Raw genomic sequence first — 55696 nt, 5'->3', positions numbered from 1 at the left:
GTGATCACCACCGGCGCTTCCTGACCCTGGAACCGGTCGACCGTGCCCACCCGGACTCCGGGGAACCCCGCTTCGCCGAGTGCCCGGATCACCGTCCGCGCCTGCAGGTTGTAGGGCGCCACGACGACGATGTCGGCGTCCCCGAGCGGCCGGGTCGTGCCGTGGTCGGTCCACGAGCGACCGTGCAGGCCGGCCACGATTCCGGTGACGGCGGCGGCTTCCTCCACCGATCGGGTGGTGTTGCCGTGGTGGTCGACCTCGGCCAGGTACAGCCCCGCGGCGACGCCGTCCAGGCCGCGGCCGGCGGCCGTGGGGTGGGCGTGCAGCCGGCCGGCGTAGGACAGGTTCGACACCGGCTCGCACACGGCCGGGTGCATGCGCCGCGTCTCGTCGAGGAAGTAGCCCAGCGACGCCGGCATGATGTCGGCCTCGCCGATCACGTGCCCCAGCGCGGACGCCTCCGCGCCCGCGGGGTGCGTGCCCTGCACGACCTGGGGCAGCTGCTGCGGATCGCCCAGCAGCAGGACGTTCTTCGCGCACATCGACACGGCGAGCGCGTCCGCGAGGGCGAACTGGCCGGCCTCGTCGATGATCAGCAGGTCGAAGGGCTCCTCCCGGATCGCGGCGTTGGCGAACGTCCACGCCGTCCCGCCGACCAGGTGCCCGTCGGTGTGCTCGTCGCGCCACTTCACCAGCGCCGGGTTGCTCTTCGGCTGCTCCCACGGCGCGGCCGGGTCCGGGGTCTTCTTCGCCCGCTTGGCGCACGGCAGGTCCGGCGCGCTCTTCTTCGCCGCGCTCAGCACGTTTTCGACGGCTTTGTGGCTCGTGGAGGTGACCGCGACGGTCCGCCCGGCGCGCACGAGCCGGGCGATCAGCTTGCCCGCGAGGTACGTCTTGCCCGCCCCCGGCGGTCCCTGCACCGCGAGCGCGGACCCGTCGAGCTCCTCGACCGCGTCGATCACCGCGGCGACCAGGTCCTCCCCCGGTTCCGGCAGCGCGGCGCCCATGCGCAGCCGCGGCGCGGTCCGGCGGAGCAGGTCGACGCCGGGGTGCCGCGGCAGCTCCGGGAGCGCGTCGACGACCAGGCGGGCGAGGTCGGCGACCGCCTCGTCCTTGGGCGAGGGCCGCACCGGGCTGCCGGGCAGCACCGCGACCGGCCGGTCCGCCGTGGTGGCGTCGGGCGGGCTGCTCTCCTCCAGCGTCAGCTCCACGGCCGACGCGGCGACGACCTTGGCGTCCCGCGCGGTGGCGCCGTAGCGCAGCCGCACTTCGTCGCCCGGGGTGAACGGGTGCGGCCGGTCCGGGTCGCACGCGACGAGCAGGGTCCGCTTCGCGGTGCGGACGCGCCCGGCGGGTGGCACCCACTCCCCCGCTTCGAGGGACACCGGCACGGCGCACGCGGTGTCGATCTCGAGGTCGCCGAGCGGGGCGGCGAGCCGGCGGAAGTACTCCCACCACGCGGGGTTCGTCTCGCGGCGGTGGTAGCCGACCGACGCCGCGAGCAGCGCGCGGGCCCGCTCGTCACCGGTGAAGTCGCCCGGATCGTCCGGCAGCCCGTCGAGCAGCGGGTCGACCAGCGCGGCCAGCTGCGCGGCGCGTTCGGCGCGGCGCTCGGCGGCGACGTCCTCCTCGGCCGCGCGCAGCAGCGCGTCCTCGGCGGACTCTTCCTCCGGCACCGGCACGTCGATCCCGGCATCGGCGCGGACCTGGTGGAGGAATTCGAACAGCCGCCGGGCCGAAACGCAGTCGTACTCGGTGTTTTCGCCGATGCCGCGCAGGACCTCGCCCGCCCGCTCCGGCTCACCCGAGCGCGCGTACGCCAGGTACTCCTCGTACGCCTCGACGTCGGACATCACGGCCTTCGTACCGCCGTCGCGGGCGCCGGGCTGGAAGAGCGGCTCGAGGTGCCGGATCGAGTACGACCGCTGCGACACGCGCATCGCCTTGCGCACCACCGCGTGCAGGTCCACGACCGCCCCGCTGCGCAGCAGGTGGTCGACGGTCTCCTCACGGGTGCCGTGCACGGCCGCGAGCCGCTTGATCGCGGTGACTTCGTAGGGCGCGTAGTGGTAGATGTGCGACCCGGGGTGTTCTTCGACCCGCGCCGCGGCGAAGTCGACGAACTCCTCGAACGCCTGCTTCTCCTCGGCGCGGCTGTGCGCCCAGAACGGCGTGAACCGCCGGTCGTCCTCCGCGGTGAGCGCGCCGAAGAGGTACTCGAGCCCTTCGCCCGACAACGCGTGCGGATCACCCGCCAGGTCGAGGAACACGTCCCCCGGCGCGGGGGCCGGCAGGCCGGCGAGCGCACCGGGTTCGACGACCTCGTAGGCGACCTCGCCGGTGGCGTCCTGCCGGACCTGGAGCGCGGCCTGGGCGCGCAGGGTCTCGAACGCCGTGACGGACAGGTCGCGCGGCCGGTCGCCCGGCACGGCCGCGGCCAGCGCGTCGATCGAGCCCAGCCCGGCGGCGGCCAGCTTGCGGCGCTGGTCACCGCGCATCCCGGCCACGAGCGAAAGGTCGCGGTCGGCTTCGCGGGCCGACGAGCAGTGCTGGGCGAAGCCGCAGCCGGCACAGGCCGGCCGTTCGTCGGCCCACAGGCGGGCCGGCAGCTCCGGCGCCCGGCCGCGCAGCCGGGCCCGCAGGCGGTTCACCACCGGCAGGAAGTCCTCGACCCGCAACGTCCGGGTGCTGCCGTCGCCGAGGCCCAGGTGCAGGTGGGGCCCGGCCGGCCACCCGGCCCGCCGCACCGCGTCGGCGCAGGCGGTCAGCTCCACCACCGCGGCGGGCTTCGCCTGCCGAGCCGGCTTCGCGCCGTAGACCTCGTAGCGGCCTTCGGCGTCCCGGACCAGGAAGTCCGCGCACCCCGAGAACTCGCCGTCGCCGACGACGGCCCGGTGGATCACCGGCACCCCCGACCGCACCGCCTCCTCGGTGGCTTTCGCGGCCGCCACCGGGTCCCGGACGTCGATCACGACCACGTCGCGCCCTTCGCCGCGGAACCGGGCGAGCAGCGCCGCCACGGCCGCGCGACCCCGCCGCACCTCCGGCTGGTCGGGCCCGGGGCCGGGCCGCGGCGCTCCCGGCAGGCCCGCGGCCAGCGCCTGGTTCAGCACGCTGCGGTGCTCGCATTCGAGCAGGTCGGCGAGATCGGCTGGGGTGTCCATCGCCGCGGAGTCTGACACGGGCGGCGACCCCGGCCGGAGCGCCGCGCACCCGACACGCCGACCGCCGGAGGGCGCCGGCCGGCCGGCTCGCGGCGGCGAGCGCGCAGACCAGGTGGGCGCGTGTCGGTTCCCGCGACGGCTGCGGCGACCCCGGCGCCCAGGGCGGACCTTTCACGGGAAAGTGCGGCTTCCGGATACCGCTGCCGGAGCCGCACTTTCACGTGAAAGTGCGGCTTCTGGATACCGCTGCCGGAACCGGTCGGCTGCCGGGCGCCGGTTCGCGCGGAACGGCGGAACCGTGGGTGTGACCGCGCGTCGCCGCCACCTGGCCGGGTGGGCACCGCCGGGTGGCGCAATCCGTCGGTTTCCGCCCGGCAGCCGGCCGGACGGTGTTAGTTTCCGTCCGGCCGGATGCTGCCCGAGCGAGGTGTAACAGTGACCGTGACATTGCACGCGGACAAGTTCGCCGCCTACCTGCGCATGTTGAAGGACCGCAGCGGGCAGGGCTACGAACGGCTCGGCCGGCAGGCCGGGGCCAGTGGCTCCAGCCTGCACCGGTACTGCTCGGGCAAGAGCGTGCCCGCCGACTACCGCGTGGTCCACTCGTTCGCCAAGGTCTGCGGCGCGTCCGCGGAGGAGCTGCGCGAACTGCACCAGCTGTGGGCCCTGGCCGACGCCGCCCGGGACGACGAGGTGCCGTCGGAGCACGCCGAACCACCAGCGGACGTCGCGCCGCGGCGGCACAGGCGCGCGTACGCGGCGGTGGCCGTCGCGATCGCGGTGCTGCTGGCCGGCGGCCTGGTCTGGGTCACCGCCGACGGGTCCGAACCGGCTCCCGGCCGCTACGCCGACCGGATGCTGTTCTCCCCCGCGTGCCGGCCCCCGGTGAGCATGGGCCAGCACGACGAGTGCGTCACCGAGGTGCAGAACCTGCTGGTCTCCGCGCAGGGACGGCTTTCGGTCGACGGCTCGTTCGGCCCCGAGACGCTGCGCCGGGTCACCGCGTTCCAGGTGCTGGCCGGCCTGCCCGCGCGCGGCGTCGTCGACGAGGCCACCAAGACCGCGTTGTACGACCACCGGACCAGCCTGGCGGGCTGGTCGGCGGCCATGGTGGAGCAGCGGGTCCGGGCCGTGTTCACCGAGGCGCCGGACACCGCGGTCGCGATCGCCCGCTGCGCGTCGTTCCTCGATCCGCTGTGGGTGCTGCCGAACACGAACGGCAGCCGCAACTGGGGGATCTTCCAGATCTCCGACGCCCGCCTGCTGGACCTGGGCGGCACGCCGCGCCAGGCGTTCGACCCGGTCTGGAACATCGACGCGGCGCACCGCCTGTGGAGCGCGCACCACGACTTCCACGACTGGCCGTCCTGCTCGGCGGCCCTCCAGAACCCGCAGGCGCACTGAGCAGGGCGGAACCCGCGCCCTCCGCGAGGGGCGGCCCGGGTGAACGGGCCGGAGGGTGCGGGTTCCGCGGCACGCTGACGCCGGAAACCCCCGAGGGCGGGGTTTCCGGCGTCAGACCCCCAGTCGCCGGTCAGACCGTGCCGTTCTCCCACCACCACGCGCGGCCGAGGTCGGCCCGGCTGTCCACGTGCTGGTGGTCGGTGTTGTAGGTCTCCAGGCCGGAGAACCCGCTGGTCTCGGCCTTCTGGTAGACGGTCTTGTTGGCCACGCCCGGCACGTCCAGGTCGGCCGCGGTGCCGTACATGTGCATGCTGTCGCTGGCGCCGCCGATCTCCGCGTTGTGCGCGATGCTGCGGAACCCGGAGTTCACCGTGATCGCCTTGTTCCCGAGCTTCTTGCGCACCGCTTCCAGCTTGTACATGCAGCGGCGGGCGTTCTCCTTGGCGGTGGCCGCGCTGACCTTGCCGCCGTTGAAGGTGCCGCTGACCCGGTCGGTGAACTCGCTGAAGTTGAAGTGCGCGGTGGACCCGTCGCTCTGCTCCAGCGCGTTGAGCGCGGACTGGGTGGCCGGGCCGGCCTGGCCGTCCGCGCCCAGGCCGTAGGCCGCCTGGAACCGGCGGACCGCCGCCGCCGTGCCGGGGCCGAACTCGCCGTCGATCGAGACCCGGCTGTGGCTGGGGCTGTCGGCCGCCCAGCCCGCCACCCGGATCTGGAGCTCGGTGACGTCGGCGCCCGTGCTGCCCTCGGCCAGGGTGCGGGACCACGGGTACGCCTGGGCGGTGCCCGAAAGCAGCAGCGGGGTGACCGCCGCGGTCGCGCCGAGCACCACCGCGCCGCGCAGTACCGTGCGGCGGCTCATGGGGAGTCTCATTCTCGTCCTTTCCTAACGGGGAATCAGCGGTTGGCGAGCTGGTCGAGAGCGGCCTGGGTGCCGTTGAAGACGTCACCGGTCGCCGGCGCGGGAATGCCGTCGGCGATGGCCGCGTCGGTGTACTGCCACATCAGCCAGGTCGACGACCCGGCGGGCAGCGCCGGCTGCGTGACGGACTGGCGGTAGTCGGCGAGCTGCATCGGATAGCCGGACAGGGCCGTGGTGCCGCCCAGACAGGCGTCCAGGAACGACTTCTGGGTGTAGATGATCGGGGTCCGGCCGAACGCCGCGGCCACCTTGTCCAGCCACGCCTTGGCGTCGGCGACGGTGACGTACGGCGGGCAGCCGCCGGAGCCGTCGTCCTTCCACTCCAGGTCGAACACGGGCGGCAGGTCGCCGGCGCGCTTGCCGGTGTACCCGGTGGCCCGCACGGCGGCGATGAACCGGTCCGCCTGCGCGCCGCCGGTGTTGGCCGCGGTGCCGGTGTAGAAGTGGTACGGCCCCACGGCCAGGCCGGCGGTGCGGGCGGCGGGCAGGTCCGTGGCCAGGTACTCGTCGGTGACGTTCAGGCCGCGGGTCGCCTTGACGGTCGCGAACTCGACCCCGGACGCCTTCACCGCGCCCCAGTTGATCGGCGCGCCACCGGGGTGCTGGTACTTCGCCGTGTCGACGCCGTCGATCGGGTGCCCGGCGGGCTTCGGCGGCGTGCAGTAGGCGTTGCGGCTGGACCAGTCGCTGACCTTCGCCCACGTGGTGGGCCCGGCGACGCCGTCGGCACTGGCGTTGACGCAGTGCTGGAACTGGATCACCCGGTTGCGGGTGCCGTCACCGAAGTTGCCGTCGACCGTCAGCGGCGGGTAGTGGCCCGGCTCCATGGCGAGGTTCAGCCGGCACTGGAGTTCCTTGACGTCCGTGCCGGTGGACCCGCTCTGCAGGGTCGGCCGCGCCGTGGAGAAGCCGCACACCACGCTCTGCGCGGTGTCGGAGGTGCCTGGGGTGGCGCACTTCTTCGGGTGCGCGGCCCACGAGTTCAGCGCGGCCCACGTGTTCGGCCCGATTTCGCCGTCCACGCTCAAGGCGGCGCAGCGCTGGAAGACGCGGACCCGGGCATCGGTCGCCGCGCCGAAGGAGCCGTCCGCGCCGATGGGCGTGTACCGGCTCGCCTTGGTGGCCAGGTTCAGCTGGCACTGGGCTTCGACGACCTCGGCGCCGGTCGACCCCTGTTTCAGGGTGGGCTGGGCACTGGTGTGCCCGCACACCGCGACGGCGTCGGCCGCGGCGGTGGCGGTGGCGGCGGTGGCGGTGGCGGCGGTCGCGGCGGGGAACACCAGCAGCACCGCGACGGCCAGAGCGAGTCTTTGCATGGCGAGGAGGCTGGCAGTGGCCGGCCCGCCGGTCGCCGGTCGGCGGCCGACTCGGGACGCCGGGACAGTCCCACCGCACCGGACCAGCGGGAACGCCACCCCCGTGGGACACGGCTGGGACGCCTTCCGCCGTCCCGCTACTGCCTCGCGAGCGCCCAGGGCATGAGTTTCCCGGCGAGCGCCCGGCTGAACGGGCTCACCAGCGTCTGCAGTTCGGCGCAGGCGGGCTCGCCGATGTGGGCGTAGGGAGTCACGCTGTTTTCGTCGGTCGCCTTCTCGATCTCAGCCCGGCGGGCCGCGCCGGCGGGGGTGAACGTCAGGACGGCGTCGTCGGTGAGCCAGTCCCGCTCGCGGAGGCCGGCGACGGCCCGGGTCCAGTCGTCCTCGGACCACGACCGGGAGGTGCGCAGGGTTTCGGCGGGGATGGCGCCGGAAGCGGCGTGGGTGACGAGGGCTTCGATGCCGCGCAGGCCGGCCGTCAGCAGGGCGGCGATGTGCGCGTCGCCGCGGTACTCGCGGAGCAGGGTCTGCGCGTGCCACAGAACCAGGTGGGGTTCGTCGGGCCACGGCAGGGCCGCGTGGGCGGCGAAGAGCGGGCGGCCGGTGACGTCGCCGGTGACCGTCTCGGCGGCCTCACGCAGGAGGGCGGCCGCTCGGCGCATCTCGGGCGAGGTGATCGCGTCGCCGAGGATGCCGCGCAACGCCTGGTCGGCCGCGGCGTAGCGCGCGGCGAGGACGGCGGCCGGGTCGGTGGTGGACCAGGCGGTGCTGATCGACGCCTCGACGAGGGCCGGGTTGAAGTTGTAGAAGGTCGCGACCACGACCGGCGCCGGAACCGCGCCGAGCGCCGCCGACCGCGACGCGAAATAGCCGGCGCGGCCGGTGAGACCGAGCTTCCCGTAGGCGGCCGCGGCTTCCGGGGCGAAGTAGATCATTCCGTGGTAGGGCTCGAGAAATCGCCAGGTCCGGCGCGCCGCTTCGATCACGCGGCGAACATACCATCCGGTCGGTACGGCGTGGGTCGTGCTGATCCGGGCCCGCCCACCGCCGGTCGTCGGCCGCACCGGCACGCACGGCCGCCGGGCTCGCCCGTGGTCCATACGGGTGAACCGGGAAAATCGGGTTATCCGGGCCGGGCGGGGGAAACCCGGCGATTCCGCGCCCGGCAGCCCGGCCGCCGCGTACTTCCCGGAAGGTCACCAGTGTTCCGTCACACGACGCTCCTGCAGTTCGAAGCCAAGCCCGACAAGCCCGACGCCGTCTTCGCCCACAAGCTCCAGGAGCTGATCGGCGGTGCCTGCGGCGAGCTGACCGTCGCGATGCAGTACCTGTTCCAGGGCTGGAACTGCCGGATCGAGGGCAAGTACAAGGACCTGATCATGGACACGGCCACCGAGGAGCTCGGGCACGTCGAAATGCTCGCCACGATGGTCGCCCGCCTGCTGGAAGGCGCTCCCGCCACCGTGACGGCGGAGGCCGCGAAAGACCCCGCGATGGCCGCGGTGCTCGGCGGGATGGACCTCCAGCAGGTGATCGTCGCCGGCGGCGGCGCACTGCCCGCCGACAGCAACGGCACCCCCTGGAACGGCAAGTACATCATCGCCTCCGGCAACCTCCTCGCCGACTTCCGCTCCAACGTCGCCGCCGAAGCCCAGGGCCGGCTGCAGACCGCCCGGCTCTACAACATGACCGACGACCCCGGCGTCAAGGCCATGCTGCAGTTCAACCTCGCCCGCGACACCGTCCACCAGAAGCAGTGGCTGGCCGCGATCGAAGAGCTGGAAGCCGACCGCCTCGAAGGCCCGATCGTCCCGGACGCCCTGTTCGACGAGGAGAACCAGGACCACAACAACGCGATCTGGCACCTCTCCGACGGCCCGGACGGCCCGAAGGCCGACTGGAGCTACCACGGCTCGGCGATCGGCTACGTCACCGACCCGAAGCCCCTCGGCGGACCGGGGACGGCACCCAAGCCGGATCCCGCGCTGTACGGCACCTACTCCCCCACGATGAACGCCGCCGGGACGGTCAAGGGAAAGGCGAAGTCCGCCAAGAACAAGCGAAAGTGACCGATCGCCGAAACCCACCGGCAGCCGGCACGCCGGTTTATCCACTGGATCGGCGGGTAGCCGAACAGTGGCCGTGCACTGCGAGTGCGGTATCCCGAAAACAAAGAGAAGGAGCGACCGCGGCATGAGCACGATCACCAAGTCCGTCGACGTCGAAGCCGACGTGAGCACCGTCTACAACCAGTGGACCCAGTTCGCCGACTTCCCCCGCTTCATGGAAGGCGTCGACCGCATCGAGCAGGTGGACAACACCCACACCCACTGGACCATCAGCGTCGCCGGCGTCACCAGGCAGTTCGACGCCACGATCACCGAGCAGAACCGCGACGAGCGGGTCGCCTGGAAGTCCGACTCCGGCCCCAACCACGCCGGCGTCGTCACCGTGCACCGTCTGGACGACACCAGCACGCGGGTCACGGTCCAGATGGACATCGACCCCGAAGGCTTCGTCGAGAACGCCGCCGACAAGCTCGGCATCCTCGACCACCGGGTCCAGGGCGACCTCGACCGGTTCAAGAAGTTCATCGAGGTCCGCGACGGCCACGAGACCGGCGCCTGGCGCGGCGACGTCGACCGTCCCGGCCAGCACACCGCGAAGTAACACCAGCACCGCGGCCGGTCCTCCCGAGAACCACTCTCGGGAGGGCCGGCCGTTCGGCGTGGGCCGGTTCGCTTTCGCAGGAAGGTCTCCCGGGCCGCCCACTGTCCGAAGTGGACCGGTCGGTCGCGGAGGCCGGCCGGCCTCCCCGGACATCTCGGCTAGTGTCGCGCGCGTCCGAGGTTCGTTGATAGCGCTGCGGCGAGTGCGAACGTCTTGAATGAGTCATTCAGGTCTTCGGAGGTCCTGAATGACTCATTCAAGACGTTTGGTCCGGGTTACCAGGTCTGGTGCGGGCGATCGTGCGGCTGCGCATGCCCTTTCCCTGAACAGCTCGGCGAGGTCCGCGCGGAGCCCGGGCCGGTCTCCTCCTCGTCGTCGGGCGGGGCGAGCCCGCGGTCGAGTGGATGGGTCGAGGTGATCTCCGGGACCACCGACGGCGGGGCGAGCCCGCGGTCCAAGGTTTCGGCGGGCCGGGCTTCTCCGGGCACGTCAGTGCGGTCCGGCTCTTCTCGATCGTTCGTCATGACCGGCGGATACCCGAATCCCCGGCCGCTACCCGGGGAGAAGGCGCGCGTCAGGGCACCGGGCTCGTCCACACCAGCCGGGTGCCGCCCGCGGCCGGGCGTTCGAGCCGCAGCGATCCGCCCGCTTCCGCGGCGCGCTGCTCGAGGTTGCGGAGCCCGCTGCGTGCCACGGCTTCCGGCATGCCGATCCCCGAGTCCGAAACCTCGACGACCAGGTCGCCGTCCAGGGAAACGGTGACCGTCAGCTCCGCCGCGCGTGCGTGGCGCAGGACGTTGCTGACCGCTTCGCGGACGACCGCCTCCGCGTGCTCCGCCAGGCCCGCGGGCACCCGGTCGATCGCGCCCGACAGCCGTACCGTCGTGTGGATCGCGGAATCCGCGGTCGTGTCGGTGATCGCGTTCTGCAGACGCGTGCGCAGGCGCCGGCCCGCTCCCGGCTGGGCGTGCAAGGCGAAGATCGCGCTGCGGATCTCCTCGATGACGTCCTGGAGCTGGTCGATGTGCTGGGTGAGCCGGGCGGTCACCGCGGGCGAGGCCGACCGGCGGCGGGTGCCTTCGATGCCGAGGCCGACCGCGAACAGCCGCTGGATGACGTGGTCGTGCAGGTCGCGGGCGATCCGGTCGCGGTCCACCACCACGTCCAGCTCCCGCCGTGCGGCCTGGCTTTCGGCGTCCCGCAGGGCCAGCGCGGCCTGGTCGGCGAAGGCGGACACGAGCTGGAGCTCGTGCTCGCCGAACCGCGCCGCGCCGGGCGCGCGGATCGCCAGGAGCACCGCCGCACCCGAGCGCGAGCCGGAGCGCAGCCGGACCGCCAGCGCCGGCCCGAGGTCCATGCCCAGGTCGTACGCCAGGGCCGGCACGTTGCGCGGCACGTGGTCGCGCAGGACCGCGCCCGAGGTCGACCCGTCGAGCGGGATCCGGCGGCCGGTCAGCACCTCGGCGTCGGGCCCCGCGCACACCGTCACGGCCAGTGGGCCACCGGGCGCCACGGGCAGCGCGATGAGCGCGTCGTCGGCGCCGGTGAGCTCGGCGGCGCGGCTCGCGACCAGGCGCAGCACCGCGTGGACGTCGGTGCCGCCCAGCAGCTCGGCGGAGATCTCGCCGGTCGCTTCCAGCCATCGCTGCCGGCTCCGGCTCTCCTCGTAGAGCCGCGCGTTGTCCACGGCGAACCCGGCGGCCGCCGCCAGCGCCACGATCGCGCGCTCGTCGTCGGCGGTGAAGGGCTGCTCTCCGCCGAGGTAGAGCCGGCCGAGGATCGTGCCCCGCACCACCAGCGGGACACCGAGGAAGGCCCGCATCGGCGGGTGGCCCGGCGGGAATCCCTGCGCGCCCAGCTCGGGCAGGCGCACCGGAACCCGGCCGGTCACCAGGTCGCCGAGCAGCCCGTGACCGTCCGGGGGCGGGCCGATCCGGTCCCGGGTGGCGGCGTCGACGCCGGTGACGGCGAACGCGGTCGTCCGGCCGTCCTCGTCGAGCAGGGCCAGCGCGCCGTACCGGGCGCCGACCAGGCCGGCCGCGGCGGTCACGATCCGCTGCAGCGTGGTTTCGAGCTCCAAACCGGCGGAAAAGGCCAGGACGGCCGCCGGCAGCGCGTCCATCCGGTCCCGGCCCGACGGCGTTTCCTCGGGCATGTCCCCACAGTGGCACGGCGGTCCGGCGCGTGGCGGCATCCGGGAGAACCGAACCGCGTTCGCAACCGGCGACCTTCGCCCGGCCACGGGTGCCGTTCGGCACTTGGCTCCCGCCGCGGCCGCGGCGGACGGTGAGGGGCGTCCGGGAACCCAGGAGTTCGGAGCCGTCCATGAAGACCGGTGTCATGCCCGTCGGGCACCTCAGCGCGAGCCAGGTGCGGTCCGTCCTCCTCGCGGCCACGGCTCCCCCGCCGCTGCGGAACGCGCGGCCATGGCGGTTCCAGTGCACGCCGGACGCCATCGAGCTGTACGCGGATCCGCTCACCACCGGCACCGACAGCGAACAGCGGGAACGCCTGCTGGACTGCGGGGCGGCCCTGCTGAACCTGCGGCTGGCGATCAAGGCGCAGGGCAGCCACGCCGACGTACGGCTGTTCCCCTCGGCGGGCCGGCCCGACCTGCTCGCCGTCGTGCGCCCGGAGGGCTACGAGACGATCGCGCCGCACGACGGGGAGCTCGTGGCGGCCATCGCCGACCGGCAGAGCAACCGGCGGCCCTTCACCACCGCCGTGGTCCCGGCCGTGGTGCAGCGGCAGCTGCGGCGGGCGGCGGAAGTGGAACGCGCGTGGCTGGCCACCATCACCGCCGACCAGGTACCGCAGCTGCGGGAGATCATGCGCCACGCGGAAGTCCCGCCGGCGACACCGGGGCCCGGCGGCGGAACGGACCTCGACGTCGAACCCGACCGGCTGGTCGTGGTCATCGGTTCACTGCACGACACCGCGCTCGGCCGGTTCCAGTCCGGTCAGGCCATGCAGCGGGTCCTGCTGACCGCCACCGCCGCGGGACTCTCGGCGGCGCTCTCCTCCCAGCCGATGGCCGCGCCGGCGACCCGGCGCGAGCTGCGGCAGCTGCTCGGCGGCGGGCTCTGGCCCCAGATCATGCTGCGCCTCGGGCACGGCGCCGCGGTGCAGTCCTTGGCGCGGACGCCGCTCGAGGACATCGTGATCAGCGACGAGCATCCGTACTCGGCCGGTCGTCCGGACGGCGGTGCGAACCGTGGATTCCGGTGACCAGGACCGCCGCCTGGGACCGCCGCTCCAGCCCGAGCTTCGCCAGCAGGCGGGACACGTAGTTCTTGACGGTCTTCTCGGCCAGGAACATCCGCTCGGCGATCTGCCGGTTCGTCAGGCTTTCCCCCAGGAGGTCCAGCAGGACGAGCTCCTGCTCGCTCAGCCCCGCCAGCGGGCCCGGTTCCCCGGTGCCGGCCCGCAGCTCGGCCACGAGCGCGGCGACCGCCCGGCCGTCCAGCAGCGTCTCGCCCGCCCCCACCCGGCGGATGGCGTCGACCAGCTGCAGCCCCTTCACGTCCTTGATCACGTACCCCTCGGCGCCGGCCCGGACCGCTTCCACCATCGAATCCTCGTCGGTGAAGGAGGTCAGCATCAGGCACCGCAGGCCGGGCAGGGCCGCACGCAGGTCACGGCACAGCGCCACCCCGTTCCCGTCGGGCAGCCGGACGTCCAGCACCGCCACGTCCGGCCGCAGCGCGGGCACCCTGGCCATGGCCTCGGCCACCGAAGAAGCCTGCCCGACGACCTTCAGGTCGCCTTCGTCGTCGATCAGCTCGGCGACCCCGCGCCGCACGAGTTCGTGGTCGTCGACCAGGAAGACGGTGATGACGGGCAGGTCGCGCTGCATGCTGTCATCCACCGCCCCAGGCTACGCCCGCCCGCGCGCCGGACGACCCCGGAACAGAGGTCGCGCGACTCTAGGCCGCGCCGCAGGCGAGGAGCACGGTGACGGGATGACACAGATCCAGCACAGGCCCGATCATCACGTCAAGAGCGCCGTCACCGATGAGCTCGCCTGGACCCCCAGCGTCAACGCCGAAGAAATCGGCGTGACCGTCGCAAGCGGGGTCGCGACGCTGTCCGGGCACGTCGGCACGTACCCCGAGAAGGAAGAGGCCCTGCGCGCCGCGGCCCGCGTCCACGGCGTGGTCACCACCGTGGACAAGATCCTCGTGCGGCACGGCCACGGTGCGCCCGAGGACGTGGATCTCGCCCGGGAAGCCATGATCGTGTTCGACCGCCGGACGGTCCTCGTGCCGAAGGACTCGGTGCAGGTCGACGTGCGCGACCGGGTGATCACGCTGCGCGGGTCGGTGGACTGGCACCACCAGCGCGAAGCCGCCCGCCAGGCGGTGGCCGCGCTCCCCGGGATCAGCGGGGTGCGGAACCTGATCACGCTGCGGCCTTCGCCGGGAGTGCCCTCGGCCGAGATCAAGACGAAGATCGTCGCGGCACTGGCCCGGCACGCCCCGGGCCTCGAGCAGCACGTCGAGGTCGGCGTCGACGACGGGCAGGTCACCCTCACCGGCGCCGTCCTCACCCCGGCCGAACGCCGTTCGGCCGAGCAGACCGCGTGGTTCGCGCGCGGCGTGACCGCGGTCGACAACCAGGTGATGCTTTCCGGCTGAGCCCTCCCCCGGCGGAACACCTAGTGTCGCGCGTCCGAGGTTCGTTGACCGGGGCCAGGCAGCGCGCGCTGCCGGGCGGAATCGTCCGACTGGGGCATGACAGCGAGGTGTCGATGGAGGATTTGGGACGCCGAGTGGCCAGAATCCTCCATCAACGGGCCCCCGAGGCCCCCTGCCGTGACGCGACCCCGACGGCGGAACCGTCGCCGGAGTTTCAGTGGGCGAACCCGTTCCAGCGTCAAACAACTTGCAACTCAGGACACTAGCCCGCCGGGTGACCATCGGGCTTTCGCGCCCACAGTTCGACGACCACCTTCCGGCGCCGGGCTTCGCCATCGTCGACGGCTCGCTCGAGGGCGGGTTCGCCCGGCGGCCGGGCGTCGAGGATGTCCTGTGCCCGCACCAGGTTCGGCGGGGTGTCGGGCGCCGCGGTGCGGGGGCGCACCGGCACCCAGGTGGTGCTCGTGTGCTCGTCGCGGAGGCTGGGACCCGCGATCGTGCCGAACAGGTCGTGCGCGGCCACGGCGGAGCGCCGGCGGTAGCGCACCTGCCAGCCCGGCGGGTAACCGCCTCCGTGGCGCGCCGGCCAGTGCCGGTCCGTGCCGGGACCATCGCCCGTACCCATGCTCCCACCTCGGTTGGCTCGACGATCATCTCTGCCGGGGGCGTCCATTCAGGACAGAGGGAGCCGTCGAGGCTCGATCCCGACGACGTCGCGGTCCGGAATCCAGACCGTGTGACCACCGTCCAGCGGGGAAAGCGGGATCGTTTCGAGGCCGGTGCGCGGATCCCGCACCGGTGATCCGACGACCACCCCGGCCAGGCAGCTGCCAGACGGCGGACCGGGTGCCCGGCCACGCCGGTAGGTGAGGACCCAGCCCACCGGGTACTCGTCGTAGAGGTCGTCCACCCCTGATTCCACGGCAAACCCCGATTCGGTCGACGGATCGTCCGCCGGGGTCCGGGGCGGTGCTCCAGACTACGCCCGGACCACGGCCGATCGGCAGCGCCAGCCGGGTGGTCCTGACTGCCGGACCCCACCCAGGTCCTCTGTGGACGGTCGACCGGACATCACGGCCGGATCGGGCGTTTCGCCGGCAGCGCGAGCCGGAAGATCTTCCGCGCCACGGAACCGAGCTGACGCGACAGGGAACCCGTGTTGTACGGCAGGCCGTAACGCTCGCAGATTTCCCGCACCTCGGCGGCCATCCGCGGGTAGCGGTGACTCGGCAGGTCCGGGAACAGGTGGTGCTCGATCTGGTGACTCAGGTTGCCCGAAAGCACGTGGAACACCGGGCTCCCGGTGATGTTCGCCGAGCCGAGCATCTGGCGCAGGTACCACTGCCCCCGGCTCTCGTCTTCGCTCTCTTCTTCGGTGAACACCTCGGCCCCGTCGGGGAAGTGGCCGCAGAAGATGATCGAGAACGCCCAGAGGTTGCGCACCACGTTGGCGGTGACGTTCGCCGTCAGCGTCAACGGCGCCAGCGGCCCCGTGAGCAGCGGGTGGACCACGTAGTCCCGGCCGGCCTGCCGGGCGACCTTGCGCAGCATCGGCTTCAGCAGCGGCCGGACGTCCGCCCAGTGCCGGCGGCCCTGCACGATCCGGTCGACCTCCAGGTCGTGCAGCATGATGCCGTACTCGAAGAACAGCGCCTGCGCGGCCGCGTAGACCGGGTTGCCCAGGTAGTACGGGTGCCAGGGCTGGTCGTCGGTGATCCGCAGGATGCCGTAGCCCACGTCCCGGTCCTGGCCGAGGATGTTGGTGTAGGTGTGGTGCATGAAGTTGTGCGAGCGGCGCCACTGTTCGCCCGGGCAGACCATGTCCCACTCGAACGTCCGCGAGTTCAGCGCGGGGTCCTTCATCCAGTCGTACTGGCCGTGCATGACGTTGTGCCCGATCTCCATGTTGTCGAGGATCTTCGACAGCGCCAGCGCCGCCACCCCGCCCGCCCACGCCGGCGGGAACCACCCGGCGAACAGCAGGAGCCGGCCGGAAACTTCACAGAACCGTTGCACCGCGACGACGTTGTGGATGTAGTCGGCGTCTTCCGCGCCGAGGTCGGCGGCGACCCGCAGGCGCAGCTCGTCGAGCTCGATGCCGAGCTTCTCGATCTCGGCGTGGCCGAGTTCCTTGGCACTGGTCGTCATCAGCGGATTCTCCTCGGGTGGAGCCGTTTTCCGGATCGCCGTGGTCCAGGGCCGGACCCCACCCTATGCCCCGGCGACCGCGGCGCACTGGGCCAGGCGGGTGGTGCCGCATCGTTTTCACGGGCGCCACAAGCGCGTAACCAGCCGGTTTGCCGGTCCATTGTGGACCTCAGCGGGCGACCTCGGTCGGCCGGCGGGGTTCGCGGTGCAGCAGGGCGAGCGCCTCGGTGTCGGCGACCGCGGGGAACTTCCGGTAGCTGTTGCGGACCGCGTGCAGCCAGGGCAGCGGGCGCAGGCAGACGAATTCGTCGGCCTCGCGGGCGAGCCGGTCGAGGACGGGGGCCTGGGCCACCGGGACGGCCAGCACGACCCGGCCGACCTGGCGGGCCCGCAGGACGCTGATCGCCGTGTGCGCGGTCGTGCCCGTGGCAGCGCCGTCGTCGGCCAGGACGACGGTCCGGCCCGCGATCGGCACCGGCGCGACGTCGCGCCGGTAGACCGCGACCTGCCGGGCCAGCCCGGCCCGCGCCCGGTCGGCCAGCCGGGTGAGCTCCACCGCCGCGATGTCGAACCGGCGGATGGCATCGTGGTCCCAGACGAGCAGACCCCCTTCACCGACGGCGCCGAGCAGCACCGGCGGCGGTCCGGCGGCCTCGATCCGCTGGGTGAGCAGGACGTCCAGCGGCGCGCCGAGCACGTCGGCGATCTGGGCGGCCACCACCAGCCCGCCCTCGGACAGGCCGAGCACGACGGCCCGGCCGCCACGGAGCTGACGCAGGCGCAGGGCCAGCCGTTCACCGGCTTCCCGGCGATCACGGAACCGCATGGGAACTCCCGGGGTCGAAGACGGAGGGCCGTCTCCGCCTCCACGGTACGCGCTCCCGGGCCGCCGGGCGCCGGTCTGCGCCCGGCGGTAGCCCGATATCCACAATGGACAGCCCGGTACCGCGGTCCCGCTCAGGTGGCCGACGGCGCCAGCACCGCCGTGGGCGCGAGCCGGCGTTCGGCCAGCGCGCGGGCCACGTCGCTGAGCCGGACGTTGTTGCGCCGGGCGTACCCGCGCAACGCCGCGAAGGCCGCTTCCATGCTCAGCTGCCCGCTGACCGCGAGCACACCCTTGGCCTGCTCGATGATCACCCGGCTGTTCAACGCCGTCTGCAGCTGCTCGGACAGGACCTCGCCCTGGCGGACCGCCCGTTCGTGCAGGATGCCGATGGTCGCGCTGTCGGCCAGGCCCTGCGCGAGCGCGACGTCGTCGGTCGACAGCTCCCCCGGGTTGCGCCCGAAGAGGTTCAGCGCCCCGATCGTCTGCTTGCGCAGGCGCAAGGGCACCGCGTGCACCGACGCGAACCCCTCCTTGGCCGCCTCGGCCGCGAACCGCGGCCACCGCCCCGCCTGCGCGGCGATGTCGGCCACCAGCACCGGCGTGCTGGTGGTGAAGCACTCGACGCACGGGCCCTCGTCGATGTCGAGCTGGAACAGTTCGAGCAGCCGTGCCTGCTCGGTGGAGGAAGCCAGCACCTGCAGGCCACCCCGCTCGTCGGCCAGTGTCAGTCCCGCCGCCGCGACGTCGAGCAGCTCGACGCACTGCTGCACCAACGTGTGCAGCAGATCCGCGACGTCGTAATCGTCGACCAGCGTGTCCGCCAGCGCGACGAACGCCCTCGTCACCTGTCGTTCACGGTCGGCCATGCCCACCATCTCCCGGTTTCTCGGCTACGTCCATGGTGACCCTCACCGGAACTCCTCGTCCAATTTCGTCCGCCCGGCCACGATGTCGCCCGCGACCTCGAGCAGCGGACGGCCGTGCCCGAACGCGTACGCCCGCAGCCGGGCCAGTGCGGCGGAAGCGGGCAGGTCCAGGTGCGAGATGAGCATCCCGGTGGCCTGGTGCACCTCCCGGTACCGCATGCCCGCGCCTTCCATCCACCGCCCGTCCCCGTCGAGCCAGCGGCCACCGCCTGCCGAGAGCCCCGACATCGCGAGCGCCGCGATGTCGGCCACCTGCAGTGCGGTCGACAGCTCGCCGGCACTCAGCGAGCCCGGCGTCGCCCGGTAGGTGTCGAGGGTCGCCACCCGCACGGCCCCGATCTGCACCGGGAAAGTGAACAGCGCGGCCACCGGCTGCGCCGCGGCCTCGGCGGCGAACACCGGCCACGCCGGGGGCGGCCCGGCGAGCAGGTCCGGCACCAGGACCGGCCCGCCGGCGACGTACGCCTCGAAACACGGACCTTCACCGAGGGAAAACTGCAATTCCGCCAGCGCCGCGCTCACCGCGTCACTCGCGTACACGACTTCGCGGTTTCCGGCGTCGGCCATCACCGAGACCGCGGCACCGTCCACCGGCAGCAGGCGCACGCACGCCCGGCACACCCGGCCCACGACGTCGACGCCGCCACCGGCACTGACCTCGCCCAGCGCGGCGAGCACGCTCGCGCGCAGGACTTCGACATCAGCCACCACGGGTCCCCGACCGGCGAACGCCGCGCTGCCACATCCGGTCCCTTTCGAGTCGATGTTCGTGGTCGCCCCACCGACTCGGACACGACCTGACCCGGATCAGCGCCGCCGCAGCGGCCGCGTCCGGAAGCGTACCCGGGCCGTCACGGCGGCGGGGCGCGCCCGTCACCGCACCTCCGCGGCGGTGAGGTGCCGGCGCAACGCGGTCAGCGCCCGGTGCTGGCTCACGCGCACCGCGCCCGAGCTGGCGACGCCGAGCTCGTCCGCCGTCTCCTCGGCGGTGAGCCCGACCATGACCCGCAGGACCACGATGTCCCGCTGCGCCGGAACCAGCAGGTCGAGCAGGAGCCGGACCCGCCGGCGCAGCTCGAGGACCTCGACGTGGCGGTGCGGCTCCGGCAGTTCGGACGGCGCCGGGGGGAACTCCGGGACCGGGACGCTGACGTCGTCCCCGCGGTGGCGGTACGCGTCGACGACCTTGTGCGCGGCGACGGCTTGGACGAAGTTCGGGAACCGGGCGGCGCCGTACCGGTACCCCGGCAGCGCGCCCAGCACGCCGAGCAGCACCTCTTGCGCGCAGTCGTCGGCGTCGCCGTCGCGGTAGTGCCGGTCGCCCAGCCGGGCGCGGCAGTACCTCAGCACCACCGGGTGCAGCATGCCCAGCAACCTGTCCGTCGCGGTGCGATCGCCCGACACCGCGGACGCGAGAAGCGCGCCGTCGACCTTCGCCATGCTGCGCCTTTCCGCTCGGTCAGCCCCCGCGCGTCAGGTAGGGGGCGGGATCGCTGCCGGGTTTCGCGCCGCTGTCGAGCCAGCGGACGAACCCGAGGCGGTCCCGGCGTTCGATTTCGTCGAGGAAGTCCTGCCGGCGCTGGACGACGAGCCGGCGGGCCTGCTCGTCGGTCGCGAGGTGCAGGAGGAAGTAGCTGCGCCGCCAGGCCACGCACAGGTCCTCGGTCGCCATGTCGGCCACCGGGAGGGGCGTCACGGACCGTGGCACCGGGGCGGCGTGCCGTCCGGCCGTGACGGGCGGGGTCGCCCGGCGGCGGTGGGAGGCGACGAGGCCGGCGACGACGAGGAGGATCAGGACGGCCGCGGTGAGGCCGCCGCCCACCGTGTTCCGCAGGCCGGCGACGACCAGGCAGACCAGGAGGAATCCGGTGGCGGTGGCCGCGCCCGCGAGCAGGTCGGGCCCGCTCGCCGAGAGCCGCCCGCGCGGGAGCCGGGGAGCGCCGAACGCCACGAGGAGCCCGGCACCGGCGCCGAGCAGGAGCCAGCCGGCGAGGATGTCCCACGGAAGGATCAGGGCGCCGATCGTGGCGAGGACGCAGACGGGGCCGATCAGTCCGACCACCACCACGCGTCCCGTCATCGCGTGCGCCTCGCCGTCCGTACGGGTGCCGAACCGAAGGGCCGGCACCGGGAATCAGGATCGCCGAGGTCTGGGGCGCTGGAGGGACCAGTCTAGCCCCCTCCCGGCGCGGTCGCCGCGCGTGCTCGTCCCGCACGGCGTGCGAAAGCCCTCTAGCGTGGCGGACATGGAGCACCTCGAACCCGACACCCGAACCCTCGAGCGCAGCCTGCGCGGATACGTGCGGGCGGTCGCCGCCGCCACGGGCGTCCCGGACGAGAGCACCACGGTGGAGATCAGCGACACGGCGACCGCCTACCTCGGACTGCCCCGGCGCTGGCCCGACCGGCCCGACCACGACGTCATGCTGGTGTGGAGCGAACGGCGCGGGTGGTCACTCGCGGTGGAAACCGATCCCGCCGACGAGCCGGTCCTCATCGCGCGCCAGGGCGGCGACGACCTCGTGCCGGCACCGGGCGCGGTCGCCCGGTTCGTCGCCGACACCGCCGCCGGGCGGCCCGCCGGGCCGGAGCGTGCCGGCCCGGCGCACGCCCCGACCCGGGGTTCTCTGGCCGAACGGCTCCGGCCCTACCTGCACGACGCCCGGGAACCGGGAGCCCGCCCGTCGGCGGGCTGATCAGGCGGAGCGGTCAGCGGTCGTAGGTAGGCCATTGCCGTGCTTTCCCGGGCGACGGCGGAGACCCGCTCGCTCCACGTGGTGCTGGAAGGCCAGGATCGCGGAGTTGCGGAGCGTGCCGGCCCGGCGCACGCCCCGCCCCGGGGTTCCGCCCGCCCGTCGGCGGGCTGACCACGCGCGCCGTCAGCGGTCGTGGGGGTAGGCCGCGGCGCGGTGCTGGAAGGCCAGGATCGCGGGGTTGCGGATCGTGCCGTCCCGGATCTCGACGGCGCGCCGCACGGTCTCGTCATCCTCCCATGTGGACGGTCCGGAAAGGACGGTCCGCAGGTGGGGCAGCAGGGCTTCGCTGATCTCCCAGCTCGCCGAGTTCCAGAGGTAGGACGGGCTGTGGTCGACGGCGTAGTAGGTGAGGCCGTCGCCGACCGGGAACGTCGGTTGCGCGAACGTCGTGGGCTTCGCCCAGCTGAAGCCCATGGCTTCGTCGCAGGAGACGTCGACGATGAGGCTGCCCGGCGCGAACGCGGCGAGGTCCTCTTCGAGGAGGAACGTCAGCGGCGCCGCGGTGTCCTGCAGCACGCAGTTGACGACGATGTCATGCTCGGCGAGGAACCCCGCCAGCGGGACCCGGCCGTGCTCGGTGTGCGCGTGGCTGCGCCGCGGGTCGCCGGGGTGGTTCACGTCGTGGTCGAAGTGCACCATGTTCGCCGAGTGGATCGGGGAACCCACCGCGCTGAGGCCGCGGGCGGTGAGGACGTCGACGTCGTGGATCCCGTGGGCGTTCAGCGCGGTCACCGAACCGCGCGCGGTCGCGCCGAACCCGATCACCACGGCCCGTAGCCGGCGGCCGTAGTCGCCGGTCGACCCGATCAGCTGCAGGGCGTGCAGCACCGAGCAGTACCCGGCCAGCTCGTTGTTCTTGTGGAAGACGTGCAGGCCGAACGAGCCGTCGCTCCGCCAGTGGTTCATGGCCTCGAAGGCGATCATGGTCAGCCGCCGGTCGATGGCCAGCTGCGTCAGCTCGGTGTCCTGCACGCAGTGCGGCCAGCCCCAGAGCACCTGACCGGCGCGGAGTTCGGCGACGTCCTCCAGCAGGGGTTTGGCCAGGAGGATGACGTCACACTCGGCGATGAGCTCCGCGCGCGAGCGCAGCCCGCCGACGCTGCGGGCCAGCTGTTCGTCGGGCACGCCGAAGGGTTCGCCGTAGCCGTGTTCGAGGAAGATGGATTTCCGGATGTCGGCGTCGATCCGCTCGAGGTGGTCCGGGTGGATCGGCAGCCGCCGTTCGTTCTCTTTGCGTGAACGCGCGATGACGCCGAGACTGAGCTGGTGCACCTGAGGCCCCTTTGCTAGGTGCCAGTCTTAACACACCGGCTGCCGCCGTCGGCTACACTGGGTGGTGACCGGGAGCATTTCGTGCGCAAGTGTTCGAACCTGCGCCGTCCTCGGTCCTGGTCCGGCCGCTATCAGCGGTCGGAGACGGGAGCACCGACATGCCGTCGGGCCCGAATACCTCTTCGTCGAAGACCGAACCCCGGTTGCAGATGAAATCGGCCACACCCGCCGCCGGCCCCGTCGACGGCGCGTGGTGGCCCCGGAGCCGTGCCCTGGCCGACGAGCTGCCCCCGCTGCTCGACGCGATGACCGCCCGGCTGGGGCGGATCGACCGGGTCACCTACCACCTCGCGGACTGGCCGGCGCCCCACCGCCGCCTCCCCTTCGACGACGGCGTCGTCCGGCTCGAAGGGTTCCGGTCCCAGGCGGCCGGCAGCCTGACGGTGATCGGCTGGAACCGCAACCGGCTGACCCTGCGGGTCGTGCCGCCGGAAACCGAACCCGGCGCCGCACGCCAGGCCCTCACCGAAGGCGCGGACGAGGCCACCCCGGCCCCCGCGCCCACCACGCCGCCGACCGGCAGCGTGTCCGAAAGGAGCTCTTCATCAGTACTTCCGCACTAGACAGCCCGTTGTTCAGCCACCCGGTGGCCGAGAGCCCCCGGCCCGGCGCTCTGACGGCACCCCAGGACGACCGGTACGGGAGCTTGTTCCTGCAGCCGACGTACTCGCCCCCGGCCCGGCCCGAGACGGACGCCGGCCACGGTCCTCGCCGCGGCGGCCACAGCACGACGAGCACCCGCGCCCACGACCCGTCCGGGCGCCGCGCCCACCGCTGACGCACCTGCGCCCCCGCCACGGTTCGCGGGCGCGGACTCGGACCGCGGGAAAGTCGCGGTCCGAGCCCGGACCAGGTCTACTTGCCGCCCGACCGGGCAGCCACGGCCAGCTGGGCCTCGAGGTTCTGCCGGTACTGGGACAGCTCCTCGTGGTGGTCGGTCACGATGCGGTTCTGGTAGGCGGTGATGACCGCCGCCCACGTGCCGCTGACGTTCTCCTGCGTCCGGCAGGCGACGTCGGCCTTCGCCGTGGCGATCTCCTGCGGACCGGGTTCGCCCGTGCCGAAGACCGGGTCGTCGTTGGCGGCCAGCGGATCGCGGTAGTCGAAGCCCGCCGCGGACATGCAGCGGCTCCACCGGGCGAACGCGTCGCGGACCCGGCTGTCCCCCTTCGCCGCGGCGTAGGACTCGGACGCCAGGCCGATCACGAGGTTCTCCTGGCGCGGATTCCGGTTCCCCAGCTCCTTCTGGGCTTGGACCGCGCAGCCGCCGGCCGGGACGGCCACGCCGTTGACGGTGCTCTTCCCGGTGCCGCTCAGCACGCCCAGCGCCACGGCGTCCATCGGCTTCTCGGCCGACTTCGCGCGGTCCGTGGCCGCCACGTCCGCCGTGTGCGGGCTCTTGTACCCGAACCGCGCCGCGTCCGCGGCCGAAACCACGCCGATCGGCCGGTCGAAGTCCGGGGTGATCACGCGCTCGGGAAGCGGGTAGTCGATCCCGTACCGCGCGAAGCAGTTCCGGAGCGCCCGGTCATGAGCCACCCCCAGGGTGAGCAGTTCGTCGGGCCGGGTGCGGAACGCGTCGAGCGGGAACTGCACGGCGGCGTAGCCGGTGACCGCCGGGAGGGCGCCGAGCGCGGGCTCTCCCGTCTGCGGTGGCGCGCCGGTGGCCACTCCGCAGCCGGAGACGCCGAGCGCGAGCAAACCCAGCGCGGCGAGGATCTTCTTGCTCATCGTGACCCTTTCCTCAGCAGCTCTGCCAGTAGTGACTGGATGCTTTGTCGTTGTCGGGTGTGCCGACCCAGTTGTCCGTCCCGTTGCCGGGGTGGACGAACTCACTCGTGGTGAACCACGTCTCCGAGACGTAGTTCGCGTTGGCGAAGGACCGGAGGCAGTTGTAGGTACCGGTGCCCCAGTCCTGGTACGAGCTGATCATGTCGTTGGACGAGCCGTTCCGGATCCCGTTGAGGTGCAGGCAGGACCGCGATCTGTTGTAGTTGCTGTCACTGCCGGTCCAGACACACTCCGCGGGCCCGAAGTCGACTCCGTCGTAGCCGCAGTAGTAGGTCAGGGCGCAGGCCGCGGCGGCCGGTGGCGCGCCGGCGACGGTCACCGACGCCACCCCGAGTGTCAGGGCCGCCGCGGCGGCCAGGGCACGATTCATCGCACTTTCCTTTCTTCGGAAGAACCGGGTGATCAGGGGTAGCCGATTTCGTCGAGCTCGCGGCGGAGCACCGTCGCGTAACCCGTCGTGCCGGTTGGGCTTGTCCCCGCTGTGGAAGTCGCCTTCGCCGTTCGCGCGATGGCCGGTTGAGCAGAAGGTCGAGGACGTTCGCCGGTCGCCCGCACCGTACGGCTGCGTAGGCTTGTCGAGATCGGAAACCAAGGGGCCTGAGGCCGGACCTCTGGCCGGCTCGAACAGGCCTCGAGCGCCCGTCCGAGCCGGCCGGCTGTCACTTGTCGAGCAGCTGGGTTGCCGTTGTCAGTTGGCTCTGGATCTTCTGCCGGTGCTGGGCGAGTGCGTCCTGGTGTTCCGTGATCGCGCGGTTCTGGTAGGCGGTGATGACCGCGACCCAAGTGCTGTTGACCTTCTCCCTGGTGCGGCAGGCGACGTCGGCCGTGGCGGTCGTGATCATCTGCGTGGACGGTTTCCCGTCGGCGAACGCCCGGTCGTTGTTCGCTTGCCAGGGATCGCGGTAGGTGAAGCCGGACTCGGCCATGCACTCGCTCCACTTGGCGAAGGCGGCCTGGAGCCGGCTGTCCTTCCCGGCCTGGCTGCCCGCCTCCTGTTCCAGGCGGATCACGAAGTTCTCGTCACCGGGCTCGCCCGCCGCAGCCGTGCCCGCACGGGTGCGCGCCTCCACGTTGCAGCCGCCCTTCGGCACGTCGATGCCGTTCACGCGGGCCGCGCCGGTGCCGTCCAGCACGGCCAGCATCTCGGCAGGCCACTTGACCTGCTTGTGTTTCGCCTCGTCGACACGCTGGGCGTACTCGTCGAAGTCGGCCGGCTTGTAGCCGAAGCGGGCTGCTTCGGCCGCGTCGACCAGGCCGATCCGTCGGTCGGCCGGCTGTGCCGCAGTGGTCCGGTCGGGCAGGGGAAAGTCGAAGCCGTAGTGTTGCATGCACTCCCGGACCAGGACGTCGCCGGCGCGGGCCAGTGTGGTTTTCTCCGCGGGCGACGGGTGATACGCGTCGAGGGGGAAGTGGATGTCCTGATAGGACTTCACCAGAGGAAGTGACGCGAGTGCGGGCTCCGGCCGTGCGGGCCCCGGGCTCGCGCTGGACACCGCGCAGGCCGGAACCGCCAGTACCGCCGCTACGACGACCACGCCCCACGCCGGCTTTACTGTGCTGTTCATGCGGAATTCTCCTCGGATCGAATGCCGGGCAGTCAGCCGTTGTACCAGTAGTGAGACTCGGCATCGTCGTTGTCGACGACGCCGACCCAGCCTGATTTGAAGCCGCGCAAGGCAACCCAGGTCGCGTCTCCGGAGCCCCACGCCTGTTGGAACGAGCGGACGGAGTCGAACTCCGCCGGAGCGCCGTGGTTGTACCACGAGGTCGCCGCGTTGGCGGCCAGATGGTCGTTGCCGCCACCGCCGGCGCACCAGTCGTTCCAGTAGTTGCCGTCGTTGTTTGCCCACCAGCAGTAGGGACCCGTGAAGTTGACGTCGACCCAGATGCAGTAGTTGTAGTAGGGGCAGCCGCTCTGCGCCAGCGCCGGTGTGGCGTCGACTGTGCCCGCCAGCGCCAACGTGAGCACCGCGAACGTGGTCGTCGCGAGTTTGCGAAATCTCTTCATTTTCGGAATTCCTCTCGTGATCGGTTCAGCGGTAACCGATTTCGTCGAGCTTGCGGCGGAGCACCGTCGCGTAACCCGTCGTGCCGGCCCCGTTGGGGTGGAACGACTCCCGGCTCAGGCAGGCCACTTCGGAGAACCCGAAGCAGAACGGGCTGGATTTGTCGCCGGCGTGGAAGTCGCCTTCGCCGTTCGCGCCGATCCTGATCTTGTGGAGCCACTCGACCGAGTCGCAGCCACCGTGTCCGGCGAAGTCGCCGATCGTGCTCGCCGCGTAAACTGACGCGCCGGCGGCGTCCGCGACCTCTTTCTGCTTGGTGGCCAGGTACCCGGCCAGCTCGGCGAGCGCTGCCACTTCCGGCATGTCGACATACCCCGAGCCGGCGCACTTCACGGTCCGGCTGAAGAGTTCCGGGTAGGACAGCAGGACGATCTGGGCGTTCGGTGCCTTGCCGTGGATCAGCGAGACCGTGGTGGCCAGCTTGGTCTTCGTGCGGTCCATGATGGTCTTGTACCGCGGGACGTAGCCGGAGTCGGAGGCGCAGCTGCCGAGCCCCGAACATTCGGTCACCGCGTTGACGAAAGCGTTTTCGTCGTTCCCGCCCAGGGAAAGCGTGACCAGCGTGGTGTTCTCGTCGAGCACGCCGGAGTCGAGCTGGGCGATCTCGTGGAACTGGCCGTCGCCGGTGTCGTAGTCGTCGGGGTGGGCCCAGGACCGTGGTTGGACGGGGGTGCCGCCGTCCAGGCCGGTGACGTTCCAGGTCTTGGCCCCGGAACAGGCGACGAAGCCGAGTTCGAAGTTCGGGTTGAAGCTGTCCGACAAGCCGCCCAGGCCTTGGGCGGTGCCCGGCAGGACCAGTTTTCTCGGCCACGCGTCGGCGCTGCGCCGGCACGCGTTCCACCGGTGCGTGCCGTGGTTGCTGTCGGATTCCGCGAAGTAGTTGCCCGCTCCCTCGCCGGAGGCGTACGAGTCGCCCAGCGCGGCGACGATGTGCTGCGGCTTCTGCGGCAGCGGCTGCACGGCCGCGGCGTCCCAGGCCACGCGTTCGGTCCCCTGGCCGTCGTCGGTGATGTTCGACAGCCGCAGCTTCGGCGCTCCGGTGAGGTTGTAGACGCCGAGCGACACCCAGCCGTTGCGCTGGATTTCCTGGTTGAGGTAGCGCGTCTTGTCGAAGACGCCGTCGCCGTTCAGGTCGATCTCGTAGCGGGCCTGCTGGGTACGGGCGCCCACCAGTGGCAGGTGCACCAGGATGCGGCCCCACCCGCCGACCGCGTCCCGCCAGCTCCACGTGCCGCTCGCGCGCATGATCGAGGTGGCGTACGTGTTGCTCATCCAGATGTGGCCGCGGAAGCCGGTACCGAGCTGGTGGAGGTCGATCTTGCTGCGGTACGTGCCTGCCCCGTCGGAGGCGAAGTCGAACCGGAAGCCGCCGGCCTCGTCGTAGGCCATGGAGCACGAGGGCCGGACGGACGGCACCCCCGCCCCGACGTCGTCGATGATCCGGGCGTTGTCGGGCAGGCCGGTGAAGCCGCAGTTCGGCGGGTAGGCGGTGCCGTCGTCCTGGTAGGCGTAGCCGGGGTCGAACCGGATGAACTGCATGCCGCAGTCCGGGGTGCAGCCCGGCTTCCACGCGGTGGACACGTGGAACCAGCACTGGAAGTCCGCGCGCAGGCAGGGGTCGACGCCGGTGCCGGCGTTGGCGGGGTTGCATTCGTTGGAACCGCCGCAGAACTGGCCGACCGGAGGTTTCACCGAATCCTTGTAGGGGTCGCTGTTCCAGCCGGCCGGGCGGAAGGCCGGGACCATGACGCCGGGCGCTTCGATGAGCTGGACCGGATAGCCCGCGTAGCCGAGCACCTTCTCCGGGTAGGGCCAGTCCCCCGGGTGCGTGCCGTCGTTGGGGTTCTTCATGAACGGCGCGCGGCCCTTGTCGTAGCGCGGGTTGATGGGGTTGTTGAACCAGCCGACGCCCCAGGTGCCGCCGTGCGTGCCCGCGTCGCTCTTCGGGTAGTACCCGGAGTTGTAGGCCCACAGGGCGAGGAACCAGTTCTCCAGGAAGGCGGGGTTGCCGCCGTTGAGCAGCACACCGTCGCCGTGCAGCGCGTTCCACTTGCCGGCCAGGATGCGCTGGCCCTGCAGGATGTTCCGGACGAAGTCCAGCGCCATCGCACGCTGGTCGGCCGTCGCCTGGCCGTTGAGCCGCATACCGTCGGTGACCTGCATGACGCCGTAGCCGCAGTCGGCGTGCGCGAAGTCGATCTGCCACTCGGAGACGTCGCCGGAGCGGTCCTTGACGCCGTAGTAGTTGCCGATGAGCGGGTTGGACGTGACGCCGGGGACCGCGTACCAGGCCGCCTGGGACATGTTCGACTCGGCGAGGCTGATCCCGAGCAGGATCTGCGCCGGGATGTGGCCGCCACCGGCCAGGTCCGTCTGTCCCGCGCTGTCGACCGAGTAGGCCGGCATGCCGAGGTTCTTCCAGTTCGCCGGCCGGGAGACGTGCAGGCTTTCGGTGACGAGCTGGTCCACCGCCCACTCGACCTGCCGCGGTTTGGGCTGCATCGCCTGGTCGTGCGGGTCGTTGCGGGACACCGCGCACGTGCGCAGGGCGGCGTCCGCCGGGTCGGCCGGGTCACCCGCGGCCACGGCTGCGGCGAGGGCGGGACCGAGTTCGCCGCCGGCCCCGCCCGTCGCGGTGGGCCGGGCGGTCAGGGTGAACTCCTTGCCGGTCGCCAATGCGGTCGCGGTGATGTCGACCGGCTGTTCGCCGGCGCGGTCGGCCGGCGCGAGCTTCGGGTCCCGGCGGGCGGCCGGGGAGACGGCGGTGACCGCGATCGCGCCGGTCAGCGACATCCGGGCCGTGCGGGGCACGCCTTGCACGCGAACGCTTCCCGGCAGCGCGCCGGTTTGCGCGCGGGTCCCGGTGCCGGTGAGCACCACGCTGCCGTGTGCCGCGGTGGCGACGCCCAGGGTAGTGCGGTCGCCGGTGGCGAGCGTGGTCGTGCTCGTCGCGCCCGCGGCGTCGAACGCCAAGCGGCGGGCCTGCGCCTGCTGGTTGTCCCCGCTCTCGAGGAAGACGACGCCGCCGTCGTGGTCGGCCGCCAGCCGGTACGGCGTGCCCGCTGCCTCGGCGAGCACCGAGGTGTGCCCGGACGGCGGCACCGACACCACGGCGTTGCCGATGGCCGCGACGACGCCGTGGCCGGTGGGCAGCGGCGAGGTCACCTGGCCCTCGACCACGATCGGCGCGTCGAGCTTGGCGGTGGCCGTGTCGAGGACGTGCAGCCGGGTCTTCGCCAGGGTGTCGCCACCGCCCTCGGTCAGGACCGCCGTCTCGCCGGCTCCGCAGCCGGGGTTGAAGTAGGCGAGGCTGGTCGTGATCGGCAGTTTCGTGACCGCGCCGCTCACCAGGTCGACCACGGCGGTGAAGGCGCCGCGGTCGGCGAGGTAGTCACGGTTGGTGAAGTGACGCGGGGCGTAGACGACGACCGCGCGCTGCCCGGACCCGGTGACGCACGTGTTCCCGATCCACTGGTCGGTCTCGACGCCGGGCTCCGACAGGGTCGCGACCGTCCGCCACGCGTACCCGTCGGCCGAATCGGCGGTCAGGACGTGCAGGCCGGTGGCGTCCCCGCTCGTCACGACCGCCTTGTCCGCCGTGTCGCGCCAGCCGTCCCCGAGGAGTTCCGCCCGCTTCGCGACCGGAACGGCGGAGCCGGCTGGTGCCTCCGGCGCGGCCGCGCCGGGTGGTGACGCGTCGGCCGCCCCGGCCGGCGCGACCAGGGCGGCCGACGCCAGCGCGAGGGCGAGCAGAGCGGTGGTCGTTCGACGGCCCGGTGGCCGTGACGGTGTGCGCACGACGACTCCCCAGATGTTTCGGCATGGCTCGCCGGCGTCGGGTGACCCCGGCGCGGAGGTCACGGGCAGGGCGGGAGGTCCGGGTCGGGGTCGTGGCCCGTCGCCGGGTTGTTGCCGTGCACCGGGGCGTTCGCGGCGGCGCTGCCGCACCACCCGCCGTTGCGCCACCGGACCGTCGCCTCGGCGGACCCCACGCCCGCCAGGCGGGCCGTTCCCCGTCGCCCGTTCTTGGTGCCGGTCATCGATCGTCTCCCCCAGCCGGTGCGGCTCCTGCGTCGAGACGATGCACCGGCCCGCGGGTGAAACGTCCGCGAATTCACACAATGTGCAGGTGAGCGAGGCTGCTCAGCCGTTCCCGGGTGCGGGCGGCGTCGGTGCCGCGATGCTGGGCCAGGTACAGGGCGAGGGCTTGGCGCCACATCGCGCGGGCCTGCCGGTGGTGGCCGAAAGCGAAGTACGAGGACGCGAGGTCGTCCAGCGTGGTGGCTTCCTCGTCGGCGTTGCCGATGGCGCGGAACAGGGTGAGGGCGAGCTGGTAGAAGTTGACGGCGTCGGCGTGGTGACCGCTGTCGTGGGCGATGTACCCCAGGCTGTGCAAGGCCACCGCTTCGCCTTCGCGGTCGCGGTGATCGCGGTGCAGGGCGAGCGCCGCCTCGCAGTGGGTCCGGCCCGCCTCGTGGTTGCCGAGCAGCGCCGAATACCAGCCCACCTGGTTGTACGCGTCGGCCGCTGCCGCCGGGCTTCCCAGGCCCTGCAGCAGGTTCAGGGCGTGGACGGCGTGGTAGCGCGCCCGCCGGTGGTCGCCGGTCTTCGCCCACACCTGGGCGAGGTTGCGGTGGGTGTGGGCTTGCTCGTGGCCGTCGCGGGTGGATTCGGTCAGCGCCAGTGCCTGGTGCAGGTGACCGAGCGCCTCGGCGGGCCGGTTCAGCCAGATGCAGGTGCGCCCGGCGTTCCGGTACGCCTGGGCCTGGGCGGCGGTGTCCCCCAGCCGGTCGGCCGCGGTCTTCGCCAGCTGCCACGCTTCGAAGTCGTCGTGGAAGAAGCCACGCCGGGTGTGGAAGGTCGTCAGGGCCCAGGCCAGCTGCCACGTCGCCGGGTGCCACCCCCGCGCGCTCGCGGCCTGCTGCAGGGCCAGCAGGCACCGGTGTTCGCCGTCGAACCAGGCCAGCGCGTCCGCGTACCCGGTCACGGGGCGGAGGGCGTGCTCGGGCGCGGGGCAGGTGAGGTCGATCGGCGGGCGCTGGGGGTACAGCACCCGCTCGGCGGCGTAGGCGGTGTGCAGCGAGAAGCCGACGAGCCGGCGTACCGCGGCCACCTGCTCGGCGTCCGCGACATCCTCGGTGGCGCAGGCGGCGGCGTACCGGCGGACGAGGTCGTGCATCCGGAAGCGGCCGTGCTGGTCCTGCGTCACGAGCGACGCCTGTTCGAGGCTCCGCAGCACCACCCGCGCCTGCAGCGGGGGCAGTCCGGTGAGGGCGGCCGCGGCCTCGGCGCCGATGTCCGGGCCGGGGGCGATGCCCAGCAGGGCGAACACCCTCGCCTCGTCCTTCTCGAGACAGCGATAGGAGCACGACAGGACCGCGGACAGGTCCGCGGCCGGATCGCCGTCGGTCAACGCGTCCAGCCCCGCTTCCCGGAGTTCGGCGGCCAGTCGTGCCAGCGGGAGGTCCGGGCCGGCGAGGGCGCGCCCGGCGACGATGCTGAGCGCCAGCGGGAAACCACCGCAGCGGGCCAGGAGTTCTTCGACGGCACCGGGTTCGGCCGTCACCCGCTCGGCGCCGAGCCGGGCGACGAGCAGTGCGCGCGCTTCGGCGTCGGTGATCACGCCGAGTGTCAGCGGGTGGGCGCCGTGGCCGGCCACCAGGCCGGTCAGGCGCCGCCGGCTGGTCACCAGCACGGTGCAGCCGGGGCTGCCCGGCAGCAGCGGGGCGACCTGCTCGGTGTCGGTCGCGTTGTCGAGCACCATCAGCAAGCGCTTTCCCGCGACGAGACTGCGCAGCAGGGCGCTCTGGGCGTGCGGTTCGACCGGGATGTCCGACGGAGCGACGCCGAACGCGTCGATCAACCCGCGCACGGCGGCGTCGGCGGACAGGGGCCGGCCGGCCGGGCTGAAGCCGTGCAGGTCCACGAACAGCTGTCCGTCGGGGAACCGGCCGAGGTTCCGGTGCGCCCAGTGCAGCGCGAGCCAGGTCTTGCCGATGCCTCCGGCACCGGCCAGGGCCGCGATCGCCACACCGGTGCCCGGGTCCAGGACTTCGGTGAGGGACTCGATGTCGCGCGCCCGGCCGGTGAACAGTGGCGGCGGCCCCGGCAGCTGCCGGGGCATCGGCGCCGGCCGGCCGGGCCGCCGGGCCGGACCCGGTTCCGCGGTCAGGATCCGCTGGTGCACCTCGCTCAGCTGCGGGCCGGGCTCGGCGCCGAGCTCCTCGACCAGCCGCGCCCGGACGCGCCGGTAGTGCGCCAAGGCCTCGGCTGCCCGCCCGGCCGCGCCCAGGCTCAGCATGTACTGGCCGGCGACCCGCTCGTCCAGCGGGTGCTGGGCGGCCCGCACCGCGAGGTCGGCCACCAGGCTTTCGCCACGGCCGAGCCGCAGCAGGACTTCGGTCAGGTCGCATTCGGCGCTCAGCCGGTCCAGGTGCAACCGGTCGCGTTCGCCCGCGGCCCAGTGGCCGTCGACGCCGGTCAGCGCGTCTCCCTGCCACAGCCCGAGTGCCTGCTCCAGCAACCCGGTCGCCCGCCGGTCGTCGGCGGCCGGCAGCCGGGCACGCTCGCGCAGGTCGCGGAACCGGTGAACGTCGATCGCGTCGTCCGGCACCGTCAGGCAGTAGCCACCGGACCGCCGGCCGATACCCACGGATTCCGCCGCCGGCAGCACCTTGCGCAGTCGCGAAAGGTAGTTCAGCAAGGTCTTGTGGGCGCGCAACGGAAAACGCTCTCCCCAGACCCGCTGGGTCAGCCGGTCCATCGAGACGACGCGGTTGGCGTCGAGCGTCAGCGCGGCCAGTACGCATCGCTGCCTGGCCGGCCCCAGATCGACCGCGCGCCCGTCGACGAGCAGGGAAACTTCCCCGAGCAAACGGATTTCCAGCATTTCGCCACCCCCCTGTGACGTCACTGCCGAACATCAAAACCCGTCGCCCGGGGGTAGGGGCCGAAATGTACCGAATTCACACGATCGGCGGCTCAAGCGTTACCGGGCAGGCGTCGCCGTCCCGATGATCAGCGGGTGGACCACCGAAGGCATCCCGCGCCAGCGGGCCGTGGTCATGTCCTCGATGGCGAACCGCTGCTTGATGAGCGCGACGGTGTCGCGGTCGCACCGGCAGCCCTGCGCGAACGCCGCCCACGGCCTAGCCAGCCGCGTCTGCCTTCGCGCCAGCTTCGGGTCCTCCGCGCGCACGTGCTCGCAGAACAGCAGCCGCCCGCCGGGGCGCAGCACCCGGGCCAGCTCGGCCAGCACGCGGTCGACGTCGGGCACCGTGCAGAGGACCAGCGTCGACACGACCGTGTCGACGCTGGCGTCCGCCATCGGCAGCGCGTCGGCGGAGGCTCGCACCGGCCGCATGCCGGCGCGGCCACGCACCCGCTTCTCGAGCCGCCGGTACATCGCCGGGACGGGCTCGGTCAGCACGACCTCCGCCGCCTCGGGGTAGTGCCCGGCGTTGAGCCCGGTCCCCGCCCCGATCTCGACCACCTGTCCGTGCGCGCGCCGCAGCAGTTCCGTGCGCCGGCCGGCCAGGCCCAGCCGCTCCCCCCGGCGCAGGAACGGATCGTAGAGCGCCGCCCCGAACCGTTCCCCGAGCCCGTCCCGTACCCCCACGCTGTCCCCTCCGGCCATCGCTCCTCCTTCGCACCGCCGATGGGACGCAGCACACCAGCCAGCGGCCGCCCACCGCATCACCCGGTCGTGCCATTCCGGGTGCTGGCCGGAACGGGCCACGCGGGGTCGCGAGACGGCCTAAGCTGCGGGAATGCCGGGGCAAGTCGTGCGTTTCACAGGTGACCCGAACGACCGTCCGGTCGCCTGGGCCACCGTCGGCACGGGCCCGCCCCTCGTCGTCGGCGGCTGGTGGTGCGGGCACCTCGAACTGGACTGGCGGAACCCGTTGTTCCGGCGGTTCGGCGAGCTGCTGGGCGACCGGTTCACGCTCGTCCGCTACGACCGGCCCGGTGTCGGCATGTCCGACCCCGCCGGGCCGCTGGTCACCTCGCTCGCCGACGAGGTCGCCGCGTTGAGCGCCGTCGTCGACGCGGCCGGGGCGAAGGTGACCCTGTTCGGCGGTTCGTCCGGGAGCTGCGCCGCGATCGCGTACGCGGCGGCCCACCCGGACCGCGTGGAACGGCTCGTCCTGTACGGCAGCTACGCCCGCGGCGCCGAGATCGCCTCGGCGGAGGCGCGGGACTCCTTGCTGGCGCTCGTCGAACGGCATTGGGGCGTGGGCTCCCGGATCCTCGCCGACCTGTTCCTGCCGACCGCGACCCCGGCGGAACGCGACGAGTTCGTCCGGTTCCAGCGCGGCGCCCTCACCGCGGAGAAGGCGGTGCGCTCGCTCGCGGCGGTGTACGCGTTCGACGTCCGGGACCGGCTGGACACGATCGAGGTCCCCACCCTCGTCCTGCACCGGCGCGAAGACCGCGCGATCCCGTTCGCCCTGGGCCAGGACGTCGCCGCCCGCATCCCGGGCGCCACCTTCGTCCCCCTCGACGGGACCGACCACCTGCCCTGGCGCGGCGATGTGGAATCGCTCACGCGTGCCGTGCGGGAGTTCCTCGGCGCCGGCCGGCCGGCCCGCCGGTCCGGTTCGCCGCGCCTCTCCGAACGCGAACTCGACGTGCTTCGCCTGGTCGCGCAGGGGTTGAGCGATCAAGAGATCGCACGCCGGCTCGGGATCAGCGCCCACACGGCGCACCGGCACGTGTCGAACATCCGCGGCAAGCTGGGCGTTTCGTCGCGAGCGGCGGCCGCGGCGCACGCCGCGACCGCCGGACTCCTGTGACCCATCGCTCCCCGGGAGCGTTACTTCGGATCGAGCACGAACACCGGGATCTGCCGGTCGGTCTTCGTCTGGTACTCGGCGTACGACGGGTACGCCGCCACCGCGCGCTCCCACCACTCGGCCCGCTCGGCTCCCTCGACCTCGCGCGCCGCGTAGTTCTTGGTCACGGTCCCGTCCTGCAGCGGGAACTCCGGGTGCGCCTTGATGTTGTGGTACCAGACGGGGTGCTCCGGAGCGCCGCCCTTGGACGCCACCACGGCGTAGCTGCCGGCGTGCTCCACCCGCATCACCGGGGTGTAGCGCAGCTTGCCGGACTTCGCGCCGCGCAGCGTCAGCAGCACGATCGGCGACCCGAGCACCTCGATCCCCTCGGTGGTTCCGGTCTCGAGGATCGTCTTGGTCTGGTCCTGCACCCACTCCGTGGGACTGAGTTCTGCGGTTTCGTCGGACATGCCCTAGATCAACACCGCGGATCCCGACCTCATTCCCCACTGTGACGCGCGCCGCCGCACCAGACTGCGGGGACGCCCGCCTTCCGTAGAATCACCGGGGACCGCCGGTCCGCACCGGTGGTGTCGACTCGGCAGGAAGGACCGGCCCGGACGGTGGTGTCGTCGTGAGTGCGTCCGACCGCCGGAGCGGGCCGGGAACGCGACGCTGGGCCGATCTGCTGCAGTCGCCGCTGGTGCCGCCGGGCAGGCCGGCGCGGCGAGGGTTCCAGCTGCTCAGCGGGCTGGTGCTCTACGGGATCAGCGACGCGATGGTCGTCGCGGCCGGGCTGGGCGTCGAGCCGTGGGACGCGCTCGCCCAGGGGCTGACCCGCACCGTCGGCCTCAGCATCGGCGTCTGGACCAACCTGATCGGCGCCGCCGTGCTGCTGCTGTGGATCCCGCTGCGGCAGAAGCCGGGGCTGGGCACGCTGTGCAACGTGCTGCTCGTCGGCACCTCGATGGACGTCACGCTGGCGCTGCTGCCGCCGTTCGGGCAGCTGTGGCTGCGCTGGGCCGTGCTGGTCGCGGGCATTCTGCTCAACGGGTTCGCCACCGGCTGCTACATCGGCGCCCAGGCCGGGCCGGGGCCGCGGGACGGGCTGATGACCGGGCTCGCCGAGCGCGGGCACCCGATCTGGGCCGTGCGCTGGGGCATCGAGATCGCGGTGCTGGTGATCGGGTTCCTGCTCGGCGCGACCGTGGGCATCGGGACCATCCTGTACGCCTGTGCGATCGGGCCGCTGGCCCACCTGTTCATGCCGCTGCTGGACATGGGGCGGGGCAAGGGAAAGCCGGACTAGCCGGCCGCCGCCAGCTGCGACCGGCGGCCGACCGCGAGCCGGGCCGCGGCGCCGAACTCGCGGAAGAGCGCGGCGGAGACCGGGTCCGTGCCCGCGTACCACTCCGGATGCCATTGCACGGCAAGGCAAAACCCCGCCGGGGCCCGCGCCGAGACGGCCTCGACGACGCCGTCGGCGGACACCGCTTCCACCCGCAGGTCCGGCGCGACCCGGTCGATGGCCTGGTGGTGCAGCGAGTTGACCGGGACGGCCGAGGTGCCCAGCAGCCGCCGCAGCACACCGCCCTCGCGGAGGCGGACTTCGTGGGCGGGCAGGTACTGCCGGTCCCTGGGCTCCGCAAGGTCCTCGCGGTGGTCGTCGCCGGTCAGGTCGCGCAACGTGCCGCCCAACGCGACGTTCAGCTCCTGCAGTCCACGGCAGATCCCCAGCACCGGCAGCTTCGCCCGCAACGCGGCGGGCAGCACCCGCAGCGCGAACTCGTCGCGGGCCGGGTCCGCCGGGGCGAGCCGGGGTGGGCCGCCGTAGCGGGCGGGCTGCACGTCGGTCTGGTGGCCGCCGAACACGACGCCGTCGAACCGGTCCAGCAGCTCCGCGAGGTACGGCGCGGGACCGCCGACGACGGCGACGGCACAACCGGAAACCCTTTCGAGGGCCCGGATGTAGACCTCGCGCACCGCGACGTGCGACACCTCGTCGACCATCTCCTCCGACGCGGCCAGCGCGATCAGCGGGCGGCTCACCGCGCACACTCCAACGCCCGGGCAAGGTCTTCCAGCAGATCATCGGGATGCTCCAACCCCAGCGACAACCGGACCGAACCCGGCGTCACACCCGCCGCGAGCTGGTCGGCCACCGGCAGCTGGGCGTGGGTCGTCGACGCGGGATGCGTGGCCAGGGACCGGACGTCGCCGATGTTGGTCACGTGGGCGAACAAGCGGAGGGCTTCGATGAACCGGCTGCCCGCCTCCTGCCCGCCGATCAGCTCGAACTGCACCAGCGGGCCGCCGTTGCCGCCGAGGTAGCGCCGCAGCAGCTCCTCCTGCTCGCCGCCGGCCAGGCTCGGGTGGCGGACCGATTCCACCGCGGGGTGCGCGTCGAGGAACCGCGCCACCGCGGCCGCGTTCTCTCCGTGGGCCCGCATCCGCAACGGCAGCGTCTCGATCCCTTGGATGAGCAGGAAAGCGTTGAACGGGCTCAGGCACGGCCCGAGGTCGCGCACCATCGTTTCCCGCGCCTTGAGCAGGTAGGGGCTGCGCCCCAGCGCGCTGTCGAGCCCGGCGCCCTCCTCCGTCCACACCGCGCCGCCGTGTGCGGCGTCGGGTTCGGTGAGCAGCGGGTGCCGGCCGGCGTGGCGGGTCCAGTCGAAGGTGCCCCCGTCCACGATCAGGCCGCCCAGGGCGCTGCCGTGCCCGCCGATGTACTTCGTCGCCGAGTACACCAGGATGTTCGCGCCGAACTCCAGCGGGTTGCAGACCATCGGGAGCAGCGTGTTGTCCAGTACCAGGGGCACGCCGGCCTGCTCCGCGAGCCCGGCGACGTCCTCGATGGGGAAGATGCGCAGCTTGGGGTTGGGCAGGGTTTCGCCGAAGTAGCAGCGGGTGCGCTCGTCGGTGGCGGCGGCGAAGTTCTTCGGGTCCTCCGGGCTGACGAACCGGGTCTCGACGCCGAACCGGGCGAAGGTGTTGGCCAGCAGGTTCCACGTGCCGCCGTAGAGCTCGTCGGAGCTGACGATGTTGTCCCCGGCCTGGCACAGGTTCAGCAACGCGACGGTGGTCGCCGCCTGGCCGGAAGAGACGGCCAGCGCCGCCGGGGCGCCGTCGACTGCCGCGATCCGCGCTTCGAGCACGTCGCAGGTGGGGTTGTTGAGGCGGGTGTAGGCGTGGCCGTCCTCGCTGAGCTCGAAGATGCCCGCGGCGGCACCGGTCCCGGGCAGTTCGTAGGCGGCCGTCTGGAAGATGGGGGTGATCACCGGGGCCGTCGGGCCGGTGCGCAGCTCGGCGCCCGCGTGCAGCACCGCGGACTCGCGCCGCCGGTAGTCCTTCGGCGCGCTGGCGGTGCGTTCACTGACCGGCATGGGCGTACTCCCTCGCTTCGGACATGGACGTGACGATCGCGGTGACGGCGCTGGGCTGCCCCCGCGGGCCCCGGGTGAACAGCCCACCGAGCACGGCGTCGACGGCGGCGTAGTCCGGGTCGGCCAGCCGCACCCGCCGTGCCTTGCCGAGGTTCCAGAACGGCGTGCGCGGATCGAGGTGGTGTTCCAGGTGGTAGTTGTCGTTGTGGATGCCGGTGAGGAACTTCTCCCAGCCGCGGCTCTTGCGGTTGCGCGTCATGTACAGATCGACCCGGGAGTCCCGCACGAGCGGGGTGTGCTCGGACAGCTCGATGTACCAGCCCAGGATCTGGAAGCTCGTCAGGTAGGGCACGAACCAGAACAGCAGCAGCTCCATCGTCCAGCCCTGAGACCAGCAGACACCGGCGACGACGGCCCAGAACGTCCAGAACCCGGCGCGGTCGAGCAGCCGCTTGCGGGGCTGCACCGGAGACGTTTCCCGGGAGCGGCCCGCGCGCAGCACCCAGTACCGGTTGCGCACCAGGTACCGCAGGTAGGCCCAGGTCTGCGTGCCGAACAGCGGCATCAGCACCACCCGGCGGACGTAGGCCCGCGGCGAGGCGGCCCGGTAGGCACCCTGCTCGATGAAGAACCGCAGGTCCGGGTCCTGGTCCGGATCGCCCAGCCGCGGGTGGTGGGTGAACACGTGCGAAACCTTGTAGGCGTAGTGCTGCTGGAAGATCGGGTAGGCGGTGAGCACGGTGCCGAGCAGCATCCGCACCCGGTGATCGGCCGCGCCGACGCCGTGGGCGCAGTCGTGCAGGATCGTGGACAGCCCCCGCTGGCGGGCGCCGATGACCAGCGCCGCCAGCGGGTAGCACCACCACGAAACCGCGACGCACAGCCACACGCACGCCGCGATCCAGCAGGCGTCCTCGAGCCAGGCCAGCCCGGCGTGCCAGTTGTCGCTGCGGTTGAGGGGTTTCATCCGGGCCCGGACTTCGCCGGGGAAGCGGTGCATCCGGTACCGCTTCCCGTCGAACGCCCACGTGGTGTCCGGCACGCGTCCTCCCTGGGTCGGTCCTGTGGTGGCGTACCGGTCAGACGAGGGCGGTGAGCGGCACGCCGATGAACGTCGGGTCGAAGCGGCTGACGCCGTCGAGCAGTTCGTCGATCTTGGCCATGACGCCGGGCTCGAGCACGACGTCGGCGGCCTTGAGGTTGTCCGTGAGCTGCTCGGGGCGCGAGGCGCCGGTGATCGCGGAGGTGACGTTGGGGTTCTGCAGCACCCAGGCGAGGGCCAGCTGCGCCATGGTGAGGCCGAGCTGCTCGGCGACCGGGCGCAGTTCCTGCACCTTGCGGAGCACGTCGTCCTGCAACCAGCGGACCATGTAGCCGCTGCCCTCGCCGTCGGTGGCGCGGGAGCCTTCGGGCGGGCGCTTGCCGGGCAGGTACTTGCCGGTCAGCACACCCTGCGCCATCGGCGACCAGACGAGCTGGCCCATGCCCTCGCGCTCGCAGGCCGGGATGACCTGGGCCTCGATGACCCGCCACAGCATCGAGTACTGCGTCTGGCTGCCGACCAGCGGGACCCGGAGCTCGCGGGCCAGCGCGGCGGCGCGGGTGATCTGCTCGGCGGTCCACTCCGAGACGCCGACGTAGAGGACCTTGCCCTGGCGCACCAGGTCGGCGAAGGCCAGCATGGTCTCCTCCAGCTCGACCGTCGGGTCGAACTGGTGGGCCTGGTAGAGGTCGAGGTAGTCGGTCCGGAGCCGGTTCAGGGAGCCGTGCGCGGACTCCATGATGTGCTTGCGGCCCAGGCCCTGGTCGTTGGGGCCGCCGGGGCCGGTCGGCCAGTACACCTTGGTGCAGATCTCCAGGCTCTCCCGGCGCCGGCCCGACAGCGCGCGCCCCAGCACCTCTTCGGCGCGGGTGTTCGCGTACATGTCGGCGGTGTCGAACGTGGTGATCCCGGCGTCGAGCGCCGCTTCCACGCATTTCTTCGCTTGTTCTTCGGCCACTTGCGATCCGTGGGTGATCCAGTTGCCGTAGGAAATCCTGCTGAGTGAGAGGCCGCTGCGGCCCAATCGACGATGTTCCATGCCTCAGGACACTCCAAGGAATTTTCTGCGTAGTCAACGTTTAAAACCGCGAAAAAGGGTCCTGTCGATGGGGTCATAGAACATAGTGATGAGGCCATCAACGGGTCCATGATCACCATTGTCCCGGCTATTTTCCGATGGGAGCGTGAGGCTTCTGCCGGAGAAATCACCGGAATCGCCGCGGAGTCGAGCGGCTGGAATCCGGTTCGAGATCGGGAGAACAATGGTTGACAAGATCGTCAGTGCCGCACGTGCGGCGACCATGGCGGCGCCGCCGCTGGGCAACGAGGCGTACGGGCGTTTCTGCATCGGGCTGGCCCACCGGCTGACCGCGGCGTGGCCGCGGATCCGCGCGGCGAACGACGCCGACGTGGACCGGGCGCGGGAACGGGGCATGCCCGACGTGCTCGTCGACCGGCTGCGGCTGACCGAAGAGCACCTCGACGGGCTGGTGACCCTCACCTCGACCGTCGCCGAAGAGATGCGCGAACTGACCCACCGCCCGCCGGGCACCCCGATCGGCGACTGGGGCGTGCGGCACCGCGTGCCGCGGCCGCTGGGCGTGGTGCTGATGATCTTCGAGGCCCGCCCGACCGTCACCGTCGAGGGCGCGCTGCTCAACGTCGCGGCCGGCAACGCGGTGATCCTGCGTGGTGGCAAGGAAATCGCGGGGACCAACGCCGCGCTCGGCGCCGCCGTCGCCGCCGCCTTGGAGGACGCGGAGCTGCCCACGGGCCTGGTCTCCGTGCTCGACGACCCCAGCCGTGCGCTGCTGCGCGAACTGCTGCGCCGGCCCGGCGAGATCGACGTGCTCATCCCGCGCGGAAGCGCTTCCCTGGTCGACTACTGCCACAGCGCGAGCACCATCCCGGTGCTGGCCAGCGGCGGCGGGGTCAACCACCTCTACGTGCACCGCAGCGCCGAGATGGCCCAGGCGGTCGCGATCGCGCTGGACAGCAAGCTGCCCGCCCCGGCCGGCTGCACCTCCCTGGAGATCGCGCTGGTCGACCGGCCGGTGGCCGACGAGTTCGTGGCGGCCCTGCTCGACGGCGCCCGCCGCGACGGCCGGCCGCTGACCGTGCGGGCCGGCGAGGGACTCCGGCGACCGGAGACCACCGGGCAGTGGCGGGTGGAGGCGCTGGGCGAGCACGACCGGGGCCGGGAGTTCCTCGACAGCACGATCGGCGTGGTGGCGGTGGACTCCCCGGGCGAGGCGGTGGAGTTCATCCAGCGGTACGGATCCGGGCACAGCGAGGCGATCGCCGCCACCGACCCGGTGGCCATCGGCGAGTTCACCGACCGGGTGGACGCGGCCACGATCGTCGTCAACGGTTCCCTGCGGCTCAACGACGGGCCGACGCTGGAGCTGGGCTCGGAGATCGCGATCAGCACCAGCAGGCTGCACGCCCGCGGGCCGATCACCTTGGCCGCACTGGTGAACTACTGCTGGGTGGTCGAGGCCGGCGGCCGGCTGCGTGAGGCGAGCTGATGCCCGCCCCGGCGCGGCCACCGCTGCTGCTCCCGCTCAGCCGCCGTCCGCTCGCACCGCAGGCGGTGCTCGTGCACCCCGGCGGGGGCGGCCTGGGCCCGTACACGCCACTGGCCCTGCGGCTGGCCCGCCGCAGCGGGGTGAGCGGGATCCGCGCCAGCGGCCTGTTCGCCGGCGAGCGGCCCGACTCCGACGTCGACGCGATGGCGCGGCGGTACCTGCCGTTGCTGGACACCCTGCCCCGCCGGCCGGAACTGCTGGTGGGCTGGTCCATGGGCGGCGTCCTCGCCTGGGAGCTCGGCGCGCGGCTCGCCGCGACCGGCCCGGCCCCGGCGGTGGTGATGATCGACAGCTTCACCAGCCGGGACGAGTTCCGCACCGCGGGACAGCGGCACGCGGTCGTCGAGCGGATCATGCGCTCGGTGCACGCCCGGGTCGCACCCCGCGACCAGCCCTGGGCCGAGACCACGGCACACGCCCACGTCACCGCGTCCGGCCGGCACCGGGTGACCAGCACCCACCCCGGCCCGGCGCTGCTGATGGCGTGCGCGAGCCCGCACCGCCGCACCCAGGTCGAGAACTGGGCCCGGTTGTCCGGGCGGCTGCGCGTCCGCGAACTGGACTGCGGCCACTTCGACGTGTTCGGCCGGAAAGCGCTCCCCGACGTCCTGACCCACCTCGACGAATTCCTGGCCGAAGAACGAACCCGATCCCCGCAACCCCTTGGAGGGCAACGATGACAACCGGACCCGATCACACGACGGTCGCCGACTCGGTCAAGCGCGTGGTGATCGCCGAATCCCGGCTTTCCCTGGAACCGGACCAGATCCAGGACGACGAGCCGCTCAGCGGAGACCTGCTGCGCGTCAACTCGATGGGTTTCGTCGGCATGCTGGTGCGCCTCGAGGACGAGCTCGACGTGACCCTGCCCGACGACCTGTTCGTCGGCCGCACCTTCAAGACGGTCGACGACCTCGTCGAGGTCGTCGCCGAAGGCACTCGTGAAACGGAGGCCCTGTGATGAGCCACGTGTCCCTCCCCACCAGCTGGCGCAGCGTGCTGCCGCACCTGGACGAGCCGCTGCCCCCCGACCGCAGCCCGGAGGTGGCCGTGGGCGGCTCGGACAGCGGGGTGGCGGTGAACCTGCCGTTCGCGCTGGTGCGCCAGTCCACCCAGAACCGCGAGTTCTGGGACATCCCCGCCGAGGTGCTCGACGCCTACCGCAGCTTCCGGCCCACCCCGCTGTGGCGGGCACGCCGGTTCGAGGACGCCGTCGGCGCGCGGGTGCCGATCTACGTCAAGTACGAGGGCGGCAACATCTCCGGCAGCCACAAGCTGAACACCGCACTCGCCCAGGCCTACTACTACGCCAAGGCCGGTGTGAAGGAACTGGTCACCGGCACCGGCGCCGGGCAGTGGGGCACCGCGCTCGCCGCCGCCTGCGCGATGTTCGGGCTGCGCTGCCGGGTGTTCATGGTGGGCACGAGCCTGCGGAAAAAGCCCTACCGGGGCACGCTGATGCGGACCCTCGGCGCCACCGTGCACGCCAGCCCGAGCGACCTGACCGAGGTGGCCGCCCGCGTCGGCGGCGGGGTGAACAGCCTCGCACTGGCGATCGGCGAAGCGGTCGAATACGCCGGACGCACCGAGGGGGCCGCGTTCTGCATCGGCAGCGGCGAGACCTACAGCATCCTGCACCAGTCCGTCATCGGGCTGGAGGCCATCGAGCAGCTCGCCGCGCTGGAGTCCGAAGTGGACAGCGTCGTCGGCTGCGTCGGCGCCGGCTCGAACTTCGGCGGGATCGCCCTGCCCTTCTTCGCCGAGGCCGCGGTGACCGGGGCTGAGTGCCCGCGGCTGGTGGCCGCGGAGTCCAGCACCACCCCGAAGCTCACCCGCGGCGTCTACGCCTACGACAAGACCGACGCCACCGGGGTCAGCCCGATGGAGGCGATGTACACGATCGGCAGCAGCTACCCGATCCCCGACTCGCACTCGGCCGGCCTGCGCTTCCACGGCGCCGCGAAGGTCATCTCCGCCATGCGGCACCAGGACCAGGTCGCCGCCCAGGCCGTCGGGCAGGTCGAAGCCCTGGAAGCCGGGCAGGCCTTCACCCGGACGGAGATGGTGCTCCCGGCACCGGAGTCCGGGCACGCGCTGGCCGTCGCCGCGCGCCTGGCCGCGGGCGGCGGATCCTCCCGTGGTGTGGTCGCCTGCGTGAGCGGGCACGGCTACCTGGACCTCTCCGCGTACCAGCAGCTGGCCGACGGTGAGCTCAGCAGCGAGCCGCCCGAGGAGCAGGCGCTGGTGTCGGCGATGGACCGGTTGCAGCCGGTCCCGGGCCTCGCGATCGCCGGGAGTGGTCATGCCGTCTGAGCCGCTGGACCACCGCCTCTTCGACTGCGTCCAGGTGAACCTGGCCGAGCTCGCCGACCGCGTGCACGGCGAAGGTACGCACCTCGCGCTGGGCCGGATCCTGCGCTTCTGGCCCCGGCCGGGCGCGGACGGGCTGCCCACCGTCGAGCCGCGGGTCGACGAGCACGTGACCGAATCCGCCGACCTGCTGGGATTGCGTGTCACCCGGCGCGAACGGATCACCGCCGCGGACGGCCTCGAACCCGGCCCCGGCTGCTACGTCGTCGCGGACGCCTACCACCTGCCGTGGGTTCCCTACTACCGCAACCAGCACCTCGAGCACAGCTTCCTGGTCGAGCCGGCCGACGGCGGCGTCACCGTCGTCGACGGCTACCACAACGACACCCAGTGGGGTGCGGCCCGGCCGGGCCGGTGGACGCTCGGCCACACGGAACTCGCCGAGGCGCTGCCCGACGGTGCGTTGACGTTCGACCTCGCCGCCGGCGCCCCCGCGACCGAGCGCACGCCACTGGTGCAGCTGGCCGAGGCCGGCACGTTCGTGGCGACCTACGCCGACCATCCCGACCGGGTGCGGGCGTTGCGGGGACTGACGTTGCAGACCTGGCTGCTCACCCGCAGCCGCCGCCTGCACGCCGCGGCCATGGGTCTGGACACCGACGCGGTGCGGGCGCACCTGGACGAGTGGGACGCGCTCGCGAAGCAGGTGTACCTGGCGAGCCGCCGGGTCTCCGCGGGCCGGGCCGAACCGCGTGCGCTGTTCCCTCGCCTCGCCGACTGCCTCGCCGCGGACCACACGGCGTTCGGCGGCACCGCCGACATCGTCACGGCGTCCACAGTGGACACCATCGAGGTGTCACCGGAGCTGCGCGAGTCCGTCGCCGCGGTGATCGGGACCGTGCTGGGCACCGAGCCCGCCCCCGGCGCCCACGCGCTCGGCGACATCCCCGGCTTCAGTTCCTTCCGCATGATGGAGATCGTCGAGCGGATCGAAAGCGACCTCGGCGTCGAGTTCGCCGCCGAGGACCTGGTCCCGGAGAAGCTCACCCACGTCGACGGCCTCTGCCGCGCCGTCCTGGACGCAGGAGGAACACGATGACCTACGCACCGCGGGTACTCCACGAACTGCTCGGCCACGCCGCCCGGCAATGGCCGAACCGGACCGCGCTGACCTGCCGGGGCACCTCGACGACCTACGCCGAGCTCGCCGCCGCCGCGGAGCGGGTCGCCGCCTCGCTCGCCGCCCGGGGCGCCCGCCGCGGCGACCGGCTGCTGATCAACGCCCCGGCGAGCACGCTGCTGCCCGCCGTGGTCTTCGGCGCCGCCCGCGTCGGCGTCGCGTTTTCCCTGCTGCACGAACAGGTTCGCGGCGCCAGCCTGGACCACGTGCTCGCGGACTCCGCGCCGGTGCTGATGGTGACCGGCGACGACGACGTGCGGCGGTCGGCCGAAACGGCCGGCGTCCCCGCGGCGTCGGTGGAAGACCTCGCCGCCGGCCCCGGCCGGGACGTCGCGCTGCCCACTCCCCCGCTGCCGGTGGACCCGGTGTGCCTGATCTACACCTCGGGCACCACCTCCCTGCCCAAGGCCGTGGTCAGCACCCACCAGCAGCTGCTGTTCGCCACCGCGGCGATCGCTTCGGTGCTGGAGTACCGCAGCGACGACGTCGTCTACAGCCCGCTGCCGCTGTCCTTCGACTACGGGCTGTACCAGGTGTTCCTGTCCGTCACCGCGGGGTCGAACCTGACCATGGGCGCCCCCACCGAGGTGGGGCCGTCACTGGTCGGCAACCTGGTGCGCGCGAACGCGACCGTGCTGCCCGCCGTCCCGGCCGTCGCCGAGGCGCTGAGCGCGCTGCTGCGCCGCCGCCCGAAGCCCGCCCCCGCCCTGCGGCTGCTCACCAACACCGGCGCGGCGATGCCCACCGGCACCCTGGAATCCTTGCGTGAGGCCATTCCCGGCCTGCGCGTGCAGCTGATGTTCGGGCTGACCGAGTGCAAGCGCGCCACCATCATGCCGGTCGACGGCGATCTGGAGCGGCCCGGTTCCAGCGGCCGGGCCCTGCCCGGCACGGAGGTCTTCGTCATCGGCGAGTCCGGCGAGCGGCTGCCCGCCGGGGAGATCGGCGAGATCGTGGTGCGCGGCCCGAACGTCATGGCCGGGTACTGGCGCCGCCCGGAGCTCACCGAGCAGAAGTTCCCGCGCGTGGACGGGCTGTTCCCGGAACTGCGGACCGGGGACTACGGCCGGCTCGACGAAGAGGGCTACCTCTACTTCGACGGCCGCCGCGACGACATCTACAAGGAGCGCGGGTTCCGCGTCAGCGCGACCGAGGTCGAGACCGCGGCCCGCGGCGTGCCCGGGGTCCGCGAAGCCGCCGTGCTGGTCCCGAAGGACACCCGCCCGGCGTGGCTGTTCGTCACCGGTGACCTGGCCGCCGAGGGCGTGCTCGACGCGATGCGCACCCGGATCGAGGAGTTCAAGATCCCGGCGAGCTGCCTGCGAGTGGGCACGCTTCCCTTGACCGGCAACGGGAAGGTCGACCGCAAGGCACTGGCCTCGATGGTGGAGGAGGTGCCCAGTGGAGCTGCTCGATGAGCGGACTTCACCGCTCGCGGACCTGCCCGGCGACCTCGCCGGAATGCCCACCCCCGCCTACGTCTACGACCTGGCCGAGGTCCGCCGCAACCACCGGCGCCTCGACGGGGCCCTGCCCGGCGGCACCGGGCTGCTGTACTCGCTCAAGGCGAATCCGCACCCGGACGTGCTGAGCACCCTGCGCGAGGCCGGGGCCCGCCCGGAGGTCTGCTCCTCCGGCGAGCTGCGGGCCGCGCTCGACGCCGGCTGGACCGGCGCGCAGGTCCTCTATACCGGCCCGGGGAAGCGCGACGCCGAGATCGTGGGCGCGCTGCGGGCCGGGGTGCGGGAGTTCTCCGTGGACTCCCCGCACGCCATCACGCAGCTCGACCGGCTCGCCCGCGAGGCCGGTGTCCGCGCCCGGTTCCTGTTGCGCGTCAACGACGACCAGCCGGTGCCAGGTCAGGGCCTGGCGATGACCGGCGTGCCTTCGCAGTTCGGCGCCGACACCGGCTGGATCCTCGCCGAGCCCGCCCGCTTCGCCGGGGGCGAGCACGCCGAGGCGGCCGGGCTGCACCTGTACATGGGCACCAACCTCACCGCGGTCGACGACCTGATCGGGCAGTTCGGCCGCGCACTGGACACCGCCGCGCGGCTGCGGGAAGCCCTGGCACCGCACGGGGTCCGCTTCCGGACCCTCGACCTCGGCGGCGGTTTCGGCGCCCCGTTCGCGAAGGACGGCACCGCGGGTGAGCTGACCGGCCTGCGCGAAGGGCTCGAAGCGCTGCTCGGCGAGAAGCTGCCGGGCTGGCGCAAGCGGGGCCCGGAGGTGGTGTTCGAGTCCGGCCGGTACCTGGTCGGCACCGCGGGCACCCTCGTCACGGCGGTGCTGGACGTCAAGCGCTCGCAGGGCAAGGACATCGTCGTGCTGGAGTCCGGCATCAACCACCTCGGCGGCATGTCGGGGATGCGGCGGCTGCCGCCGCTCTCGCCGCACCTGCTCGGCCCGGGCGGCCCGCCCGTGCTGGACGCGCTCGTCGCCGGACCGCTGTGCACGCCGCTGGACACCTGGACCCGCACCGGAAAGCTGCCCGAACTGGGCCCCGGCGACCTGGTGGCGGTGCCGAACGTCGGCGCCTACGGGCTGTACGCCAGCCTCGTCGCCTTCCTGGGCCACCCCCTGCCGGCGGAGGTCGTCGTCGACGGCGACCGTCCCGGCTCCCCCGCGCGGACCTCGCGCGTGGAACTGGTCAGGACCACTGACCCCGACAATGAGGAGTGAACCGATGGATCCCCGCATGGCCGAACTGCTCACCCCGTTCCTCAAGTTCCTCAACGGCCGCGAGCTCGGCCCGGACGACTCGCTGCGCGAGCGCGGGCTCGACTCGATGCAGTCGATCAACGTGCTGTTCGAGATCGAGGACGTGTTCGGCGTCTCGCTGCCGGACGAGGACATCACCGATGCCACCTTCGCCACGCCGGCCACCCTGTGGACCGCCGTGAGCGCCCAGCTGAAGCTCCAGGGGGTGTCGTCGTGACCGCGGCCCCGCTGACCGAACTCGTCGGACGCGTGACCAAGGTCGCCGAGGAGCACGTCCGCCAGACCGACGACGACGCCGCGTTCCCGGTGCAGGCGCTCGACGAGCTGCGCGCCACCGGCCTGCTCGGCCTGCTCGTGCCTGCCGAGGACGGCGGGCTCGGCGGCTCGCTGGCCGACGTGCTCGACGCGAGCACCGAGCTGGGCCGGGTGGACATGTCCGTGGCGATGATCTTCGCCATGCACTGCCAGCAGGTCGCCGCCGTGCTCGCGCACGCCGAAGGCAGGCTGCGCGCGGAACTGCTGCCCGAGATCGCTGCGGGCCGGCTCTACCTCGCCTCGGTCACCACCGAGGCGGGCAAGGGCGGGCACCTGCTGACCGCCGAGTCCGCCGCGGCCTGGCGCGACGGCGAGCTGCTCGTCGACCGGTTCGCCCCGGTCGTCACCGGGGGCATGCAGGCCGACGGGTTCCTGATCACCCTGCGCTCCCCGGACTCGGAAGCGGACAACCAGGTTTCGCTGGTCTACGCCGCCCGCGAGCAGCTGGAGATCGAGCAGGCGGGCGGCTGGAACCCGCTGGGCATGCGCGCCAGCGACAGCGGTGCCCTGCGGCTGCGCGGGCGGCTGCCCGCCCACCAGGTCGTCGGGAAGCACGGCGACTTCCACACCATCGTCACCACCGTGTTCGGCCCGCTGGCCCACCTCGGCTGGGCGTCCTGCTGGCTCGGCACGGCGGCCGGGGCGCTGTCCCGGGTGATCGCCTCGCTGCGCGGCAGCCGGGGCAAGACCGACCTGAGCTCGGAACTGCTGATGACGCGGCTGTCGCGGGCGCGCCAGCGGCTGGACACCGTGCATGCGCTGATCGACCACGCCCGCCGGGTCGTCGAGACCACCGCGGACCTCAGCGTGCCGAAGGTGCAGCTGCTGATCAACGCCGTGAAGATCACCGCCGCCGAGGAGTGCTACCGCGCCGTCGACGAGCTGGTCGACGCCGTCGGGATGCGCCACGGCTACCTGCGCGACTCCCCCACGCGGCTGGAGCAGTCGCTGCGGGACCTGCGCTCGGCGGTGCTGAACTACAGCAACGACCGGCTGCACCTCGCCGACGGCCGGCTCACCCTGCTCGACCAGGAGGTGAGTTTTGCCTGAGTCAGCCCTCCTCGACTCCCGGGTGCGCGCCGGTCCCGCCGCGGACGCACTGTCCACTGTGGATTCCTCTGCGTCCGGCGCCGAGGTGTGGCAGCGACTCGGCGCCACCGGCGTGCTGCGGGGGCAGTACCGGCGGAACACCGCCACCGGGCTGATCGCCGACCCGGACCGGCTCGGCGCCACCTTGCGCGCGGTCGACGCCCGCGGGGACAACGGGATCACGCTGAGCGTGCTGGTGCAGTCCGCGAGCGCGCTGCCGATCCTGGCCGCCGGGACCGGGCCGGCGTTCGACGAGGTCGTCCGCGGCGACTGTGAGGTCGCGCTGGCCGCCACGGACGCCGCGGCGGCCGGGTCCGACCTCACCGGGCTGGGCACGGAGATCGAGACCGGCGGCGACACCGTCCGGCTCGAGGGCGCGAAGCGGTGGGTGACCACGGCGACCCGCGCCGCGTACTTCCTGGTGCTGGCCCGGCACCGGCCCGGACGGCACTTCTCGGCCTTCACCTGGGTCCTGGTCCCGGCGGACGCGGCGGGGGTGCGGGTCACGCCCGCGGCGACCACGCTGCTCGCGGGCGCGGGCACCGGGCACGTCGAGTTCTCCGGGGTGCGGCTGCCGGCGTCGGCCGTGCTCGGCCGGACCGGGCGCGGGCTGGCGTTGTTCGCCCGGCACATGGGCACCGAACGGCTCGCCGGCGCCCAGTGGGCCACCGCGCTCACCAGCCGGGTGCTGGCGGAGACGAGGAAAGCGGTGATGCGGCGGGAAATCGACGGACGCGCGCTGTGGGACCACGATTCGGTCCGCCAGGAGTTCGCGGGCTGCCTGGTCCGGGTGCGCTCGCTGCGCGCGCTGTACGAAACACTGGGCGAACGGGTCGTGGAGGACCACGACACGACGAGCGCGGCGATGCTGAAGGCCGCGGTCGGGCTCACCGCCGACGACGTGCTCTCGCGCTGCGCCCGGTGGCGGGGCGCCGACGGTTTCGCCGACGACGGCCTGCAGCTCGTGCGGGCCGAGGCCGCGGTGTTCGGCATCGGCGGCGGGGTGACCGAGCTGATGCTCGCCGCGGTCGCCGACGGCGCCGAGACGATGCTCGAGGAACTGCGCGCATGAGCACCGGAAACCGGGTCGGCGCCCGCGGTGTGAACGCCGGCGGCGCCGAGATCACCGCAACCCGAGCCGGCACCGGCAATCTCCCGGAGCCCACCATCGGCGAGGCCGAGACCAGCCGGCCCCGCGTTGATACCTGCGGCCCCGCCGCGACCAACCGGCCCCGCGTCAATACCTGCGGCCCCGCCGAGGTCACCCGGCCCCACGTCGCCGCCCGCAGCCTCCCGGCCGATCCGGAGCTTCCCCGTGAAAGCTCGGCCCTGGAAGCGGCAGTGGCACGTGAAAGTGCCGCGGTCCAGGAGCTTCCGGAAGTCTCCGTCGACGGCACCGAAATCTCGCCCGGGGTGTGGGTCGCTTCCGCCACCCGCGCCGACCTCGGCGATCCGCCCGTCCACGCGGGGGACCTCGCCGAGGCCGGCACCCGGCCGCGCTGGCGTCGCGCGGAGTTCCTCGCCGGGCGGCACCTGCTGCGGCACCTGCTGCGGCGGATCCGGCCCGACCTCGCCGCGCTGCCGCTGTGCGCCGACCCCGCCGGGAAACCCCGGCTGGACGCGGGCGGTGAGGACCTCGCCCTGCCCGGCATCACCATCTCCCACGACGAAGACCGGATCGCCGCGGCGGTGTGCGCGCACGGGGACGTGGGCGTCGACGTCCAGCTGCCCCCGGAGCGGCTGACCGACTCGGCCGTGCGCCGGTGCCTCGGCTCGCACGCCCCGGCGGTCACCGCCCTGCCCCGCCGGCGGCGAGCGAAGGAGTTCGCCTGGGTGTGGACGGTGCAGGAGGCGTGCGTCAAGGCCGCGGGCACCGGGATGGCCGGGCGCCCCTGGTCGATCGACGTCCCGCCCGGCGCCGTGTCCGGGCACTGGGGCGGGTTCGCCTGGCTGAGCCTGCGCACCCGATCGCCGGTGCCCCTCAGCTGCGCCTTCCAGCCCGCTCCGTGACCCGGTGCGGGACCCGACCACGACGACGGAGGTCGACGTGCACCTCGTCAACGCCCCGGACACCGTCCCGGAACTCAGCTGCTACACCACCAACCTGGTGGCCTACCTCGAAACCGGCGAACCCGGGGTGCGGTCCCGCATGGCCCACGCCGTGCGCCTGGCGGTCCGGCTCGACAGCGGCCCCGGGAACCTGGTGTTCTCCCAGCACTCGCGCATCGACGGCGACGCCGCGCTCGGCTACCGCGGCGCGGCGGACTGGGGGCGGGCCGTCGCCGACCTCCAGACCGAGCTGACCCGCTCGGGGCGGGTGCTGGCCGTCGCCGACACGTTCCACCTGTCCTGGTCCCCGGCGCACGGGATCGCGCACTCGCCGCACTGGCTGCTGCTGCTCGGCCGGCGCGACGGGCGGTGGCTGGTGGCCGACCACTTCCGCGCGCTGACCCCGCTCGGCGAGCAGGAACCCTTCCTCGGCTGGCTGGACGACGCCACGGTGGAGCGCGCGCTGACGCCGTACGGCCCGTGGCCGCCGGAGATCGCCCACCGCGACCGCTACGCGCTGGGCACCGCCGTGGAGCCGGTGCACGCGGACCGGTTCCGCTGGCTGGCACGCACCACCGGCGAGGATCCCCCGGCCGACCCGGGTGCCTGGACCCGCGGCCTGCCGGAGACGCTAGAGCGCGTCAGCACGGTGCTGACCGACGACGACACCGCCGCCGCCCGCTACGGCGACGACCTGTGGGCGGCGAGCAGGCACTACACCTACCGCCTCGAAGTGCTCGCCGCGAACGGCGAGATCTGCGCGGAGGCCGCCGCCGCGGCCGCGGTGAGCTGGGGCGAGCTGCCCAAGGTCGTCCGGTTCGCCGCGGAGTCCGCCGCCCGGGGCCGGCCGCGCGCCGGCCTGCTGCGGCGGACCTTCGACGACCTGCAGCGCATCCACGAAAAGACGACCACCGAACCCGTATCGGAGGTATGAGCACGATGGAAACCCTGTACCACTGGTTCGCCGCGTCGGCCGAAAAGCACGCCGACGCCCCCGCGCTCGAAGCCGGAGCGCGCACCCTGACCTACGCCGGACTCCGGGATCTCGCCGGGCACGTCGCCGCCGAGGCCGTCACCGCGGTCGGGGCGATACCCGCCCGGATCGGCGTGCTGGCCGAGCGCAGCGTGCTGACCTACGCCGGCTACCTCGCGGCGCAACGGCTCGGCAGCACCGCCGTCCCGCTCAACCCCGCGTTCCCCCGCGAGCGCAACCGGATGATCGCCGAGGCCGCCGGCCTGGACCTGGTCCTCACCGAAGGCGACCCGGCCGATCTCGGTGTGCCGGAACTGGAAATGACCGAGCCCGCGGACGGCGTCCCGCGCACCCCGCCGGAGTCCCGGACCGGGGACCTGGCCTACATCCTGTTCACCTCGGGCTCGACCGGGCAGCCCAAGGGCGTCCCGATCCGGCACCGCAACGTCTGCGCCTACCTCGGCCACGTCGTGCCGCGGTACGGAATGGGGCCGGGCAGCCGCGTCTCCCAGACCTTCGACCTGACCTTCGACCTGTCGGTGTTCGACATGTTCACCGCCTGGGGCGGCGGCGCGACGCTCGTCGTCCCCAGCCGTGAGGACCTGCTGGCGCCGGTGCGGTTCGTCGCGGAGAAGGAGCTGACCCACTGGTTCTCGGTGCCCTCGATGGTGTCCTTCGCCCAGCGGCTGCGCAGCCTGCGGCCCGGCAGCATGCCGACGTTGCGCTGGAGCCTGTTCTGCGGTGAGCCCCTGACCACGAACCAGGCCGAGGCCTGGCAGCGCGCCGCCCCCGGCGGGGTCGTCGAGAACCTCTACGGCCCCACCGAGCTGACCATCAGCTGCGCCGAGTTCCGGCTGCCCGCCGATCCGGCGGACTGGCCGGGCACCGCCAACGGGACCGTGCCGATCGGGCGCCCCTACCCCACCGTCAACCACGTCGTGCTCAACGACGAGGGACGCCCCGCCGTGGAAGGAGAACTCTGCGCGCGCGGGCCCCAGCGGTTCCCCGGCTACCTCGACCCGGCCGACAACGAAGGCCGCTTCTACCACTTCGGTGACGGCGACCGGAGCGCGCGGCCGCACGCCGCGGGTGACGAGCTCGACGACGACGCCTGGTACCGCACCGGGGACCGGGTGTCCTGGCAGGACGGTTCCCTTGTCCACTTGGGACGGTCGGACCAGCAGGTGAAGGTGCAGGGCTACCGGGTGGAGCTCGGCGAGATCGAGGCCGTGCTGCGGGATCAGGAATCGGTGCGCGACGCGATCGTGCTCGCCCTGCCCGGCAGCGGCGGCACCACCGAGCTCGAAGCGGTGTGCACGGGTTCGCACCTCGACCCCGACCGGCTGCTCGCCGCCGTCGGCGGCCGGCTGCCCCAGTACATGGTGCCCCGGCGGCTCACCGTGCTGGACGCGCTGCCGCTCAACGTCAACGGCAAGATCGACCGCTCGGCCCTCACCGCGGACGCGATCGGGCAGCGCGGATGACCGCCGACACCCCGGAAGGGAAGACCATGGAAACCGCACCCGTCCCCCCGTCCCGGCTCGGTACCGCGCGCCCGCCCACACCGGCGCTGGTGCCCGCGGAGGGGTTCCGCCAGGCGATCGCGAAGCTGCCGACCGGGGTCACCGTGCTCACCACCGTCACCGAGGACACCCCCGTCGGCTGCACGGCCAACGCGGTGATGTCGCTCTCGGCCGACACCCCGAGTGTCCTGGTGTCGCTGGGCTGTCACAGCAGGACTCTCGAAGCCATCCTCGACAACGGAGTCTTCGCCGTGAACACGCTGTCCTGGTCGCAGCGGGCGCTGACCCGCAAGTTCGCCACCGGCAGCCCGGCCGAGCGGTTCGCCGGGGTGCCGTGGCAGCCCCAGCGCCGGATCCCCGTGCTCTCCGCGGCGGGGGTGGCGCTGGTCTGCGAGGTGGGTGACACCGCGACGCTGCTGGACCACACCGTGGTCGTCGGCAAGGTCGTCTGGCTGCGGGACACGAACGCGGCCCCGACGGTGCTCTACGGACGAGAGCAGTACCCGCTCGGGGCCTGAGGAGAGACCGGGCCGCGCCCGGCTCGGCGGTCGACCCTCACCGGGCGAACCGCTGGGCCGGGCGCGGTCCCGCGTCCGCGACCTGTTCGGCGGTGGCGCGGGCCGCGGCGTCGAGCAGCACCGAGAACCGGGGGTCGGTGCGGATCTCGCCGTGCCAGGCGACTTGCGTGAAGACCTGGAACGGCGCCGTCCACGGCACCTCGACCAGCCGGCCGTCGGCCAGTTCGGTGGCGACGCTGAGCCGGGGCAGCAGCGCGAGGCCCAGCCCCGCGGCCAGCGCGTGCTTCACCGCGTCGATCGAGCCGAAGGTCAGCGCGCGGATCCGGGTCTCGCCGACGTCGCCCAGCGTCCGCTCGAACAGGCGCTGGTAGCCGCTGCCCCGGTGCGCGCACAGCAAGGGGTACCTCGCCAGCCGCGAGGTCGGTACCGGCTCGCGGCCGAGCGGGCCGTCCGGGCCGGTGACCACCACGAGCGGTTCCGGGCACAGCAGGGTCGAATCGGCTTTCGGCGAGGACTCGCAGACGTCGATGAAGAACGCGCAGTCGACGTCGGAATCGCCGATGCGGCTCCACGGGTCCTCTTCCAGCGGCCGGATCTCCAGCGCCAGTTCGGGGTGCCGCCGGTACAGGTACTCGATGATCGGCACCAGCCGGTAGGAGGTGAGCCCGCTGTCGGCGCCGACGGTCAGCGCGTCGCCGGGGGCGGTGCCCTCGAGCACGGTCTCCTCCGCCATCCGGCTCAGCTTCACGATCTTGTGGGCGTAGCGCCGGAACCGCTGGCCGGCGGTGGTGAGCCGGATGAGCGCGCCGGTGCGGTTGAACAGATCGCACGCGAGGTCGCGCTCGAGTTTCTTGATCCGGGCGGTGACCGTGGGCTGGGCCAGGCTCAGCTCGCTGGCGGCCTTGGTGAAGCTCGACTGCTCGGCCACCCTGAGGAAAGTGGAGAGGGAAGCGGTGTCCACGGCCCGGATCACCGCCAGCCGGGTCGAACGGCACGGGGAGCGGTCCCCGGACCCGGGCGAGTGTTCCCTTCGCTGAGCGGCGTGAGTTTTCGCGGGACGGCCTCCGCTCGCACGCGGTGCTCCCGGTGCGAGGTGGTCTGCGGGCAGGCCCTCCGATCGGCCTCTCTCTCACCCTGGTGGAGCTCGGTCCCGAACACGAAACCTCCTAGGGCCTGTATCGAAGTCGTCTCGGGCAGATTGAGCTGAAGTTGGGCGTGTCGGTGGTCGACATAGGTGAGGTCTCCGGTAGTTGGTTCGTCGACCAAGAAGAACCTG

The 55696-nt window shown here is 72.7% G+C and carries 54 protein-coding genes (1 of these 54 cut by a window edge); 24 read left to right on the top strand and 30 right to left on the bottom strand.

Annotated features, from left to right (window positions below; genetic code table 11):
* Positions 1-3164 carry the 5' portion of a TM0106 family RecB-like putative nuclease gene (locus tag QQ657_RS33805; protein ID WP_284746357.1) on the bottom strand. It extends 220 nt beyond the left edge of the window, so 3164 of the gene's 3384 nt are visible here — the first part of the coding sequence; it begins with the start codon at positions 3162-3164; its stop codon lies beyond the left edge, outside the window.
* Between the two features lie 435 nt (positions 3165-3599).
* On the opposite strand from QQ657_RS33805, the gene QQ657_RS33800 reads away from it, so the two are divergent.
* Entirely contained in the window at positions 3600-4568 is a 969-nt protein-coding gene (locus QQ657_RS33800) for a helix-turn-helix domain-containing protein (protein WP_284746356.1), read from the top strand.
* Positions 4569-4698: 130 nt separating this feature from the next.
* On the opposite strand, the gene QQ657_RS33795 is transcribed toward QQ657_RS33800, so the two are convergent.
* The 3 genes from QQ657_RS33795 to QQ657_RS33785 form a co-directional block, all read right to left on the bottom strand.
* Positions 4699-5427, bottom strand: a complete 729-nt coding sequence (locus QQ657_RS33795) for a D-Ala-D-Ala carboxypeptidase family metallohydrolase (protein ID WP_284746355.1) — start codon at positions 5425-5427, stop codon at positions 4699-4701.
* A 35-nt stretch (positions 5428-5462) separates the two neighbouring features.
* The gene (locus tag QQ657_RS33790; protein WP_284746354.1) at positions 5463-6803 is read right to left on the bottom strand and encodes a GH25 family lysozyme; all 1341 of its coding nucleotides are present in this window, start codon (positions 6801-6803) and stop codon (positions 5463-5465) included.
* A gap of 137 nt (positions 6804-6940) precedes the next feature.
* A complete protein-coding gene (locus QQ657_RS33785) occupies positions 6941-7789 on the bottom strand; it encodes an SCO6745 family protein (RefSeq protein WP_284746353.1) in 849 nt (282 codons plus the stop codon).
* 216 nt (positions 7790-8005) lie between these two features.
* Here QQ657_RS33785 and QQ657_RS33780 point away from each other — a divergent pair, with 216 nt between their 5' ends.
* Complete coding sequence (locus QQ657_RS33780) at positions 8006-8872, top strand: manganese catalase (protein ID WP_284746352.1); 867 nt, start codon at positions 8006-8008, stop codon at positions 8870-8872.
* Between the two features lie 124 nt (positions 8873-8996).
* The gene (locus QQ657_RS33775; protein ID WP_284746351.1) at positions 8997-9473 is read left to right on the top strand and encodes an SRPBCC family protein; all 477 of its coding nucleotides are present in this window, start codon (positions 8997-8999) and stop codon (positions 9471-9473) included.
* A 275-nt stretch (positions 9474-9748) separates the two neighbouring features.
* Here QQ657_RS33775 and QQ657_RS33770 read toward each other — a convergent pair whose 3' ends face one another.
* Complete coding sequence (locus QQ657_RS33770) at positions 9749-9997, bottom strand: hypothetical protein (RefSeq protein WP_284746350.1); 249 nt, start codon at positions 9995-9997, stop codon at positions 9749-9751.
* 50 nt (positions 9998-10047) lie between these two features.
* On the bottom strand, positions 10048-11628 hold the full coding sequence (locus tag QQ657_RS33765; RefSeq protein ID WP_284746349.1) for a GAF domain-containing sensor histidine kinase: 1581 nt from the start codon (positions 11626-11628) through the stop codon (positions 10048-10050).
* A gap of 170 nt (positions 11629-11798) precedes the next feature.
* On the opposite strand from QQ657_RS33765, the gene QQ657_RS33760 reads away from it, so the two are divergent.
* Positions 11799-12701, top strand: coding sequence for a nitroreductase family protein (locus tag QQ657_RS33760; RefSeq protein ID WP_284746348.1), 903 nt, complete (start codon positions 11799-11801; stop codon positions 12699-12701).
* Here the strand turns inward: QQ657_RS33760 and QQ657_RS33755 are convergent.
* Positions 12637-13329, bottom strand: coding sequence for a response regulator (locus tag QQ657_RS33755; protein ID WP_284746429.1), 693 nt, complete (start codon positions 13327-13329; stop codon positions 12637-12639). The genes QQ657_RS33760 and QQ657_RS33755 overlap by 65 nt on opposite strands.
* Positions 13330-13435: 106 nt before the next feature.
* Here QQ657_RS33755 and QQ657_RS33750 point away from each other — a divergent pair, with 106 nt between their 5' ends.
* Positions 13436-14110, top strand: a complete 675-nt coding sequence (locus QQ657_RS33750) for a BON domain-containing protein (RefSeq protein WP_284746347.1) — start codon at positions 13436-13438, stop codon at positions 14108-14110.
* 262 nt (positions 14111-14372) lie between these two features.
* Here the strand turns inward: QQ657_RS33750 and QQ657_RS33745 are convergent, their stop codons facing one another.
* From QQ657_RS33745 to QQ657_RS33710, 8 genes are all read right to left on the bottom strand, one after another.
* Complete coding sequence (locus QQ657_RS33745) at positions 14373-14735, bottom strand: hypothetical protein (protein ID WP_284746346.1); 363 nt, start codon at positions 14733-14735, stop codon at positions 14373-14375.
* 48 nt (positions 14736-14783) lie between these two features.
* A complete protein-coding gene (locus QQ657_RS33740) occupies positions 14784-15020 on the bottom strand; it encodes a hypothetical protein (protein WP_284746345.1) in 237 nt (78 codons plus the stop codon).
* Positions 15021-15181: 161 nt separating this feature from the next.
* Positions 15182-16258 (bottom strand): fatty acid desaturase family protein, encoded by a 1077-nt coding sequence (locus tag QQ657_RS33735; RefSeq protein WP_284746344.1) that lies wholly within the window; start codon positions 16256-16258, stop codon positions 15182-15184.
* A 169-nt stretch (positions 16259-16427) separates the two neighbouring features.
* A complete protein-coding gene (locus QQ657_RS33730; RefSeq protein WP_284746343.1) occupies positions 16428-17084 on the bottom strand; it encodes a phosphoribosyltransferase in 657 nt (218 codons plus the stop codon).
* 131 nt (positions 17085-17215) lie between these two features.
* Positions 17216-17950: a GAF and ANTAR domain-containing protein gene (locus tag QQ657_RS33725; RefSeq protein ID WP_284746342.1), complete on the bottom strand. Its 735-nt coding sequence runs from the start codon at positions 17948-17950 to the stop codon at positions 17216-17218.
* A 42-nt stretch (positions 17951-17992) separates the two neighbouring features.
* A complete protein-coding gene (locus QQ657_RS33720) occupies positions 17993-18718 on the bottom strand; it encodes a GAF domain-containing protein (RefSeq protein ID WP_284746341.1) in 726 nt (241 codons plus the stop codon).
* 165 nt (positions 18719-18883) lie between these two features.
* Positions 18884-19450 carry a sigma-70 family RNA polymerase sigma factor gene (locus QQ657_RS33715; protein ID WP_284746340.1) on the bottom strand — a complete coding sequence of 189 codons (567 nt, stop codon included), beginning with the start codon at positions 19448-19450 and terminating at the stop codon, positions 18884-18886.
* A gap of 19 nt (positions 19451-19469) precedes the next feature.
* Entirely contained in the window at positions 19470-20090 is a 621-nt protein-coding gene (locus QQ657_RS33710; protein WP_284746339.1) for a hypothetical protein, read from the bottom strand.
* Positions 20091-20256: 166 nt separating this feature from the next.
* Here QQ657_RS33710 and QQ657_RS33705 point away from each other — a divergent pair, with 166 nt between their 5' ends.
* Positions 20257-20706: a DUF6292 family protein gene (locus tag QQ657_RS33705; protein ID WP_284746338.1), complete on the top strand. Its 450-nt coding sequence runs from the start codon at positions 20257-20259 to the stop codon at positions 20704-20706.
* Positions 20707-20889: 183 nt separating this feature from the next.
* Here QQ657_RS33705 and QQ657_RS33700 read toward each other — a convergent pair whose 3' ends face one another.
* The gene (locus QQ657_RS33700; RefSeq protein ID WP_284746337.1) at positions 20890-22038 is read right to left on the bottom strand and encodes a N(5)-(carboxyethyl)ornithine synthase; all 1149 of its coding nucleotides are present in this window, start codon (positions 22036-22038) and stop codon (positions 20890-20892) included.
* A 209-nt stretch (positions 22039-22247) separates the two neighbouring features.
* Between QQ657_RS33700 and QQ657_RS33695 the strand changes: the two genes are divergently transcribed.
* Together QQ657_RS33695 and QQ657_RS33690 are read left to right on the top strand one after the other, a co-directional pair.
* Positions 22248-22661, top strand: a complete 414-nt coding sequence (locus tag QQ657_RS33695; RefSeq protein ID WP_284746336.1) for a DUF5994 family protein — start codon at positions 22248-22250, stop codon at positions 22659-22661.
* Positions 22662-22684: 23 nt separating this feature from the next.
* Positions 22685-22876: a hypothetical protein gene (locus QQ657_RS33690; RefSeq protein ID WP_284746335.1), complete on the top strand. Its 192-nt coding sequence runs from the start codon at positions 22685-22687 to the stop codon at positions 22874-22876.
* A 77-nt stretch (positions 22877-22953) separates the two neighbouring features.
* On the opposite strand, the gene QQ657_RS33685 is transcribed toward QQ657_RS33690, so the two are convergent.
* The 8 genes from QQ657_RS33685 to QQ657_RS33650 form a co-directional block, all read right to left on the bottom strand.
* Positions 22954-23829, bottom strand: coding sequence for a hypothetical protein (locus QQ657_RS33685; RefSeq protein ID WP_284746334.1), 876 nt, complete (start codon positions 23827-23829; stop codon positions 22954-22956).
* 13 nt (positions 23830-23842) lie between these two features.
* Positions 23843-24259, bottom strand: a complete 417-nt coding sequence (locus tag QQ657_RS33680) for a hypothetical protein (protein WP_284746333.1) — start codon at positions 24257-24259, stop codon at positions 23843-23845.
* 289 nt (positions 24260-24548) lie between these two features.
* Positions 24549-25454, bottom strand: a complete 906-nt coding sequence (locus QQ657_RS33675; protein WP_284746332.1) for a hypothetical protein — start codon at positions 25452-25454, stop codon at positions 24549-24551.
* 32 nt (positions 25455-25486) lie between these two features.
* The gene (locus tag QQ657_RS33670; protein WP_284746331.1) at positions 25487-25897 is read right to left on the bottom strand and encodes a peptidase inhibitor family I36 protein; all 411 of its coding nucleotides are present in this window, start codon (positions 25895-25897) and stop codon (positions 25487-25489) included.
* 25 nt (positions 25898-25922) lie between these two features.
* Positions 25923-29753 carry an SGNH/GDSL hydrolase family protein gene (locus QQ657_RS33665; protein ID WP_284746330.1) on the bottom strand — a complete coding sequence of 1277 codons (3831 nt, stop codon included), beginning with the start codon at positions 29751-29753 and terminating at the stop codon, positions 25923-25925.
* Between the two features lie 59 nt (positions 29754-29812).
* Positions 29813-29995: a hypothetical protein gene (locus tag QQ657_RS33660; protein WP_284746329.1), complete on the bottom strand. Its 183-nt coding sequence runs from the start codon at positions 29993-29995 to the stop codon at positions 29813-29815.
* A 74-nt stretch (positions 29996-30069) separates the two neighbouring features.
* The gene (locus tag QQ657_RS33655) at positions 30070-32844 is read right to left on the bottom strand and encodes an AfsR/SARP family transcriptional regulator (RefSeq protein WP_284746328.1); all 2775 of its coding nucleotides are present in this window, start codon (positions 32842-32844) and stop codon (positions 30070-30072) included.
* 99 nt (positions 32845-32943) lie between these two features.
* Positions 32944-33591: a class I SAM-dependent methyltransferase gene (locus QQ657_RS33650; RefSeq protein WP_284746327.1), complete on the bottom strand. Its 648-nt coding sequence runs from the start codon at positions 33589-33591 to the stop codon at positions 32944-32946.
* A gap of 148 nt (positions 33592-33739) precedes the next feature.
* Between QQ657_RS33650 and QQ657_RS33645 the strand changes: the two genes are divergently transcribed.
* On the top strand, positions 33740-34750 hold the full coding sequence (locus QQ657_RS33645) for an alpha/beta fold hydrolase (RefSeq protein WP_284746326.1): 1011 nt from the start codon (positions 33740-33742) through the stop codon (positions 34748-34750).
* A gap of 20 nt (positions 34751-34770) precedes the next feature.
* Here QQ657_RS33645 and QQ657_RS33640 read toward each other — a convergent pair whose 3' ends face one another.
* The gene (locus QQ657_RS33640) at positions 34771-35202 is read right to left on the bottom strand and encodes a nitroreductase family deazaflavin-dependent oxidoreductase (RefSeq protein WP_284746325.1); all 432 of its coding nucleotides are present in this window, start codon (positions 35200-35202) and stop codon (positions 34771-34773) included.
* A gap of 164 nt (positions 35203-35366) precedes the next feature.
* On the opposite strand from QQ657_RS33640, the gene yczE reads away from it, so the two are divergent.
* Positions 35367-36041, top strand: a complete 675-nt coding sequence (yczE, locus tag QQ657_RS33635; RefSeq protein WP_350310724.1) for a membrane protein YczE — start codon at positions 35367-35369, stop codon at positions 36039-36041.
* Here yczE and QQ657_RS33630 read toward each other — a convergent pair.
* The 4 genes from QQ657_RS33630 to QQ657_RS33615 are packed head-to-tail and all read right to left on the bottom strand — an operon-like array spanning position 36038 to position 40196.
* A complete protein-coding gene (locus QQ657_RS33630; RefSeq protein ID WP_284746324.1) occupies positions 36038-36781 on the bottom strand; it encodes a gamma-glutamyl-gamma-aminobutyrate hydrolase family protein in 744 nt (247 codons plus the stop codon). The genes yczE and QQ657_RS33630 overlap by 4 nt on opposite strands.
* Positions 36778-38115 (bottom strand): O-acetylhomoserine aminocarboxypropyltransferase/cysteine synthase family protein, encoded by a 1338-nt coding sequence (locus tag QQ657_RS33625; protein ID WP_284746323.1) that lies wholly within the window; start codon positions 38113-38115, stop codon positions 36778-36780. Before QQ657_RS33625 ends, QQ657_RS33630 begins: the two co-directional genes overlap by 4 nt.
* Positions 38102-39157 carry a fatty acid desaturase gene (locus QQ657_RS33620; RefSeq protein WP_284746322.1) on the bottom strand — a complete coding sequence of 352 codons (1056 nt, stop codon included), beginning with the start codon at positions 39155-39157 and terminating at the stop codon, positions 38102-38104. Before QQ657_RS33620 ends, QQ657_RS33625 begins: the two co-directional genes overlap by 14 nt.
* 37 nt (positions 39158-39194) lie before the next feature.
* The gene (locus QQ657_RS33615) at positions 39195-40196 is read right to left on the bottom strand and encodes an aldo/keto reductase family protein (protein WP_284746321.1); all 1002 of its coding nucleotides are present in this window, start codon (positions 40194-40196) and stop codon (positions 39195-39197) included.
* A gap of 223 nt (positions 40197-40419) precedes the next feature.
* Here QQ657_RS33615 and QQ657_RS33610 point away from each other — a divergent pair, with 223 nt between their 5' ends.
* From QQ657_RS33610 to QQ657_RS33545, 14 genes are read left to right on the top strand one after another with little or no spacing between them, the layout of a single operon-like run.
* A complete protein-coding gene (locus QQ657_RS33610) occupies positions 40420-41685 on the top strand; it encodes a glutamate-5-semialdehyde dehydrogenase (RefSeq protein WP_284746320.1) in 1266 nt (421 codons plus the stop codon).
* Positions 41685-42425, top strand: a complete 741-nt coding sequence (locus tag QQ657_RS33605; protein WP_284746319.1) for an alpha/beta fold hydrolase — start codon at positions 41685-41687, stop codon at positions 42423-42425. The genes QQ657_RS33610 and QQ657_RS33605 overlap by 1 nt, the downstream gene beginning before the upstream one ends.
* Positions 42422-42706, top strand: coding sequence for an acyl carrier protein (locus QQ657_RS33600; protein WP_284746318.1), 285 nt, complete (start codon positions 42422-42424; stop codon positions 42704-42706). Before QQ657_RS33605 ends, QQ657_RS33600 begins: the two co-directional genes overlap by 4 nt.
* On the top strand, positions 42706-44058 hold the full coding sequence (locus QQ657_RS33595) for a TrpB-like pyridoxal phosphate-dependent enzyme (protein WP_284746317.1): 1353 nt from the start codon (positions 42706-42708) through the stop codon (positions 44056-44058). The genes QQ657_RS33600 and QQ657_RS33595 overlap by 1 nt, the downstream gene beginning before the upstream one ends.
* Positions 44048-45154: an acyl carrier protein gene (locus tag QQ657_RS33590; RefSeq protein WP_284746316.1), complete on the top strand. Its 1107-nt coding sequence runs from the start codon at positions 44048-44050 to the stop codon at positions 45152-45154. The genes QQ657_RS33595 and QQ657_RS33590 overlap by 11 nt, the downstream gene beginning before the upstream one ends.
* On the top strand, positions 45151-46653 hold the full coding sequence (locus QQ657_RS33585; protein WP_284746315.1) for a class I adenylate-forming enzyme family protein: 1503 nt from the start codon (positions 45151-45153) through the stop codon (positions 46651-46653). The genes QQ657_RS33590 and QQ657_RS33585 overlap by 4 nt, the downstream gene beginning before the upstream one ends.
* Entirely contained in the window at positions 46637-47914 is a 1278-nt protein-coding gene (locus QQ657_RS33580; RefSeq protein WP_284746314.1) for a type III PLP-dependent enzyme domain-containing protein, read from the top strand. The genes QQ657_RS33585 and QQ657_RS33580 overlap by 17 nt, the downstream gene beginning before the upstream one ends.
* A gap of 4 nt (positions 47915-47918) precedes the next feature.
* Positions 47919-48170: an acyl carrier protein gene (locus tag QQ657_RS33575; RefSeq protein ID WP_284746313.1), complete on the top strand. Its 252-nt coding sequence runs from the start codon at positions 47919-47921 to the stop codon at positions 48168-48170.
* Positions 48167-49318: an acyl-CoA dehydrogenase family protein gene (locus QQ657_RS33570; protein ID WP_284746312.1), complete on the top strand. Its 1152-nt coding sequence runs from the start codon at positions 48167-48169 to the stop codon at positions 49316-49318. Before QQ657_RS33575 ends, QQ657_RS33570 begins: the two co-directional genes overlap by 4 nt.
* Positions 49311-50429: an acyl-CoA dehydrogenase family protein gene (locus QQ657_RS33565; protein ID WP_284746311.1), complete on the top strand. Its 1119-nt coding sequence runs from the start codon at positions 49311-49313 to the stop codon at positions 50427-50429. The genes QQ657_RS33570 and QQ657_RS33565 overlap by 8 nt, the downstream gene beginning before the upstream one ends.
* Positions 50426-51367 (top strand): 4'-phosphopantetheinyl transferase superfamily protein, encoded by a 942-nt coding sequence (locus tag QQ657_RS33560; protein WP_284746310.1) that lies wholly within the window; start codon positions 50426-50428, stop codon positions 51365-51367. The genes QQ657_RS33565 and QQ657_RS33560 overlap by 4 nt, the downstream gene beginning before the upstream one ends.
* Positions 51368-51371: 4 nt before the next feature.
* Positions 51372-52340 (top strand): hypothetical protein, encoded by a 969-nt coding sequence (locus tag QQ657_RS33555; RefSeq protein WP_284746309.1) that lies wholly within the window; start codon positions 51372-51374, stop codon positions 52338-52340.
* 5 nt (positions 52341-52345) lie between these two features.
* Positions 52346-53863 carry an AMP-binding protein gene (locus QQ657_RS33550; RefSeq protein WP_284746427.1) on the top strand — a complete coding sequence of 506 codons (1518 nt, stop codon included), beginning with the start codon at positions 52346-52348 and terminating at the stop codon, positions 53861-53863.
* Complete coding sequence (locus QQ657_RS33545; RefSeq protein WP_284746308.1) at positions 53860-54420, top strand: flavin reductase family protein; 561 nt, start codon at positions 53860-53862, stop codon at positions 54418-54420. Before QQ657_RS33550 ends, QQ657_RS33545 begins: the two co-directional genes overlap by 4 nt.
* Before the next feature lie 37 nt (positions 54421-54457).
* On the opposite strand, the gene QQ657_RS33540 is transcribed toward QQ657_RS33545, so the two are convergent.
* Entirely contained in the window at positions 54458-55381 is a 924-nt protein-coding gene (locus tag QQ657_RS33540; RefSeq protein ID WP_284746307.1) for a LysR family transcriptional regulator, read from the bottom strand.
* Positions 55382-55696: the final 315 nt, after the last annotated feature.

The organism is Amycolatopsis ponsaeliensis (assembly GCF_030182635.1).
Lineage (GTDB): Bacteria > Actinomycetota > Actinomycetes > Mycobacteriales > Pseudonocardiaceae > Amycolatopsis > Amycolatopsis ponsaeliensis.
The sequence above is the reverse complement of the archived record's forward strand: the minus strand, read 5'-3'. Positions and strand labels throughout refer to the sequence as shown.

What these genes read in the sequence shown, in the direction of transcription:
- QQ657_RS33795 (WP_284746355.1), bottom strand. Translation starts at nt 5,427, where the DNA reads ATGAGCCGCCGCACGGTACTGCGCGGCGCGGTGGTGCTCGGCGCGACC.
- QQ657_RS33790 (WP_284746354.1), bottom strand. Translation starts at nt 6,803, where the DNA reads ATGCAAAGACTCGCTCTGGCCGTCGCGGTGCTGCTGGTGTTCCCCGCC.
- QQ657_RS33775 (WP_284746351.1), top strand. Translation starts at nt 8,997, where the DNA reads ATGAGCACGATCACCAAGTCCGTCGACGTCGAAGCCGACGTGAGCACC.
- QQ657_RS33770 (WP_284746350.1), bottom strand. Translation starts at nt 9,997, where the DNA reads ATGACGAACGATCGAGAAGAGCCGGACCGCACTGACGTGCCCGGAGAA.
- QQ657_RS33765 (WP_284746349.1), bottom strand. Translation starts at nt 11,628, where the DNA reads ATGCCCGAGGAAACGCCGTCGGGCCGGGACCGGATGGACGCGCTGCCG.
- QQ657_RS33760 (WP_284746348.1), top strand. Translation starts at nt 11,799, where the DNA reads ATGAAGACCGGTGTCATGCCCGTCGGGCACCTCAGCGCGAGCCAGGTG.
- QQ657_RS33755 (WP_284746429.1), bottom strand. Translation starts at nt 13,329, where the DNA reads ATGCAGCGCGACCTGCCCGTCATCACCGTCTTCCTGGTCGACGACCAC.
- QQ657_RS33750 (WP_284746347.1), top strand. Translation starts at nt 13,436, where the DNA reads ATGACACAGATCCAGCACAGGCCCGATCATCACGTCAAGAGCGCCGTC.
- QQ657_RS33745 (WP_284746346.1), bottom strand. Translation starts at nt 14,735, where the DNA reads ATGGGTACGGGCGATGGTCCCGGCACGGACCGGCACTGGCCGGCGCGC.
- QQ657_RS33735 (WP_284746344.1), bottom strand. Translation starts at nt 16,258, where the DNA reads ATGACGACCAGTGCCAAGGAACTCGGCCACGCCGAGATCGAGAAGCTC.
- QQ657_RS33730 (WP_284746343.1), bottom strand. Translation starts at nt 17,084, where the DNA reads ATGCGGTTCCGTGATCGCCGGGAAGCCGGTGAACGGCTGGCCCTGCGC.
- QQ657_RS33725 (WP_284746342.1), bottom strand. Translation starts at nt 17,950, where the DNA reads ATGGCCGACCGTGAACGACAGGTGACGAGGGCGTTCGTCGCGCTGGCG.
- QQ657_RS33715 (WP_284746340.1), bottom strand. Translation starts at nt 19,450, where the DNA reads ATGGCGAAGGTCGACGGCGCGCTTCTCGCGTCCGCGGTGTCGGGCGAT.
- QQ657_RS33710 (WP_284746339.1), bottom strand. Translation starts at nt 20,090, where the DNA reads ATGACGGGACGCGTGGTGGTGGTCGGACTGATCGGCCCCGTCTGCGTC.
- QQ657_RS33705 (WP_284746338.1), top strand. Translation starts at nt 20,257, where the DNA reads ATGGAGCACCTCGAACCCGACACCCGAACCCTCGAGCGCAGCCTGCGC.
- QQ657_RS33695 (WP_284746336.1), top strand. Translation starts at nt 22,248, where the DNA reads ATGAAATCGGCCACACCCGCCGCCGGCCCCGTCGACGGCGCGTGGTGG.
- QQ657_RS33685 (WP_284746334.1), bottom strand. Translation starts at nt 23,829, where the DNA reads ATGAGCAAGAAGATCCTCGCCGCGCTGGGTTTGCTCGCGCTCGGCGTC.
- QQ657_RS33680 (WP_284746333.1), bottom strand. Translation starts at nt 24,259, where the DNA reads ATGAATCGTGCCCTGGCCGCCGCGGCGGCCCTGACACTCGGGGTGGCG.
- QQ657_RS33675 (WP_284746332.1), bottom strand. Translation starts at nt 25,454, where the DNA reads ATGAACAGCACAGTAAAGCCGGCGTGGGGCGTGGTCGTCGTAGCGGCG.
- QQ657_RS33670 (WP_284746331.1), bottom strand. Translation starts at nt 25,897, where the DNA reads ATGAAGAGATTTCGCAAACTCGCGACGACCACGTTCGCGGTGCTCACG.
- QQ657_RS33660 (WP_284746329.1), bottom strand. Translation starts at nt 29,995, where the DNA reads ATGACCGGCACCAAGAACGGGCGACGGGGAACGGCCCGCCTGGCGGGC.
- QQ657_RS33655 (WP_284746328.1), bottom strand. Translation starts at nt 32,844, where the DNA reads ATGCTGGAAATCCGTTTGCTCGGGGAAGTTTCCCTGCTCGTCGACGGG.
- QQ657_RS33650 (WP_284746327.1), bottom strand. Translation starts at nt 33,591, where the DNA reads ATGGCCGGAGGGGACAGCGTGGGGGTACGGGACGGGCTCGGGGAACGG.
- QQ657_RS33640 (WP_284746325.1), bottom strand. Translation starts at nt 35,202, where the DNA reads ATGTCCGACGAAACCGCAGAACTCAGTCCCACGGAGTGGGTGCAGGAC.
- QQ657_RS33625 (WP_284746323.1), bottom strand. Translation starts at nt 38,115, where the DNA reads ATGCCGGTCAGTGAACGCACCGCCAGCGCGCCGAAGGACTACCGGCGG.
- QQ657_RS33615 (WP_284746321.1), bottom strand. Translation starts at nt 40,196, where the DNA reads ATGGAACATCGTCGATTGGGCCGCAGCGGCCTCTCACTCAGCAGGATT.
- QQ657_RS33610 (WP_284746320.1), top strand. Translation starts at nt 40,420, where the DNA reads ATGGTTGACAAGATCGTCAGTGCCGCACGTGCGGCGACCATGGCGGCG.
- QQ657_RS33605 (WP_284746319.1), top strand. Translation starts at nt 41,685, where the DNA reads ATGCCCGCCCCGGCGCGGCCACCGCTGCTGCTCCCGCTCAGCCGCCGT.
- QQ657_RS33600 (WP_284746318.1), top strand. Translation starts at nt 42,422, where the DNA reads ATGACAACCGGACCCGATCACACGACGGTCGCCGACTCGGTCAAGCGC.
- QQ657_RS33595 (WP_284746317.1), top strand. Translation starts at nt 42,706, where the DNA reads ATGAGCCACGTGTCCCTCCCCACCAGCTGGCGCAGCGTGCTGCCGCAC.
- QQ657_RS33590 (WP_284746316.1), top strand. Translation starts at nt 44,048, where the DNA reads ATGCCGTCTGAGCCGCTGGACCACCGCCTCTTCGACTGCGTCCAGGTG.
- QQ657_RS33585 (WP_284746315.1), top strand. Translation starts at nt 45,151, where the DNA reads ATGACCTACGCACCGCGGGTACTCCACGAACTGCTCGGCCACGCCGCC.
- QQ657_RS33575 (WP_284746313.1), top strand. Translation starts at nt 47,919, where the DNA reads ATGGATCCCCGCATGGCCGAACTGCTCACCCCGTTCCTCAAGTTCCTC.
- QQ657_RS33560 (WP_284746310.1), top strand. Translation starts at nt 50,426, where the DNA reads ATGAGCACCGGAAACCGGGTCGGCGCCCGCGGTGTGAACGCCGGCGGC.
- QQ657_RS33550 (WP_284746427.1), top strand. Translation starts at nt 52,346, where the DNA reads ATGGAAACCCTGTACCACTGGTTCGCCGCGTCGGCCGAAAAGCACGCC.
- QQ657_RS33545 (WP_284746308.1), top strand. Translation starts at nt 53,860, where the DNA reads ATGACCGCCGACACCCCGGAAGGGAAGACCATGGAAACCGCACCCGTC.